The sequence below is a fragment of the Gluconobacter roseus NBRC 3990 genome, from assembly GCF_006538885.1.
Classification (GTDB): Bacteria; Pseudomonadota; Alphaproteobacteria; order Acetobacterales; family Acetobacteraceae; genus Gluconobacter; species Gluconobacter roseus.
This window is the reverse complement of record NZ_BJLY01000001.1, coordinates 749234-806904: the sequence shown is the minus strand read 5'-3', so window position 1 is coordinate 806904 and position 57671 is coordinate 749234. Positions and strand designations below refer to the sequence as shown.

The following is a 57671-nucleotide window of genomic DNA, read 5'->3' as shown; positions in this document are numbered from 1 at the left end:
GGCAAAATCGCTCTCCGGGGCATTCAGCAGCAGAACCCAGTGCCGGTGCACGAAAGGCAGTTCAGACGCAATGGTGACGTAATTCCTGCCCCGCGCCTGCACCACGCCCGTGCCCGGCCCCTTGATGCGGAAGCGGTTGAGCGCATGGGTAAAGACGGGCTGTGTCTTGGGATCGAGGAACACATTCCCCGGATCGAAAGTCTTCGGGTCCTGCCCCACCGCAACATTGTGCCCGGCGATGATCTGACCGTGCATGTCCACGATCACGGCCTGCCCACTGCGCCCAACCTGAAGCTTGTTAAGGAAGGACGTCAGCTGGTTCAGCGAGATATTGATCGCAAAAACCGATTTGTGTCCGTCATGTCCGTCAAAGGCGAGCGAGGCCGTGATGATGAACTGATGCGTCGAAATATAGGCGTAGGGATCGGTCCAGTGGAGCTGCCGCTCCGGATCATTCTGATGCTTGACGGCTTTTGCGAACCACGGGCGGGTGACGACATTATAGCCGTCCGCCGGGTCTGCGCCTTCGCCCGTAACGTTGCCGTCCTTGTCCGTATAGACGTGGTGATAGACCTGCTTGCCATTATCGGTCTGGAAATGGGTCTGCTCGAACCCGTCCTGACCGTGGCGCGTGATCATCCAGAACTGGCCCTGATCATTCGCGATATAGAAGCTGTCTACCTGTGGCGTATGCGTCAGGATCGAGCGGCCATAGAGCATGAACGTGTCGGGCGTGGCATTCGTCAGCGGATCGCGGAACATGTCCTGTGCGATCAGGGCGCCAATGGAGGCCGGGGCGAGATAATCGCTGACCTCCTGCGTCACATAGCGCTGCTGGCTGCGCAGAAGGTCATTGGAGAGCGAAATCGCGCCCCTGCGGGTCGTCTGGTAGTTATGAAGACTGATGCCCGTAATCGCGGCGATGACCAGCAGCACACCCACAAGCGGCCCAAGGATCTGGAAGATCCGGCGGCGGTCGCTGGCAGGGCTCTGGGTGGGGTCCACGATTTCGGCGGCTGACAACGTCTTCTCTCTCCGGACAGGCACGGGGTCGCGGAACAGGGCCGTACTACCGCGATACGGCAATATCCCCCGAGTACTGCCAGACTGCAACCCGCAGCCATGATCTGAAACAGAGGCTTACATCAGAAATTCATCATTTCTACATGATCTGTCCAACCGACTTTTGAGCATGCTGGTCCAAGGCAGATATGGCGGCCCGCAGATTTCACCGTTATGGTCAGGCAGTTTTCCAACATGGTGGTTTTGCTGGAAACCGTCGAAACTGCGGTGTCATACATGCACGGATCTCTCTCCCACCGCGCCGTCCTGTCTTTTACGGGATCGGACCGGACCAGCTTTCTTCAGGGCCTCATCACGAATGACGTCCAGGATCTGACGCCCGCGACGGCTGTCTGGAGCGCGCTGCTCACGCCGCAGGGACGCTGGCTGAGCGAGTTCTTCCTGTATGAGGCGCCGGACCGGATCCTGATGGACTGCGCGGCAGACCATGCCAACATGCTCGTCAAACGCCTGTCACGCTTTCGCCTGCGTGCAGATGTGCAGATCGAGAAGACGGATCTGCGCGTCATAACCGGTGCGGACAGCCACTCCGTGCCACCGGATGCCCTCAGCAGCGCGCCCGATCCGCGCTGTGAGGGTGCAGGCTGGCGGGCCATCGTGTCCGGAACGGATCAGAGCGGCGAGACACCATCCGCGTTTCTCGAACGCCGCCTCCTGCTTGGCCTGCCCGACGTCATGGATTTCGAGAGCGAGCAGACGCTGGCGCTCGAAGCCGACATGGATCTTCTGCACGGCGTGTCCTGGAAAAAGGGCTGCTATATGGGGCAGGAACTCACCGCCCGCACCTATTACCGCGGTCTCGTCAAGCGCCGCCTGCTCCCGGTTGTCCTGTCGGAGGGCACTTTCTCCGACGAAGGCGGCGTCATCGTTTCCGGCGAGCGCGAAGTAGGCGACATCCGCTCCCGCAATGGCAATCGGGCACTCGCCATGCTGCGACGTGACGCCTGGTCCGCATCGGACCTGACATGCAATGGACAGCCGCTTTCTGTAGCGTGGCCCGTCTGGTTTCCCGAGGAGATGCGTTCGTGACCTATGTTCCCCCCGCCCCGTCCATTGTCGATGACATCATCGCGCAGGTGAAGTTCGACGCGCACGGCCTGATTTCCGCGCTGGCGCAGGCGCCGGATGGTGTGGTGCTGATGCTGGCCTGGATGAACGCAGATGCCCTGCGTGAGACGCTTCTGACGGGCCGTGTCTGCTACTGGTCCCGCAGCCGCCAGAAGCTCTGGCGCAAGGGCGAGACCTCGGGCCAGCAGCAGAAGCTCATCGAAGCCCGGCTGGACTGCGACATGGACGCCGTTCTCATGATCGTCGACCAGACCGGCGTGGCCTGCCACACCGGTCGTCGGAGCTGTTTCTATCACGGGGTGACGCCGGACGGGCTGCGCGATACCTCGCAGCCCGAAATCAGCGCCGAAGAGCTTTACGGCCGCTGATCGGCCGCAGACGGCGCCGTCCAGCCCGGCACGAGGAACGTGGCCGGGCAGCCATTCTGATCGTCCGGTGAGGACAGGTAAGCCCCTTCATACGGGAAGCGCGAGAGCTTCTTCGGGTCCAGCGTGAACCAGAGCTGTGTCAGCACCATCTGGCCGTTATGGGCCGGTTCGCAGCGGACCTGAAGGGCCCGACTGTCCCGGACGTTCATCAGACGTGCGAAGGTGGCCAGCATGTCATCGCGGTTGACCTGAAATCCGGACTGTTGCGCCAGCCACAGCCCGAAGGCCGAAGCCGCGAACCGGTCCCGCATTTCCATGGACGTGATGAAGAAGCGATCCGCATCATAGCCAAAGCAGCGCGCATGCTTGGTGTATTCATGTACGTAAAGCGGCTTCTTCAGATGCGGCACAACACCGCGAAGCGCCTCGACTGTTGTCGGCAGGAGCTGCGGCGGGGTGTCGTTGTGATCATAAAGATCACAGCCTTTGGACCACCATTCCTGCACCGGCACGCCCTGTGCTTCCAGAGCATGCGGTTCGGACGCCCAAAGCCCGTGCAGACCGATCGAGATGCGATGTGTCTGGTCCCATTCACATCCACCGCCCGTGGCACAGAAACCCGGCTGCCAGGTCAGGGCCAGCGTGTCATGCCGGAAATCGGTATGGGCCGTGGGCGTGATCGAAGGCCCGGTTGGAGCCTGCGAGACACAGCCTCCCAGCAGGAAAAGAGCGACAAGAACGGAACGCTTCACGCGGAAAGCCCTTTGGCATGGTGGGTCAGATGGTCGGCGATGAAACTCTGCACGAACCAGTAGGAATGGTCATACGCGGCATGACGACGGAGTTCGAGAGACTGTTTGCCTTCTCTCGCCGCGTCCTCCAGCGCATCCGGGCACAGATCGGCCAGATACTGGTCCATCAGCCCCTGATCCACGAGAATGGTGGACGGATGCTTATGCCCCGAGCGCAACAGGAGCGTCGGGTCGCAGCTCTGCCATTTCGCCGGATCGCCGCCGAAATACGCATCAAACGCTTTCTGTCCCCAGGGCACGATGCTCGGATGGCAGATCGGCGCGAAAGCCGAGACGGTCTTCCAGCGATCGGGATATTTCAGCGCCTGTAATAGTGCCCCCATGCCGCCCATGGAATGTCCCATGATACCGCGCCGGGCACCATCCAGCGGATAGAGCCGCTCCGTCAGCGCGGGCAGCTCTTCCCCGACATAGGTCTCCATCCGGTAGTGATGGCTCCAGGGCTCGGACGTGGCGTTGATATAGAAGCCCGCACCCGATCCCAGATCGTAACTGTCGTCCTCACCTTTTGTCCCCGTATGGCGCGGGGACGTATCGGGAGCCACCAGCGCGATGCCATTCTCGGCAGCAAAGCGGATGGCGTTGGCCTTGATGAGGAACGTCTCCTGCGTCGCGGTCAGCCCGGCCAGCAGATGAATGACGGGGACTTTCTGCCCCGCCAGAGCTTCTTTCGGAAGAAAGATCCCGAACGTCGCCGGAACGCCAAGCGCCTGCGAATTGTGCCGGACAAAGCGCAGTGAGCCGTCAAAACAGGCGTGATGCGCCAGAACTTCGATGTCGGACATGCTCAATACTCCACGACGGTGCGGATGCTTTCACCGCGGCTCATCATGTCGAAGCCCAGATTGATGTCAGCGAGCTTGAGCTTGTGGGTGATGAGATCGTCGATGTCGATCCGGCCTTCCATGTACCAGTCCACAATCTTCGGCACGTCGGTGCGCCCACGCGCGCCACCGAACGCAGAGCCGATCCAGCGGCGTCCCGTCACGAGCTGGAACGGACGCGTGCTGATTTCCTGCCCTGCCCCGGCCACGCCGATGACACAGGACACGCCCCAGCCACGATGCGCGCTCTCCAGCGCCTGACGCATCAGCGTCGTATTGCCGACACACTCAAATGTGTAGTCTGCACCGCCGCCCGTCATCTCGATCAGATGGCCGACGAGGTCTCCATCCGGTCCGAGATCCTTCGGGTTCACGAAGTCGGTCATGCCGAACTTGCGGGCCATGGCCTCGCGTCCCGGATTGATGTCGATGCCGATAATCCGGTTTGCCCCGACCATTTTGGCACCCTGAATGACGTTGAGCCCGATGCCACCCAGCCCGAACACCGCAACCGTTGATCCCGGCTCGACCTTGGCCGTGAACAGTACGGCGCCGATCCCAGTCGTCACACCGCAGCCGATGTAGCAGACCTTGTCGAACGGCGCGTCGGGCCGGATTTTCGCCAGCGAGATCTCCGGCAGGACCGTGAAATTCGCGAACGTAGAGCAGCCCATATAATGGTGGATCGGCTGACCTTTATAAGAGAAGCGGGACGTGCCATCCGGCATCACGCCCTTACCCTGCGTGCTGCGGATGGCCGTGCACAGATTGGTCTTGCGTGACAGGCAGGACGGACATTCCCGGCACTCCGGCGTATAGAGCGGAATGACGTGATCGCCGGGTTTGAGGTGCTTTACTCCAGCCCCGACCTCACGGACGATCCCCGCGCCCTCATGCCCGAGAATGGCCGGAAACAGGCCTTCAGGATCCTGACCGGAGAGCGTGTACTTGTCGGTATGGCACAGCCCGGTCGCCATGATCTCGACCAGCACTTCCCCGTCACGCGGGCCTTCGAGCTGAACCGTGTCGATTTCCAGCGGCCTGCCGGCCTCGAACGCAATGGCTGCGGTCACGTCCATAACATCAGTCTCCTCTCAAAAGTGCAGACACTGTGTCGTATGGGACAGGCGTGCGGCAAGAGGCGGTTCTGATCGCTGCAAAAGAAAGTAAAGTGACAGACACCCTTTGCTGTTGGCCCCCGGCAGACTTCACAGCTAGGCTTTGAATGGACTTTTCCATCCATCCGAGGAGACAGCCGTTTGATCGTCAACCGTCCGCATGGACTGGCCATTCTGTTCCGGGAATCCCTGCCACCTTTGGTCATCCTGACGCTGTGGGACTTCGTCGTGGTCGTCCTGTTCCAGATCTATCATCAGGACTGGATGGAACAGCCGTCGCTCCCGATTTCCCTGATGGGCTCGGCGCTCGCAATCTTCCTCAGCATGCGCAACAACGCGGCCTATAACCGCTGGTGGGAAGGCCGGACTCTTTGGGGCGCGATCACCAATAACTGCCGCTCATTCGGTCGTGAAACCGCAACCCTTCTGGGCGGACGTCCGGATCTGGCCCGCGCCATGGCCGCCTATCCGCATGTCCTGCGCGCAGCGCTGAGGGGCGATCCGCCCAACGAGGACACGAAAAGGCTGCTGACGCCTGAGATGTACGAGAAGGTGTTTTCCTGCTCGAACACGGCGAACATGCTGCTCTATCAGATCGGTCTGGGCGTGCGGGACGAGGTCGAACTCAAGGGAATCGATGGTGCGGTGCATGGTACGGTGGACCGCATCCTGTCCGACATCGCCAACGCGCAGGGCGGACTGGAGCGGATCAGGAACACGCCTCTCCCCGCGCAGTATTCCATGCTGCCGGAGATTGCGACGCATCTGTTCTGCATCATCCTGCCCCTTTCGGCGGTGCAGACGCTCGGCTGGATCACGCCGCTGGGCTCCAGCATCATTGGCATGCTGTTCCAGATGCTCGATCGCAGCGGCCGCGACCTTCAGGAACCCTTCAAGAAGAGCGTCCACGCCCTGCCCATGCTGACGATGGCCCGCACGATCGAACGCGACCTCCTGCAACCGATTGGCGATACGCCGCCCGACCCCATCCAGCCGATCCACGGCGTGCAGCCCTGACGGCATAGCGCGCCACAGGGCACCCCTCCTGCGAACGGGCAAGACAGGAGGGGGTTTTTCTGCTATAACCTGCGGCTATGAACACGTTCAAAAGCCCCCAGAAGGGCGGCATGACCGATGAAATGGCTCGTGTCGCCGCCAACAACACGGCCCGTCAGACCGATCCGGACCACGAGACCGACCCCTTCCGCGAAGGTGACTCCATTGTCTACGCCGCCCATGGCGTCGGGCGCGTGGACAAGATCGGCATGGTCGAAGTCGCCGACACCTCGATCGAAATGATCCAGATCTCGTTCCCCGGCAACCAGATGACCCTGCGCATCCCGCTGGCCAAGGCCCGCAAGGCCGGCCTGCGCAAGATCGTCACGCGTGACATCGTCGACAAGGCAATGACCGTCATCAAGGGCAAGCCGCATGTCAGCAAGGGCATGTGGGCCCGTCGCGCCGTGGCCTATCAGGAAAAGATCAACTCCGGTGACCTGATCCAGATTGCCGAAGTTCTGCGTGACCTGCGCCGCAACGTCGACAGCCTTGATGGCAGTTTCTCCGAGCGCAAGCTGTTCGAAGCTGCACAGGAACGTTTCGTTGCTGAAGTCGCGGTTCTGGAAAATGTCGACCCGGCACAGGTTCTCGAAAACCTGACCAAGACCATGAAGGCCGCCTGAAGCGCCATTTGAAAACTGCTCACTTCTCCAATATGGACCTGTAATGTGGTTTTCTTCGCATCCCGGACGGGGTCTTCTGCGTTGGCGAGGAAGATCCCGTTCACCGATGTGTTTCAAACCACATTTTCAAACCTGCAGTTCACAAGGAGAGGTGAGGCCACATGCCTGCCCCTTACAAAGACCGTTTCGCCGGCAAAAAAGTCCTCGTCACCGGGGCGTCCCAGGGAATTGGAGAGGCCACAGCGCTTCGTTTTGCCGAAGAAGGTGCGCAGGTCGCCCTTAACGGCCGCAAGGAAGACAAGCTGATCGCAGTCCGCGAGAAGCTTCCCAAGGTCTCTGGCGGAGAACACCCGATCGCCACGGGTGACATTTCCAAGGAAGAAGACGTCAAGCGCCTGGTTGCCGAGAGCATCAAGGTCATGGGTGGCCTGGACGTGCTGGTCTGCAATGCAGGCTATCAGATCCCCTCGCCGTCCGAGGACATCAAGCTCGAAGATTTCGAGGGCATGATGGCCGTCAACGTGACCGGCGTGATGCTGCCCTGTCGCGAAGTCATCCGCTACTGGCTGGAGAATGGCATCAAGGGCACGATCATCGTGAACTCCTCCGTTCACCAGATCATCCCCAAGCCGCATTATCTGGGCTATTCCGCGTCCAAGGGTGCCGTCGGCAACATCGTCCGTACGCTGGCGCTCGAATATGCCGGCCGTGGCATCCGCGTGAACGCCGTGGCTCCGGGAGCCATTGTGACGCCGATCAACATGTCCTGGGTCAACGATCCCGAACAGTACAAGGCTGTTGCAAGCCATATCCCGATGAAGCGCCCGGGTGAAAGCCGCGAAATCGCGGACGCCATCACCTTCCTTGCCGCCGAGGACAGCACCTACATCACGGGCCAGACCCTGTATGTCGATGGCGGTCTGACGCTTTATGGCGATTTTGAAAAGAACTGGTCCTCATAAACCCTATGGTCCCTTCCCTTACCGTTCTGCTGATCGAAGATGATTTCCTCATCCGAACCTGTCTGGCAGAGTTCCTGCTGGATAGCGGCCTTACGGTGAGGGAAGCAGACAACTGCACCGAGGCCCGTGCTATTATCGGCGCGGAGCCCCGGCTTGATGCCCTCGTGGCTGACATGACTCTCCCGGACGGGGACGGCATGAGCCTCGTCAATCCGGCCCGCGAACGATGGCCGAACCTTCCAGTTATCTATATCAGCGGCCACGGCGATCTGCGACGCGATGAGACATCCGGCGATCCCGCACGGGACCGTTTCATCTCCAAGCCTTATACGCTAGCAAGTATTCTGGAGGCCCTTCAGGACATGACATCGACGGCCTCGGACTAGGAGATCCGTATGTCTGCCAGTCTGGACAGACCAGCCCTTGATGATCCGGCTTCAACAACTGGAGCGGAACAGAACAGCCCAGCCGACCGTCTGGCTCAGGCCCAGGATGCCCTGAATCGCAAAGACCCTGCGCAGGCTCTCGCTCTCGCCGGCCCCGCTTCCGAAGAAGTCCTGGATATCCCGGCACTCCATTATGTCCGCGCCCGCGCCCTGTTCCACCTTCACCGTTATGAGGACTGTGCAGAGGAGCTTGAGAAGGCCAGCACAAATTCCGGCCCGCACGCGATCACTCTGCTGCTGGATGAAGCCGTCCGCCTGCGCCGACGGGACGACCTGCTTCCCTTACTTGAAATCTGTCGCAGAAGAATGCCACAGGATGCGCGCCTGATGGATGCGGAGGCGACCGTGCTGATCCAGCTTGGCCGCTTCGACGAGGCAGAACTCCTGCTGCGCCAGAGCCTCCAGCAGCATCCCAATAACCGCGGCACGCTCAACCTTCTTGCTCTTCTCCTGACGGAAACAGGCCGCTTCGAAAGCGCGCTCTCTGTCATGGCCGGACTGTGCGAAAGCGACCCGGATGACTGGGAGCCACTTTGCAATATGGCCTGCATTCTCAGCAATGTGGGCCGGATGGAAGAAGCCGCCAATCTTTACCGCAAGGCGGTCCCGATGGCGCCGGGTGACCCAAGGCTCCGGCTGAACCATTCCATCACCATGCTCAAAAGCGGCCGCATGGCGCAGGGCTGGGCCGAGCATGAATGGCGTTTCGGATTACCAGGCCACACCAGTATGCCGCTGGACCGCCTGCTGCCCAATATTTCTCCATCGCTGGATCTCAAGGGCAAGCGCGTCCTCGTCACGCAGGAAGAGGGTCTGGGCGATACACTGATGTATCTGCGCTACATTCCGCCCCTCGCCCGGACAGGCGCCATCGTCCATATCTGGGGCACGGAAACACTGGCTGCAATCTGCGAGCGTGTGACAGGTGCTGCGGAAGTCCAGTTTGGCGGCACAACACCCGAATACGACTATCACTGCCCGTTCATCAGCCTGCCCCGCGCCTTTTCCGGTACGCCAGACGCAATGGGAGCCCCCGTTCCCTATCTCAGCGCGGACCGCCAAAAAGCCGAGATGTGGCGCCAGCGTCTTCAGGATGACCGCAAGTTCAGGGTTGGTCTGGTCTGGGCTGGCGCGGCGCGTCCCGAGGATACGGCGGCCCTGATGGTGGATCGCCAGCGTTCCCTGCCACTTTCCGCACTTGCCCCGCTGGCGGATATCGAAGGTGCAAGTTTTTATTCCCTGCAGAAAGATCGTCCGGCCGAGCAGATCCCCGATTTTCCGGGTGAGCTGATCAATTTCATGCCCGAATGTCACACAATGGACGACACGGCAGCCCTGATGGTGAACCTCGACACCATCGTCTCGGTAGATACATCAGCCGTTCATCTGGCGGGAGGACTTGGCAAGCCCGTCATCATGATGGACCGCGTCAACAACTGCTGGCGCTGGCTGCACGGGCGCGACGATACGCCCTGGTATCCGCAGATGACAATCGTCCGCCAGACCCGCTTTTCGGACTGGTCGGACGTCGTGGAACGCGTGAAACAGCTTCTCGAAGACGCCGTCGCAGCGCAGTAGTTCTTAGTAACTGTAGCCGTAGGACAGACCGATGCTCGACCCGGGATCGTTTTCCGGTGTCGTAAAGCCCGTGACCTGACCACCCGTGCCGACCGTCGTGTTGAACTTCAGCCGCTTCGTCAGGTCGATCTGCACCTGAGCCTGCGTGCCGGAACCGGACGTCGCCTGCTTGGCGCCGACATAGACGCCCTTCATGACGTATTTCCCGGCCTCGACACTGGTGCCGCCATTATCCACACCGCTACCGCCCCCCACGGCCAGACGGTCAAGCCCCAGCAGGTTACGGACCTTGCTCAGCGGATCGAAGGCCGAGCCGCCCGCAAGCTGCACCACGGCCGCGCCAAGTTCCGCCAGCTGTGTCGTAGACAGCGAGTGGCTGTCAGTTCCAAACAACAGGATGGACAGGACCTGATCGCGCGGCAGGCTGGGTGTGGAGGCAAAGTCGATCTTCGGCGCACTGGCATAGCCCGTCACCAGAAGGCTCGCGAGCGTGCCGCTGGCATTGCGGTCGGCCCGGAAATCCAGTGTCGGATCGAGCTTGTGGTTCACGCCCGAGCCGTTGAATGCCACGCGCCCGTTGGTGAAGTTGAGGTTGATCCCGCCCAGGTTGAAATTGCCGCGCTTGAGATCGAAGCCGCCATTGACCGAAGGCTCTGCACTTGTGCCACGGACGCGCAGACGTCCCTGCATTTCTGCAAAAACGCCATGGCCGCGCACGAAGAACTCGCCCGGCGAAATCACGTCCACGCCCAGTCCGATGATCAGGCTCGAGCTGGAAGTAGAAGCCGGTTTCTGCCCGGGACGGATCACCTCAAGCTGCGGCACGGAGGCTGGCATGGAATCCGGAATATTGATCGTGGCGTTGGGAATGGTGACCTTCCCGTCCACGTCAAGCCGCGTCGTGGCCTGCCCATGAATATGCAGGTCGGTATTGACCGTCGCGGTCAGCAGATCACTGGAAACCGGACGGGCATTGTCAGACGTGACATGAATATCCATCGGAATATCCGGCCGGAATGCACCCACCGAACCATCCATGGCAATGGTGCCCGGCCCTGCATGCGCGACGATGTGGTTGATCGCGATGCTGTCGCCGGACGCAACGAGCGCACCATTGATGTGATTGAGATGCACGCCCTGCGCATAGTGGTCGAAGGACGCGTTCTCCAGCGTGACCTGTCCTGTGGCCTGCGGCTGTGCGGCCGTGCCCGCGACATTAAGGTTGATACCGACCTTGCCGGCCATCCCCATGCCGCTGGCCCCCAGAACGGCGTTTCCGACCGACAGATCAACATGCCCCGTAGTCGCAAGGGCCATCGCCCCTGTCTTGGACAGCGGCGCCGTTCCCCGCACTGCGAGCGCGACGGATGGCCCTGCTCCGAGCGTTGCATCCACTTTTGCAGAGCTTCCGGCCAGACCCACATTGGCCAGGATCTGCGCTGCCGGGAGAGACGCGGCAGGGCCGGTCCGCATCCGCAGATCACGCCCGTTCAGCGACACCGTACCGGTCGGCGCGGCCAGCGTTCCCCCGAGTTTCGCGTTAAGCGAAATTGCGCCCGTTGCCGAAAGATCCGGCGCGAAAGGCTTTGCGACCGCAGGCGTGATGTGGTCCAGACGGGCCGTGAGCGCGAGTGCCGGCTTGATCGTGCCGGCAACATCAATCGTCGCCGGCGCGACGCCCTGCGGGGCCACCGTCGCCAGAAGATGATCCACGCCCATCGTCTTGCCGAAGGATACCACGGCCGGGCGGCTCAGACGCAGGCTCTCGCCCTTGGCCAGCGCCGTCAGCTGCCCGAGGCGCACCGTCTTTTCGGGCACGTTCAGGACTAGGGCCGTGTCGATATTCGCCGGGGCATCCATCACGTTCTGGAAGGCCGCGTTCAGCGCAATGGCCATGGCGGTCTGCGGGCCCTTGATCGTGGCATGCGCCCTGCCCGTCATGGCCTGATAGCGCATTCCGGCCAGATCCAGCACGAGGGACGGTTCGGGTGCGTCGATCGGATTGGTAATGGTACCGCTGACCTTCAGGGACTGGACGGCAGCCTGCGCCATCGACATCATCCCGTCCAGACCAAGTTTCACGACAGGCGGTGCACCTTCGGCTTCCGTCGTGTGCAGACCCAGCGTCAGGTGACCTGAAATCGCCTGCCCGATCAGACGCCGGAAATCACCCAGATTGCGGATCGAGATGTCCAGATCCCCGAGCGGGACTTTCGCACCTTTGGGCAGACGGAGCTTGCCCTTCCCGCTCAGGCTGTTCCAGTCCAGCGTGTTGAGGTCCAGATGGTAGGCACCCGCATCATCCTGCTGCAGCGCGGTATCGAGGACGAGTGGCGCATGGTCCAGCGTGCCCTTGGCCGTCAGCGTGCCATCAGGATGGGATGGCAGATGCTGGAAATCCGCATGAAGCGTCACCGGCCCTTTCGCGACTTCCTTTGTGCCGAAATCCCCGTTCAGGTCGGCCTTGACCGCCAGATCATCGGTCGGACCATCTGCCGTGGCCGTCAGCGTCGTATTGCCAAGAATGGCGGGACTGGCCTTGGCAAGATCGGGCAACTGGACAGAGGCTTTCGTCTGCATCCGGTTGCCATGGGCCATGTCGATCACGGACGACACCAGCATGTGCAGGGCCGCCCCATCCAGTCCGAAGCTTTTCAGCGTCAGGACATTGGCGGGGGATTTCGTCAGATCGACCGAGAACGTGCCTGTCTTGCCGATCAGGTTCACGGCCTGTGCCTGACCACCCGTAATCGCGAGCGTTCCCGTGCTTTTCAGCATCAGATCGTCCTGCTTCGTGACCGGCATGGCAAAATCGGCATGCAGCCCCGCACTGCCTTTGAGGTCCGTCTTGCCCATGGCAGCCAGTGGGCGCAGATCCGGCAGGTCGAGATCCAGATGTCCTTTCGCAGCAGGCTTCAGATCCGCTGTGGCCGTGGCATGGAGCAGCGGATGATCCAGCTTCGCCACGATCGGCGCGGATGGTGCCAGCGGGTGCGCCAGAACATCCAGAGTCAGAGGCGCGGACGCCAGAAGCGTGGGCTGGGAGCCCGGGATTCTCAGCCCGTCCAGGGAGGCTGTCAGATGGCCCGTCGCATCATCAGGCTGATCGCTCTCGACGCCTTCGAACTGCGCATGCAGATGCCCGATTCCAGCGCCCGACACGCTCAGGGAGTCGATATCCAGAACGCCCTGCCCGTTCGGCGCCGTCAGCGGACCGTGCAGGTCCGTATCCAGTGCGATCGTGTTCCACGCAATGCCCGGACGCAGCGTCATGGACGGCGCGTTAGCCTTTACATGCAGATCCCCGACACGGGTCAGAAGGTTCATCGTCCCGCTGGCGGACGCCTTGATCGGACCTGCACCCAGACCGAAATCCAGCACTGCCCCCGTACGCGGCCCGTTGAGGTTCAGGTGCAGGTCCAGCGGATCAAGCTGCGGCATCTGCCCGAGTGTGGTGGCAAAACCGTTATCGCCTTCCTGGAACCGCGCCCCGACTGCAATGCGCTTCTTCGGTGTCTGGACGTTCAGTGTCAGGCTGCCCGGCTGGTCGAGCCGCTTCAGGGCCAGCGCCACGTCCATGACCGGCAGCGTCTTCACCGTCACGCCATCCATGAATGGCGCGATGCTGTGAATATGGGCGTGACCATCCAGCGAAAAAGCCGTTGGCGTGACGGTATAGTCCGGCCCGATGTCCAGCCGCCCGACATGCAGGGACGCCAGATCGACGCGCAGATGCAGCTTCGACGGTGTCGTGCTGGTTGTTGTGGGCTTTGCGGGCGTCGTATCCGGCGCAGAGACCATCTTGCGCAGGATGGCCACACGCGCGGCAGTCAGGCTTGCGATCTTTGCGTCCATGTGGATCAGCGACAGCGGCGACCATTTCAGGTCGGCATTATCCAGCTCGATCCAGGGGCCCTTCGTATCCTTGATGAGCAGCTTCGTCACCGCCAGATGATGCGGCAGAAAGCCCGAAAGCCCGGAAATCTCGACCATGCCCCCCGTCAGCGGGCCGATCTTGCGCTCGATCAGGCGCTGGCCGGGCGAGATGTTAATCCCGACCAGAACCCCCGTAACTGCTACGGCCACAAGTCCCACAGGGACAATGACCAGACCGGCCGCAACACGGAGAAGAATCCTGCGAACACGCATCAGAACGTCTCCCCGAGGCCGAAATACAGTTCCCACTTATCGCCGTAAGCCGGACGGTTCATCGGCAGCGCCACATCCACGCGGATCGGGCCGATCGGCGTAAAATAGCGCACGCCACCACCATAGCCGACCCGCAGCGTGCCCTGCCCCGGCCGCGATCCCGTCCCAACCTGACCGGCATCCACGAACCCGGCGAAACCGAGATTCATCGGCAGACGCTGGCGGAACTCGACGCTGCCCGCATCCATCGACGTGCCACCGATGCCGTATTTGGACTTGCCATATTGCGGCCCGACGCCCTGATAGCGGAACCCGCGCACCGTGGCTGGACCACCGGCATAGAGCCGCTGATCGGGCGGGATCTGGTAGGTGGATGCGCCCTGCACCGAGCCTACAATCCCGCGCACGGCAATCACGCTGCGTCCGGGGCGGGAAATGCCGAGATGTTTCAGATCGAAATAGGTCGAGACCTGCGCGGAGAGCAGCGTGAAGAACGACGATCCGCTCTCAAGTGATTCTGAGGGCGTGACCGAAAGCGAGGCGCGGACACCATGCGTTGCCGGGTCGATCGGGTTGGAGAGCCGGGTATTATCGAATGTGGCGTTCAGAGGGGCTGCGATAATGAAGTAGCTCCGCGTGTCCCCGAACTGCTGGATCTGCTCCTGCTCACCCATCACGCCGCCCGAGACGTTCCAGTATTTTCCGACATGCCGGTTCAACCCGGCACGGCCAATGATCGCAGTCTGATGGTAGGAGTACAGAAGCTGGCGGATGCCTTCGAGACGCACGCTCAAATTCTGCCCCTTGGACAGGAAGTCCGGCTTCATAAAATCCGCGTAGACATCATAACCCAAGCCCTGCTGGGCGGAGCCGCCAAGCCCCGTGATCAGGGCCGTCAGGCGCAGCTGTTCGGCATTGCCCAGCAGGTTGTGATGCGTCCAGCTCACACCAACACGCCCGCCCAGATCGGTCGAATATCCAATTTCAGCCGACAGGGTCCGCCGCTTGGCTTCCTTGAAACTGAACTCGATCGGCATGGCCTGAAGGATGCCCGGCATCAGGGTCTTGCCCGGGGGAAGCGTGATGATCGGCGGTGCGTTGCGGACCTGCACGGAGGCGAACACGCCTGTACTCGCCAGATCCTGCCGTGCGGCTTCGATCCGTGACGGACGATACAGCTCGCCCTCCTTGAGCTCCAGCCGGTTCATCAGGTAGCGCTGATTAGTCTGTTTCAGCCCTGTCATGCCGACCGGACCGATCACGACCTTCGGGCCCCGATTGACCCTGAACACGACATCCAGCGTATGCGACTGCGGCTTCAGATAGGCCAGCGGCGTGGACACGCTTGCCGTGGCATAGCCCTCTTCCTGAAGCTGGTTGAGCAGGCTGTTCTGTGCCGCCAGCACATCAGCCGCCACAGCGGGTTGCCCTGACTTCAAACCAAAGGCCTTGCGCTCCTCGGGGAGAAGATTGACCGGCTCCGCTTGGGCAATGGCCTGTTCGGACGTTGCGGCGACTGTTGTGGCCGTAGGCGCCGGAGTTGCGGCTTTCTGATCGGGGGTTCCCTTGGCAGGGGCTTTGTTCACAGGCGCTTTCGCGGCCGGCTGCGACATGGCCGCTACTGTCGGCGCGGTCGGAGCAGGTGCCGCAACGGACGCTGCGGGCGCTTCCTGCGGCGGCGTTGTCAGCGCCACGTCTCCAAGACTGAAGCGTGGGCCGGTCGTGGCCGAGATCGTAATGGCAACCTTCTGGCTCTTGCCCAGCGCCTTGAGAATATCCGGCAGGGAGGGATCCTTACCGTCCACGGTCTGCGACCCCGCCTTGACGCTGATCTTCACTGATCCCGCGTAATATCCCTGCGATTCAAGCGCACTGTTGACCCGCTCATAATCGCTGCGGATACGCCCGGCGAGGGCATAGGCTCCGACGGTATGGGACGTCTGCAGTGACTTGAGCTGCGAGGATGCGCTGATCGCCGCATCCAGATCGGCCTGTTTCGTCGGCGTCAGGGTGACGGCATAGGGAATGGCTGGGTCAGATGTCCCGTCCGTGACCGGCTTTGCATTTACGGCCGGTTTCGAGGCCTTCGCCTCGGCTGAGAGCGGCACACAGAAAACCGTCACGATGCCCAGCGCGCAGGACATCGAGGCAAATGACACAGAAAAAGAAACTGGGCGGCGGCCTGATTTCACCGTGCGTCCTGAAATCGTCTTGAGGGCACTTCCAGCTCATGAAAGCCGGATACGAGAGCGCAGACCGAACGACAGGACTGCTACCGTCCGAGGAACCTTGCACGGCGTTTCCTGTCAAGTCCTCCCGGACAGGAGCGGTCCGGAAAATGCCTTATCAGCTGCCATTACCATATCACGGCCCTGTTCTTGCTCACCGGCAAAAGCGGCTCCCTGCCGGCAAGCGGGAACAAACAAGATTGTGTCGACCCCGCGAAAACCGTATCACTCAGCACCCATGTCCCATCGTGATGCCAAGACACCGAATGGCCGGCGCGGTCACAACCGTCCCGTCCTGGATGGAAATGCCGATTTTCCGGCTTTCCAGCCGACAACGTCGTCCTCCCTGTACAGCCGTCTGCGCTGTGCCCTGCGTCTGTCGCTCGTCCTGATTTGGGCATTCTGGACCTGCAGCATCCAGGCCATTCTGATCCGCCTGCCCGGACGTCTGAAAATCATGATGCCGCGCATTTTCTGGAAAGGCGTGTGCCGGATTCTGGGAATCAAAACCCGCGTCATCGGACAGAGCGCTGGTGGCATCCGCTCGGCCAGGGACGTCCGAGAGGGCAAGCGCCCTGTCGTGTTCGTCGCCAATCACTGCTCCTGGCTGGATATCGCCATTATCGGCAGCGAGCTTCCCGTCGTATTTGTCGCCAAGGGTGAGGTCGGCAAATGGCCGCTCATCGGAACCGCTTCCCGGCTGGGCCGTACCATTTTCGTCAGCCGTAACCGTCAGGAAACCGGCCGCGAGCTGCAGGACATGGCCGAACGCCTGTGGGACGGGGATGACATCGTCCTGTTCCCCGAAGGTACATCTTCGGACGGTTCACGCGTGCTGCCGTTCCTGTCTTCGTTTTTTGCCGTCGCCAAACCCGGGCGACTGGAACAGGTCGGCCTTCCCAAGGCCCCCCCCGTGCTGATTCAGCCTGTTTCCGTGGTCTATGACAGTCTGGAAGGCCTGCCGGTCGGGCGCAGCCGCCGAAATGTCTTCTCATGGTATGGCGACATGGACCTCGCCCCTCACCTCTGGTCCTTCGGCCAGTGGCGGTCCATGGGCGCATCGCTGATGCTTCACGAGCCCATCACGCCGGATGATTTCCGTTCCCGCAAAGAGCTGTCACAGGCGACCTTCGCGGCCGTCAACGGCGGCGCAGCGGAACTCCGACGCGGGTTACCGAACGCGACCGAGTCCTGAAATCTGCGCGAAACCGCGCCCTGTCATCATGTTTGTCTTGACTTGAAGCCTGCCCGCACGCCACTTTCGGCTCATGACACGGTGGCAATCCAGCCTGCGTGTCCGGAGGTGGTGATACCCATTCAGGCCCGTCTGATAATCCGTCGGCCCGTCGCATTCGGTATGCCGTTCCCAGGAACAGGCTTGACCCCGTGGATGCCTGCCCCGATGTGTGTGCCTGATTCTGCCATTCCCGGACCGAGACCTTGACCGCCCCGACTTCCCCGACCATGCCCGCCTCCCCAGATCATGCCGAGACGGGCTCTGCCCGCCGCGGCCTGCATGTCATCACATGGGGCTGCCAGATGAACGTCTATGACAGCGCGCGCATGGCCGATGTGCTGCGCCCGCTGGGTTATGGACCGGTCGAGCGACCCGAAGATGCGGACATGGTCATTCTCAATACCTGCCATATCCGCGAACGGGCGACCGAAAAGGTCTTTTCCGAACTCGGGCGCCTGCGCAAGATCCGTGACGAACGGATGAGCCATGGGGCTGACCGCACCATCATCGCGGTTGCGGGATGCGTGGCTCAGGCGGAGGGTGAAGTTATTCTTTCCCGCGCGCCTTATGTAGATCTGGTGCTCGGCCCGCAGACCTATCACAAACTGCCCGAAATGGTGGCTCGCGCCGCCCGTGCCGGTGGTGCCGTGATCGAGACCGACTTCCCGGTCGAGCAGAAATTCGATTTCCTGCCCACAGATGCCGCCCCCCAGACGCAGGGTAACCTGACGGCGTTCCTCACCATTCAGGAAGGCTGCGACAAGTTCTGTTCGTTTTGCGTGGTGCCCTATACCCGCGGCGCGGAAACGAGCCGCCCGGTCGCTTCGGTGCTCGCCGAGGCCCGCCGGATGGCGGAAAGTGGCGTGCGCGAGATCACGCTGCTCGGACAGAACGTCAACGCCTATCACGGCGATGACGGCAAGGGCGGAAGTGCCACGCTGGCGGGGCTGGTCGAACAGCTCGCACAGATCCCCGGTCTGGGCCGCATCCGCTACATGACGTCCCATCCCCGCGACGTGGATCAGAGCCTGATCGACGCACACCGGGACAATCCGGCCCTCATGCCGTTTCTGCACCTTCCCGTGCAGAGTGGCTCGGACCGGATCCTCAAGGCCATGAACCGCGGTCATACGGCGGACGAATACCGCGAGAGCGTCCGCAAGCTGCGTGACGCCCGCCCGGATCTGGCCCTGTCTTCTGATTTCATCGTCGGCCATCCCGGCGAGACGGAAGAGGATTTCGAAGCGACCATGCAGCTCGTGCGCGATATCGGTTTCGCCATGGCCTACAGCTTCAAATATTCCCCGCGTCCCGGCACGCCGGCTGCCGGTCAGCCGATGCAGGTGCCCGAGGACGTGAAGGATCGCCGTCTGGCCGAACTGCAGGCGCTTCTGCGCGAGCAGCAAGATGCCTTCAATGCCGACATGGTCGGAACGGTGCAGGAAATCCTGGTGACGAACCGGGGCCGCAAGCCCGGGCAGATCGCCGGGCGTTCCCCCTATCTGCAACCCGTTCATTTCGACGGGCCGGATCATCTGATCGGGTCCACCGTCAAGGTCGCCATCACCACGCGCCGCACCAATTCCCTGGGCGGCACCCTGATCCGGGAGACAGCCTCCGCTTGCTGACAACGCACCCGACCCGTCCCGCCGCCACCAGCACTGGCTCCGAAGGCAACCGCACCGTTGCCCTTCGCTTCAATGACAACATCCTGCTCCAGCGCCTGCTGGGGGACCATGACCGGCATCTCGTCCGGCTTGAGGAAGGTTTTGGTGTCAGACTGTCCTGTCGTGGCAACAAGATCGCCATCTCGGGCGAGACGGAATCCGTGGGGCGCGCGCAGGCGGCGATCATCGCGCTGTACAACCAGCTCGAACAGGGCGGCACGATCGATGCCTCGCAGGTCGATGGTGTCATCCGCCTGACGGCCCTGCCGAGCCGTCCGGAACCCCCGATCGAGCAGCGCCCTGCCCGTCCGGCACCTGAAGAGCGACCGCGCCATAACGGTCATCGTCGTCCGGAAAAAGGTCAGGGCAAGCCGCAGAACGCACCTGCGACGGCATTCGGAGACCTGCCCGCCATCAAGACCAAGCGCGGCGTGATCGCACCCCGCTCGCATGGTCAGGCCGCCTATATGGAAATGCTGGCCAATACCGACATGGTGTTCGGCATTGGCCCGGCCGGTACGGGCAAGACCTATCTGGCTGTGGCGCAGGCTGTGGGCATGCCGCTCGCCGGACAGGTGGACCGGATCATTCTCTCGCGCCCGGCCGTCGAGGCCGGTGAGCGCCTCGGCTTCCTGCCGGGCGACATGCGCGAAAAAATCGACCCCTATCTGCGTCCGCTCTATGGCGCCCTGCATGACATGATGCCGGGCGATCAGGTGGTGCGCCGCATGGGGACAGGTGAGATCGAGGTGGCACCGCTCGCTTTCATGCGCGGACGCACTTTGGCTCATTCCTACGTCATTCTGGACGAAGCCCAGAATACGACCGCAGCCCAGATGAAGATGTTCCTCACCCGCATGGGCGAAGGCACACGCATGGCCATCACGGGCGATCTGAGTCAGATCGATCTGCCGAATGGTGTATCATCCGGTCTGCGTGAAGCAGTCGAGACCCTCGAAGGCATCAAGGGAATCGGCATCACGCGCTTTTCTTCCGAAGATGTGGTGCGCCATCCGCTGGTTGCCCGTATCGTCGATGCCTATGAACAGAAAGCGCCAGCCCCCCGGAACGTGTTCCGGAACAGGCTGCGCCGGGAAAACAATGGAACCTCCAAGTCGACACGCCGGTACTGACATCATCATCGAGGACGCCCGCTGGCGCGCCTCGGTTCCGGGGACGGAGCGTGCAATCCGGCGCGCCCTCGTCGCGGTCGCCCGTCAGGGTGGACCCGACTTCACGCAGTCTCCGGCTCCTTCGATCCTTCTGGCGACAGACCGGATCGTCAAGCGCCTCAATGCGCGCTTTCGGGACAAGAACAAGCCCACGAACGTCCTGACGTTCGAGCCCGTTTCGCCCGTGCATGGCGGTGACATCGTGCTCGGTTACGAGACCGTGCGCCGTGAAGCCACGGCAGCCAGACGCTCGCTGCGGGCGCATCTGTCGCATCTTGTGGTGCATGGCGCGTTGCATCTTGCCGGCTACGACCATCATCATCCCGGCGAGGCCCGGGAAATGGAAGGAATTGAGACCCGCACCCTGCGGTCCCTTGGTTTCGGGGACCCGTGGCGCCAGGGAAACTGGCAGCAGGCTGGGAGTGTCCGGATATGAGTGACGATTCAAACGATCGCCTGCCCGAAGAGTCAGGCAAGAGCCGCCCTTCCCGCGGACTTTTCGGACTTTTCAACCGCCGCGGCCGCGATCAGGGCCTGCGTGAGTCCATCGCCACTCTCGTTCAGGAAGCCGGACACCCAGCCGAAGAAGCGGGCGACGAGCCGGAGCTGGATCGTCAGGAACGCGCCCTCATCATGAACGTGCTGCGTCTGCGGGACATCACGGCGGATGACGTCATGATCCCGCGCGCTGACATCGTCGCCATGCCCGAGGCTCTGCCGTTCAACGAAGCCCTCGACCTGATGCGCCGGGAAAACCATTCCCGCCTTCCCGTCTATCGTGACCAGCTCGACGACATCGCCGGCATGATCCATGTGAAGGACCTGATCGCCTATGTCGGCGATCCGGAAGCCTTCGACATCCGACCGCTCCTGCGTCAGCCGCTGATGATCGCGCCCACGATCCCGGTGCTGGACCTGCTGCTACAGATGCGTCAGCGCCAGATGCACATGGCCCTCGTCATCGACGAATATGGCAGCATCGACGGGCTCGTGACGATCGAGGATCTGATCGAAACCATCGTGGGCGACATTTCCGACGAGCATGACGATCCGGTCACGACCATGTGGGTGGAGCGCCCGGATGGTTCGTTCGATATCGACGCCCGCCTTCCCGTCCGGCAGCTTGAGGAGCGCCTTGGCGCCGTGCTGACGGATGCCGAACGCGAAGCCGAGATCGAGACGGTTGGTGGTCTGGTCTTCCGTCTGGCCGAGCATGTCCCGGCCAAGGATGAAGTGCTGACCCATGAGAGCGGTCTGGAGTTCCGCGTGCTGGATGCGGATGCGCGGCATATCCGTTCCCTGCGCATGCGGGTGCCGGATGGCTGGGAAAACAAGCCGCTTCCCACTCTCAAGACGCAGGAAGATGACCGGGGCTCTTGACGGAGCCCCCGTTCATCGTTCGAGTATCCCATCGTTTCCAGCGGAGCCCCGCCCATGTCTGCCCCCTGCTTTCCGGACGCCGCGCCTTTCTCGTGACTGGCGCCGCTCTCGTGGCTACGGCCTCGGTCCCGTTTGTCCGTGCTGAGGATCTTCCGGCCAGCGATCCACGCATGGGGCCACGGGTCATCGGCTCGCCGGATGCAAAAATCATGGTGGATGAGTGGTTCTCGCTGACCTGCTCGCACTGCGCCCATTTCGCACAGGAGGTCTTTCCCCAGATCCGCAGGAACCTGATCGAGACGGGAAAGATCCGCTACCGCTTCCATGACTTTCCGCTCGATCAGGTCGCCCTGCTGGCGGCCATGGTATCGCGCTCCCTGTCCGCCGACCGCTACGAGCCTTTCGTGACCGATCTGCTCGACCATCAGGACCAGTGGGCGTTCGCACAGAACATCGACCCCGTCGCGGAGCTGAAAAAGCGTGCGGCCCTGTTTGGCGTCAATGCTGCGGAGTTCGACCGGATCAATGCCGACGACGCCCTGCGCGAGGCCATCATCAACAAACAGGATCATGATGGCGCTTTCCTCCAGATCCAGGGCACGCCATATTTCCGTATCAATGATGTTGCCGCACCAGACGTGGTGGGCAGTTATGATGATTTTGCCAAAGCAGTCGCAAAGGCTTCCTGAATGACCCGTCTTTCCCTCTCCCGCCGCCTTTTCGTCTCTGCCGCACCGGCCCTCGCCGTTGCTGGCAGCGTGAGCGCGTCCCGTGCCGCTGATGCCGTCGATCCCCGCCTGAGCCCGCGTATCATCGGTAATCCGAACGCCAAGGTTCTGGTTCAGGAATGGTTCTCCCTGACCTGCACGCACTGCGCCCATTTCGCGACAGAAGAGTTCCCGAAGATCAAGGAACAGCTCATCGACACGGGCAAGATCCGCTATCAGTTTCACGATTTCTGCGGTGACCGGGTCGGTCTGACCGCTGCCATGGTTGCACGCTCCCTGCCGGAAGACCGCTACTTACCGTTCCTCGAGGCCCTGTTCTCCAGCCAGATGCAGTGGGCTTTCGCGGCCGGCGGTGACCCGATGCAGCGCCTGCAGCAGATGTCTGCTCTGGCCGGAGTCTCCGCGACGCAGTTCCAGTCTATCAGCCAGGACAATGTCTTTGCGGAAGCCCTGTTCGATCAGGTCAAGAAAGATTCGGACACCTACAACATCCAGGGCACGCCGTATTTCCGCTTCAACAACACGCATTACGACCAGGATCCGGAAACCTACGAAAAATTCGCCGATCTGGTCGCCAAGGCGTCCTGATCCAGAACCGTAGGACCAGTATTTCCATACCCTGATGTCGAGCCGCGCCACGACGATCGACCGCCTGAGCATTGGCGGTTTCAAGAGTTTCGCCGATGAGGTGCGTCTCGATATCCTTCCGGGCCTAACGGGGATCATCGGGCCGAACGGCTGCGGCAAATCCAATGTCGTCGAAGGCCTGCGCTGGGCCATGGGCGAAACCTCGGCCCGCGCCCTGCGGGGCGGAGAACTTGACGACCTGATCTTTGCGGGTACAGGCGCGCGCTCTGCCCGCAACATCGCACAGGTCACGCTCCATCTGAGCAACGCGGCCGGTCTGGCCCCGTCCCCGTTTCAGGACGCAGACGAGCTGGAAATCAGCCGCCGGGCCGAGCGCGGCTCTGGCAGCGAATACCGCATCAATGGCCGCGTCATGCGTGCCCGTGACGTCCAGACGCTCTTTGCCGATCTGGCATCCGGTGCACGCAGTTCCGCCATCATCAGCCAGAACCGTGTCGGCCAGCTTATCGCGGCCAAGCCGGAAGAGCGGCGCCTGCTGCTCGAAGAGGCCGCCGGCATCACAGGCCTGCACGCCCGGCGCCACGACGCCGAACTCAAGCTGCGCCAGACCGAGACCAATCTTTCCCGTGCCGAGGATCTGCGTCTTCAACTCGAGGAACGGCTGGAAAGCCTTGAGGGCCAGACCGTTCAGGCCCGGAAATATCGCGAGATTTCCGAAAAGATCCGCACGACGGAAACCGAGCTTCACGCCCTGCTCCATGCCCGCGCCAATCTGGCCGTCCAGCGCAGCCGGGACGATCTCGCCAAGGCGCGCGAAGATCTCAAAAAGGCGGAACAGGCTGCCGAAGCCGCGGCCATTGCCGAGTTCGAAGCCCGCAAGGCAGCACCCGATGCCCGCGAGGAAACGGACCGTCTGCGCAGTACCTTGGAGCGACTGAAGGTTCAGTCCGAAACCCTGCGTCAGGATCTTGAACGCGCCCGACAGACCGAGTCCGAAACCCGCGCGCGTCTGGAACAGGCTCAGGGTGATCTTGCCCGGAGCGAAGCCAGCCTTGCGGCCGATCGCGCGGCCCATACAGCTGCAACGGAAGAATGTTCCGCCCTTGAAGCCGAGGCCGCCGCTCTCCCTGCGCAACGCAGTGCCTGTGCAGCCGAATGTGACGGCCTTGCCGCGCTTGAAAAAGATCAGGCGAGCGCTTTCGAAGAGGCAACCCGCCTGCGTGACGCCGAAGCCATTCGACGGGATGCCGTCATGGAAGGGCTGGATGCCCTGACCATCCGGCTTGATGCGGAAGTCGGGGCACTGGAAGCACTCACAACAGAAATCACAGCGCTGGATCAGGCCACTCCCGATAACGCGACGCTCAACACGCTGCGTCAGAACGCAGCATCGATGCAGGAACAGTCAGAGACTGCCAGCCGACGCGAACAGGATTGCGCCAGTGCGTTGCAGGATGCGCGGCTGAAGGCCGAACTGGACGGTCGCGCCCTGACGGAAGGAAAGAACCGCCTCGAAACCCTGCAGGCCGCCGAGGCCGATCTGGACCGGCGCCTTCAGACGACCGAAAGCCAGATCCAACAGGACCGGACCACGCGCGAGACAGCCCAGACTGCGCTCCTGAGCGAACAGGCCCGGACCGAACTCGAGACGGCCCGCAATGCCGCAGTGCTGGCCCTGAACGAAGCGAGCGAGCGCGAAGAGCAGGCGCGGCAGGAACAGGAGCAGCTCGGCACGCTGTGACTCGAATCTCGCGCGGCGGCCGAAGAGGGCGCGCAACGTCAGAAAGCCCTTTTGCGCGCTGTTGAGCAGAACCGATACACTCTCGATCAGGCTCGGCAGAAAGCGGAATCGGCTACGGCCATTGAAGCAGAGGCCAGGACGGCGCTCGTGCCTGAACAGACTGTTCAGGAGGCGGTCAGTGCCGTTGCCCGGATCGAAGACCGCCTGAATGGTCTTCAGGATGCACTGACGAAAGCCGAAGCCAGTCTCACGGAGAGGCGCGAACGGGAAAATCAGACCCGGCATGCCCTTTCGGAACTGGAAACACTGATCCTGCGGACGCAGGGAGAATGTGAAGGGCTTGAACAGAGCCTGAATGCGGTAGTCGCCCAGCCTGACCCGCTGGAGGATGCACTGGACCTTCCGGCGGACATGGCCCGGGCCGTCGCAGCCGTGCTGGCGGATGGTCTGGACGCCTCGCTCGCACCCGATACCACGCCCGCCGACCGGCGCTGGCGCGCACTGGACCGGATGGGTGTGACGGAGCTGCCGTCATGCCGGGCGCTTTCTACACTCATTGAAGCACCCGAAGCCCTGATGCGCTGTCTGGACGCAGCGTTTCTGCTTGAAGACGAAGCCGCAGGGCCCCGTTTGCAGAAAGCGCTCCATCCGGGTCAGGTCCTCGTCGGCCGTAGTGGCGCGCTGTGGCGCTGGGACGGGTTTACGCGCTCAGCCGATGCGCCGGATGCTGGTGCGGTGCGGCTCGAACAGCGTCAACGCCTGACGGAAGCTCGCGCCCTCCTTCAGTCTCACGAAGCTTCCCAGCCCGCACTGAGCGAAAGCCGTGCCTCTGCCATCCGCGCCCGCGAACAGGCCGAAGCAGACCTCGCAACATTGCGCAGGGATCGGGCAACGCTGGAACCACAACTGGCCGAAGCGAGGACCGTCGCCTCCAGACTCGAACAGAAAGCCGCATTGGCGCGAACCCACTGGGAACAGGCCACACAACGCCGACAGGAAGCGGACGATGCACTGACGCTGGCACAAACTGCCACGACGCAGGCCGAAGCAGAATGTGCGGCTCATCCCGCGCCCGACGCTCTTCAGGCCAGAGCCACAGCCTGCGCGGAAGATGCCGAAAACGCTCGCAATGCACTCCGAGCAGCCAGCACCCGGTTGCAGGAAGCCCGGAGCACTGCAGACACCGCTGCTCGTGCCCTCGATCAGGCCATCCTGCGTCATGATGCGGCACGCTCCCGCCTGCAGGATCTGGACGATGGACTGGCACGTCTGAAAGAGGAGCACGCACGGCTCACGACCCAGAGGATCTCGCTTCAGCAGCAGAACAACCGCCCTGACATAATCGCCCTGACAACCGCCGCACAGGCCTCACAGAATGTTCTTGATGCCGCCGGCTCTGCGGCCGATGCGGCGTCACATACTGCGCGGGAGAGCCGCGAACAGGCAACCCGCCTGATGCGGGAACTTCAGGCGCTCGATCAGTCCGCCGCAACAGCCCAAGCTCGCCGCTCCGCCCTTGAACCCCGGCGGGCGGACCTTCAGGCGCTGGTCGGACGTCTTCGGGAAGACCATGCCAGACGGACGGCTGAACTGGCTGAACGTCCCGAACCCGCCGTGCTGGAACAGGCTGTTCTGGACGCTGCGGCTCCTCTCCAGCAGACGCGTCACCTGTTGGAGGAGGCGCGGACCGAGAGCAGCCGCCTGTCCCTCGAAGAGGTTCGCCTGACCGGAGCGCTGACTGCCGTCCGCGCCCGTCTTGAAACACTCGCCAGCCGGATTGCCACGGAAGAGGCCAGCCTCGCCCAGCTTCGCGGCCGCCATGATGTATTGCAGGAGAGCTTTCAGACTGCGAGCGCTCTGCCCGCCGAGCTGGAACATAAACTCGCCGGTCACGATCAGACCCTGACGGAGGCCCAGAATGCGTATGATGCAGCGCGCGCCCGTGACGAGGCCGCAGGGGTTGCTGGACTGGAAGCGCAGGAACAGCGACGCAATGCCGACCTTGCACTCGCGGCTGGACGCGAAGCGATCGCACGCCTGACCGAGCGGGCCGAACAGGCGGTTGCTGCCCGCGAGCGCCTGCTGGCGGACAGCGAACCGCCACAGGGCAGCGCTCAGGGGGGAGCCTATCCGTCCGATCTGTCCGAGCAGGCCGAGACATCCACCCGCCGCCGTCTTTCCCGCCTGAACCGCGAGCGTGAAGACCTCGGCGCCGTCAATCTCCGGGCAGAAGCCGAGTTCGAGGAAGCGCGTGAGACGGCCGAAACCATCGCCCGTGAACATGCCGAACTGACCGCCGCCATCAACAGGCTGCGCGGCGGGATCGGCACGATCAATCGTGAGGGGCGCGAGCGGCTTCTGGCGGTTTTCACGGAAGTGGACCGGCATTTCCAGTCCCTGTTCGCCCGCATGTTCGGTGGCGGACGCGCGCATCTGGGCATGGTCGGCAGCGATGATCCGCTGGAAGCCGGGCTGGAAATCTTTGCCCAGCCGCCGGGCAAAAAGCTCTCGACGCTGTCCCTGCTTTCGGGTGGCGAACAGGCCCTGACCGCGCTTTCGCTGATCTTCGCAACCTTTCGCTGTAACCCGGCCCCGATCTGCGTGCTTGATGAAGTTGACGCGCCACTCGATGATGCGAATGTCGAGCGTTTCTGCTCTCTGCTGTCCGACATGACCAAGGAAGCCGGCACGCGGTTTCTGGTCGTGACGCATCATCAGCTGACAATGGCGCATATGGATCGACTTTATGGTGTCACGATGCAGGAGCGTGGTGTAAGCCGGGTTCTGTCAGTCGATCTGGGGCGCGCCGCAGCGCTTGTGGACGGCTGAGGTCAATTTTCTCAAACAGATAAATTGACGTTGGACCGTTCTGGCCCTTTGATAGAAGGAAAACCAGAAAGCACGCGCCATCTTCGTTGATCCACCCCTTCCCGACCCCATCATGACGCGAATCCGTGAACACGGTCTCCGCGTGGTGGGAGACGTGCATGGTGATTTCAACGCTTTCCGGCACGCAACGGCGACGGACCGCTTCGTCATCCAGCTTGGGGACCTTGTTGATCATGGCCCCGACAGCGCTGGCGTCATGGAGCTGATGCTCGAACTGCTGGAGCAGCAGCGTGGCCTCTTTATCCTCGGCAATCATGACCGCAAGCTCGGCCGCGCCCTCGAAGGCCGTCGTCTGAGGCGTGATCCGCCGCTTGAAGAAACGCTCCGGCAGATTTCCCTTCCCGAATATGAAGGCCTGCCTGAGCGCGTCTATGAGGCGATCGACAAGGCCCCGACATGGCTGCGGATCGGACGCTCCCTGTTCGTGCATGGCGGATTTCACACAGCGATGCTGTCCCTCTCCCCCGTGCCGGGTCTGGGGGAGATGTCCGCGCCACTCTCCCGCGCCCTTTTTGGTGAAACCACCGGCCGCATGCAGCCGGATGGCTATCCCGAACGCCGCCTGACCTGGATCAACCGCATCCCCGAGGGGATGACGGTCTATGTCGGCCATGACCGCCGCTCGACCGACGGACGCCCCTGGCGCCGGACGGGTCGTCTGGGCGGTACGGCCGTCTTTACCGATCTCGGTGCCGGAAAAGGCGGCCATCTTGCATGGATTGATCTGAATGAACCCTAAGCCTGTGTCTTCCACGCCCCGCAACCCTGATCCTGCCGGTTCCGATCCTGCACTGGCCGAACTCGAGCGCCTGCGCGCCAGCATCGACAATATCGACGCCGCGCTGATCCACATGCTGGCCGAGCGCTTTCGCTGCACGCAGGAAGTCGGAAAACTCAAGGCCCGCGCCCATCTTCCTCCCGCTGACCCTTCCCGGGAAACGCGACAGATTGAACGTCTGCGCCAGCTTGCGAATGACGCACATCTGGACCCCGATTTCGCCGAGAAGTTTCTTGCGTTCGTTATCCGTGAGGTAATCCGCCATCACGAAGCCATCGCCGCAAACGCCCGTCAGGCATCGAAAGGCTGATATCCATGCGCCGCCTCCTTCTTCTGCGCCATGCCGAAGCCGTTCCTCACGTCCGGACGGAGAGCGGCGACCGCGCCCGTGTGCTCACACCAGCGGGGCAGGAACAGGCCGCCAGTATTGGCCGGCAGATTGCCACGCTTGACCTGCCCACCCCCATACAGATCCTGTGCAGCCCCGCTGCACGGACCCGGCAGACCGCACAGGGCGTGCTGGATGCATTGAGCAATGCGCCTGCCGTCACGATCGAAGACAGCTTTTATTCCGCCGTGGCAGATGATTTTTACGGCCTCATCCACGCCACGTCCGAAGCCGTTCAAACGCTGCTGATCGTTGGCCACAACCCCACCATTAGCGAATTTGCCTGTGACCTCCTTGGTCCGGCCCTTCAGAGCCCGCAGTTCTCAGCGCTCAACCGGGGCTATCCACTGGCGGGGCTGACGGTTTTTGACGTTCCGGGAAACTGGCTGGACGTCCGACCGTCCACGGTCCAGCCCGTCAAACTGCTTCAACCTTGAAAATATCATCCGAAGGGCGTCTCTGGACATAAAAAACCTTTCGGACGTAAAACAGAATAATATCCTTACTCTCAGGCCGGTTTGTCATTCCCATGTCCGAAAAACGCTCCGCAACCTTTGGTCTCGATGGCCTCAGCCGTCAGTTTCCAGTTCTGGAAGGGACAATCGGTCCGGACGTCGTGGACATGCGTGCCCTGTCTCAGAAAACAGGCATGTTCTCCTATGATCCGGGACTGGGAAGCACGGCCACCTGCACCAGCGCCATCAGCTATATTGACGGCGACAAGGGCGTGCTGCTGCACCGTGGCTATCCGATCGAGGATCTGGCCCTCAACGCCAGCTTCACCGAAACGGCCTATCTGCTGCTCTATGGCGAACTGCCGACCGCCGCGCAGTATCAGGCCTTCCGCACGGACATGAACACCCATCGCCTGCTGAACGAGCAGATCCGGAACTTTTTCAACGGCTTCCGCCGTGATGCGCATCCCATGGCCATCCTGTGCGGCACGGTCGGCGCGCTTTCGGCCTTTTATCATGATGATGTGGACATTTCGCAGCCTGCGACCCGCGATCTTTCGGCACGCCGTCTGATCGCCAAGGTCCCGACGATTGCGGCCTGGGCCTACAAATATTCCATCGGCGAGCCCTTCATCTATCCCGATGAAGAAATGTCGTTCTCCGAGAATTTCCTGCACATGCTGTTTGCCCGGCCGGGCAATCACTACCGGGTCAATCCGGTGCTGGCGCGCGCGATGGATCGCATCCTTCTGCTGCATGCCGATCATGAGCAGAATGCCTCCACGACGACCGTGCGCCTCGTCGGCTCAACCGGTGCGAACCCCTATGCCTGTATTGCGGCAGGTATTGCAGCACTCTGGGGGCCGGCGCATGGCGGGGCCAATGAAGCCGCTCTCAGCATGCTGGAATCCATCGGCACCCGTGACGGCATCCCGGCCTTTCTTGAGCAGGTCAAGAACCGCAATTCCGGCGTGCGCCTGATGGGCTTCGGCCACCGCGTTTACAAGAATTTCGACCCGCGCGCGAAGATCCTTCAGGCGACCTGTCACGAGGTCATCGAGGAACTCGGCCTCAAGCGCGATCCGCTGCTCGACCTGGCCATGGAGCTGGAGCGCGTAGCCACGGAGGACGACTATTTCGTCAGCCGCCGCCTCTATCCGAATGTGGATTTCTATTCCGGACTGATCCTCAAGGCGCTTGGGATTCCCAAGAGCATGTTCACCGTTCTGTTCGCGGTCGCGCGGACGGTCGGCTGGGTCAGTCAGTGGAAGGAAATGATCGAGGAGCCATCCGTGCGCATCAGCCGCCCGAGGCAGCTCTATATCGGCGCAGCGGAACGGAGTTTCGTCCCGATGAGCGAGAGGAGCTAAGGCTCCTCTACGGGGTTCAGCAGTCGCAACCCGGCGTCTGGCCGCGGGCCTGACGGACGACGTGATGATCGATCCATTCGGCCACGAGCCGTCTGGCCTCTTTCACGGAGGATTCGGGATGATGGATACGGTACAGCGTCGTGCAGGCCGCAAAGGCCTGCATGTCCGGCTGTCCGACTTCCCGCAGTTCCTGATAGGCCGTCACAACAGCGCGTTCGCATTTCCGGCCGATCCGGCTGGTCTCTATGCTCACTTCTGATCCTGCCGTAAATGAGAATGAATATCGATATCTCTCCCTAGAACTCCACGGCTTCCCATGCAAGCACGAAGATCGAGGGGACCGAAGACACTGACAGGTCCGATTAAAATTCATCCGTTCCGAAACCGGGCCATATTGCCCCTACCCTTCCTGGCAGCGGCCCGGTAAACCACGAGAAAACGACGTCAGCGGAGACAAGCATGACCCAGTTCGCCGATAGCCCGATGGCGGGCCGCACCCAGTGGGACCGTGACGCGGCCCTCACCACGGCCCGCATCCTGCTTGAAATCAAGGCCATCAATTTCCGTCCGGAAGAGCCCTACACCCTGACGTCCGGCTGGAAATCCCCGGTCTATATCGACTGCCGCAAGATCATCTTCTTCCCCCGCGCCCGCACCAAGATCATGGAACTGGCTGTCGAGAAAATCGGCCGCCATATCGGCTATGAAAGCATCGACGCTGTCGTAGGCGGTGAGACCGCCGGTATCCCGTTCGCCGCCTGGATTGCGGACCGGATGATGACGCCGATGGCCTATGTCCGTAAAAAGCCCAAGGGCTTCGGCCGTAACGCGCAGATCGAAGGTGATGTGCCCGAAGGTATGCGCACCCTGCTGGTCGAGGACCTGACGACGGACGGCGCCTCCAAGATCCGATTCGCCAATGCCCTGCGTGACGCAGGCGCCATCGTGAACCATACCTTCGTCGTGTTCTTCTATGGCGTGTTTCCCGGCGCTCACAAGACGCTGGCAGACATGGACATTTCGCTCCATTCGCTCTGCACCTGGTGGGACGTTCTGGAAGCCTGTGCCGGGGGTGACTATTTCTCCGAAAAGGACAGCGCCGAAGTCCGCCGCTTCCTGGAAGACCCGTGCGGCTGGTCCAAGAAGCATGGCGGCGTGAGCAGCGCGGAAGAGGCGCTGGCTCTCAAGGCCAAAGCCGAAGCCTGATGGACACTGGCGCATCCGTGCCAGCCGGCCGGAGTCTGGTTTTTGACTCCGGCATTGGTGGGATGGGTGTCGTGCAGGCCTTGCGCGATCTCCTCCCCGCCCTCCATATCGATTACCTCGCCGATACGGCCCTGTTTCCCTATGGCGAACAGCCGGACGACCTGCTGACCTCCCGGATCGTCAGCCTTCTGGTCTGCGCCTGCGAGGAACTTCAGCCTGACGTACTGGTCATCGCCTGCAACACCGCCAGCACGATTGCCCTTCCTGCCCTTCGAAAACAGCTGAAGATTCCGGTAGTCGGATGCGTACCCCCGATCCGCTGGGCCGGACGTGTTTCGACAAGCCGGGTCATCGGCCTGCTTTCGACATCCGCGACCGCACGACGCCCTTACATCCTTCAGCTTCACCGGGACTTTGCATCAGATTGTCGCCTGATCACGCATGGCGCCCGCAGGCTGGCCGATCTGGCCGAGCGCGCCTTTCTGGGTGAAACCATTGCGGATGCGGACGTGCAGCACGAACTGCACTGTCTTTTCAGCCAGCCTCATGGCGACGAGATCGATACTGTCGGACTGGGCTGCACCCATTATACATTTCTGATGGATGCCTTCGAGCGCCTGTCACCGGATGGCGTGACCTGGCTGGACCCAGCCCCCGCCGTTGCCCGTCAGGTCAGAACAGTTTTGCAGACTGCCGAACGCCTGTCTGAAGCCTCGCAGGCAGGCAGGCTTCTCATGACCCGCGCGCCCCATGAAGCGGCCAGGCTGGAAGCCGCGGCAAAGCGGCTCGGGTTCAATGAATGGGAGCTGTTTACGGCTCCCGCCTTACAGACAGCGGAAGCCTGAAAAAACGCCCTGCCGGTTAGCAGCAGGGCGTCTCAAAGCATATCAGCGTGCGCGATCGACGGTGTACTGAACCGTCTCGATCATCAGGCGACGCAGTTCGCTTTCCGGGAAAATGGACAGCGCGTCCACAGCCTCGGCCGCATAGGCCTGGGCGCGGGCAATGGTCGTGGCAATCGCACCGGTCTTCTCGATCAGATCCAGAGCATGCGGCAGGTCCGCTTCCGTCTGCTCGCCCTTCTCGATCACACGCTCCCAGAACGCCCGGTCTTCCGCAGATCCAGCTTCATAGGCGGCCAGAACCGGAAGAGTGATCTTGCCTTCGCGCATGTCGTCACCGACCGTCTTGCCGAGGATCTGCTGATCGGCTGCATAATCCAGAGCATCATCGACAAGCTGGAACGCCATGCCCAGATTGGTCCCGAAACGGTCCAGCGCCAGCTCTTCCGTTTCCGGACGATCTGCGACCACCGCACCGACACGACAGGCTGCCGCAAACAGGGCGGCCGTCTTGCCATGGATGACTTCAAGATAGCGATCGACCGGCGTGGACAGGTCGTTCTGCGTCACCATCTGCAGGACTTCACCTTCAGCAATGGTCGCCGAGGCATCGGACAGGATCGCCATGACCTTGAGCGAGCCATCTGCCGTCATCAGCTGGAAGGAGCGCGCGAACAGGAAGTCGCCCACCAGGACGGAGGCCTTGTTGCCGAACACGGCATTGGCCGAGGCCAGACCCCGACGCAGATTGCTCTCATCGACCACATCATCGTGAAGCAGCGTTGCCGTATGGATGAACTCCACGCAGGCGGCGAGACCAACATGACGCTGGTTTTCAGGAGTCGACTGGTAGCCGCACAGACGGGAGGAGGCGAGTGTCAGCAGGGGTCGCAGACGCTTGCCGCCAGCCGCGACAAGATGGGCGCCAAGCTGCGGAATGAGCGGGACCGGGCTCTCCATCCGCGCGATGATCGCACGGTTGCAGGCCTGCATGTCCTGTTCCAGGTAGGCGGACAGAGCGGAAAGGGCGCTCTCGCCCCCTGCATCCCTGACCACAGCTTTGTCAACGGTCGCAGAAACGTCCGGTGCGGCAGAATCCAAGGGTCATTACTCCAGTTCCCGCAGCGGACCCGGAGACTGGCCCAGGACCGCACGGGCACGATATGATGTGGCGTGGCCCGCCTCTTTCTTTCCTGTCGCGGGAAGAACGAACGGGCCATGTAACGCCGGACGACAGGTTGGAAAGACCATATGAGCGGCAGCAGGAAGACGGTCAACCCATTGCAGCCCCCGAAGCCCCTCCCCGATGGCTCATTTGTCACGCTTTGCCCCGCACGGGAGGAAGGCTCACTGCTGGGAGGACGGGTCCGCTATGACCAGTTCAGCAGGGGCTACCGGACCGGGCTTGAGCCAGTCCTGATGGCCGCCTCCATTCCGGCGAGACCGGGCGAAACAGTTCTGGAAGCCGGCTGTGGCGCCGGTGCCGCACTCCTGTGTCTTTCGGCCCGCATTCCGGGCGTGCATGGAGTCGGACTGGAAGCCGATCCCGAGACGATAAAACTGGCTGAATGGAACATCCAGAGCAATTCCGGTCCAACCGACCTTCCGAAGCTCCAGATCCTTCAGGCCCACCTACCCGACATCCCCAAAACCCTGCGTGCCTTTACGCCAACCGCAAACGGCCGCTTTCATCATGTCATGGCCAATCCGCCCTGGCACAGCCCGCACGGAACGCCGTCGCCCGATACCAGACGACGACTTGCCCTGAGCGCAGAGACAACTGCTCCGGAAGAGTGGATCCGAGCCCTGACGAAATGGGTGCTACCGGGAGGGACACTGACATTCGTGCTGTCCGCTGCGGTTGCAGACCGGGCATGCCAGACATTGTTGGAAAACGGCTGTGGTTCGATCCAGTTCTACCCCTTCTGGCCCCGTCAGGGACGTGAAGCGAAGCTGGTTCTGGTCCGCGCGGTGCATGGAGGCCGCGGGATTTTCCGGCTGCGTTCCGGATTGATGCTGCATGAAGCAGATGGCCGCTTCACTATTGCGGCCGAACGTGTCCTGCGTGACGGAGAAGCCCTGCCCGAAGGCTAAGACTTCTCCACACGACGAATCTTAGCTGAAGACATTGCCTTCGAACGCTTCTTCCCAGGTCCCGGAGGTAGACGCACGGGAGTATTCGGTCGAGCGGTTCTCGAAGAAGTTGGCGTGCTCGACGGCATTCAGCATGTCGTCGATCCAGGGCAGCGGATTGCTTTCCTGCCCATAGACCGGGTCCAGACCCAGCTGCGTCAGGCGACGATCGGCGATGAAGCGGATGTAACGCTTCACGTCCTCGGAAGACATGCCCTCGACCGGGCCCATCTCAAAGCACAGATCGATGAACGCATCTTCATGCTCGACCGTGGTGCGGCAGATCTGCGTCAGTTCCTCGCGGAAATCCGGCGTCCAGATTTCGCTGTTTTCGCGGACGAAGGTGCGGAACAGACGGATCATGGACAGACAGTGCAGCGTCTCGTCACGCACCGACCAGGACACGATCTGCCCCATGCCCTTGAGCTTGTTGAAGCGCGGGAAGTTCAGCAGGATCGCGAAGGACGCGAAAAGCTGAAGCCCTTCCATGAACGCCCCGAAGGCCGCCATGGTCTTGGCGATTTCACGCTTGTTGTCGATGTTGAACGACTGCATGAAATCGTATTTGTCCTTCATCTCCTTGTATTTCAGGAAGGCCGAATACTCGGTCTCGGGCATCCCAATAGTGTCAAGAAGATGGGAATACGCAGCGATGTGGATCGTCTCGATATTCGAGAACGCAGACAGCATCATCAGCACTTCGGTCGGTTTGAAGACCTGGCTGTAATACTTCATATACGCGGAGTTCACTTCCACGTCCGACTGCGTGAAGAAGCGGAAGATCTGCGTCACGAGATGACGCTCGGCTTCCGTCAGCGTCCGGTGCCAGTCCTTCACGTCATCGGCCAGCGGCACTTCCTCCGGCAGCCAGTGGACGCGCTGCTGGGTCAGCCAGGCGTCATAGGCCCAAGGGTAGCGGAAGGGCTTGTAGACCGGGTTAGCGGTCATCAGGTCGAGATGCTGCTCCTGAGACGGGGCAGCAGAATTTGGATTCACGTCGGTCATAGTGCAGCCCTGGCGTAATTTTTGAAAGAACGCAAGAGGCTACACGCTTGTTGATTCTGCGACTAGGCCAATCTGATCGAACCCAAAAAATCGTGTCTAGTTCTTATTTTAATAACGGATTTTACTGGCAGGACAGGCACTCTTCGTAATCGCCGCTGCTCATCTCGCCACGAGGGGCGGCCTGAGCTGTGGCTTCGTATTTTTCGTCTTCCAGAATGTCGCTCTTCACCGCGAGGTTGGACACGGCATCCGCGCGCTGCACGGACAGGGAGCGGCAGTAGTACAGGGATTTCAGGCCCTTCTTCCACGCCTGGAAATGGATCTGGTGCAGGTCGCGCTTGTGAACATCGGCCGGCAGAAAGAGGTTCACCGACTGCGCCTGACAGATGAACGGCGCACGGTCGGCAGCATGTTCGACGACCCAGCGCTGGTCGAGTTCGAACGCCGTTTTGAACACGTCCTTCTCGTCCTGCGTCAGGAAGTCGAGATTCTGCACAGAGCCCTTGTTCAGCGTGATCGCCGACCAGACTTCGTCCGTATCGTAGCCGCGCTCTTCCAGAATTTTCTTCAAGTGGCGATTGCGCACCGAAAACGAGCCCGAAAGCGTCTTCTGCAGGAACACATTCGCACTGATCGGCTCAATGCCGGGGCTGGCATTGCCGGTGATGATGGAAATCGAGGCCGTCGGCGCAATGGCGAGCTTGTGCGAGAAGCGCTCCATGAAGCCGTATTCGGCAGCATCAGGGCACGGACCGCGCACTTCCGCCAGATGCTTCGATGCCGCATCGGCCTGCTTGCGGATGTGTTCGAAAATCTTCCGGTTCCAGACCTTCGCCATCACGGACTCGAACGGGATCATGCGGGCCTGAAGGAAGGAATGGAACCCCATCACACCCAGCCCAACCGAACGCTCACGCGCGGCGGCGTACTTCGCCCGCGCCATATCGTCAGGTGCCCGGTCGATGAAGTCCTGCAGCACGTTGTCGAGGAACAGCATGACGTCCTCGATGAACTGCGGATCATCTTTCCACTCGTCCCAGGTTTCAAGATTGAGCGAAGACAGGCAGCAGACAGCCGTACGGTTCTTGCCGTGATGATCAATGCCGGTCGGCAGCGTGATCTCGGCGCAGAGATTGGAGGTCTTCACTTCCAGCCCGGCCAGCTTGTGATGCTCCGGACGGGCGCGATTCACATGATCGGAATAGATGATGTAAGGCTCGCCCTGCTCCATCCGCGCCGTCAGGATCCGGATCCACAGACCACGCGCCGAGACCTTGCGGATCGTGCTGTGATCCTTCGGAGACAGCAGCGCCCATTCCTCATCCGCTTCGACCGCACGCATGAAGGCGTCTGTCACGAGCACGCCGTGATGCAGGTTCAGGGCCTTGCGGTTCGGATCACCACCCGTCGGGCGGCGCATCTCGACGAACTCTTCCACTTCCGGATGCCAGACCGGCAAATACACTGCCGCCGAGCCACGACGGAGCGAGCCCTGCGAAATCGCCAGCGTCAGGCTGTCCATAACGCGGATGAACGGGATGACGCCGGACGTCTTGCCGTTGCGGCCGATATTCTCGCCGATGGAGCGCAGATTGCCCCAGTAGGATCCGATGCCGCCGCCCTTGGAGGCCAGCCACACATTCTCGTTCCACAGTCCCACGATTCCCGAGAGGCTGTCTTCGGCCTCGTTCAGGAAGCAGGAAATCGGCAGGCCGCGCTCGGTGCCACCATTGGACAGCACAGGCGTGGCCGGCATGAACCAGTGGCGGGAAATATAGTCATAGATCCGCTGCGCATGGCCAGCATCCGCGCCGTAATAGGAGGCCACACGCGCAAAAAGCGCCTGATAGTCCTCGCCCGGCAGCAGGTAACGGTTGTTCAGAGTCGCCTTGCCGAAATCCGTCAGCAGGGAGTCGCGCGAGCGATCCACCCGCACAGCGTGATGGCCCGGAAGCTGCACCACATCATCGAACATGTCCTCGGAATCGGAATCGCCCGGTAGCGGCGCCTCACCGATGGGATGGTCGAGCGGCGGACGCACGTCATGGGCGAGATCAGTCTTTTCGGACACGTCCATCGTCACGTCATGAAGGGTCATCGCTCTCTCCGCCGGGCATCTATTTTTGAATTCTTGAGCACTCATTTCCATCACTCCGAACCCGATCGCAAGCACGAAGTTCGCTTGCAAAATCGGAAGAGGTGTGAATTTGGCTCCGCCTATATCTAGGGAAGGATTTCGTGAATGCCCCTAGATATAGTGCTGATCGCAGAAAACAGCCCCTATCAGCCTGTTATCCCAAGAGTTTTCCCAAGGCACTTTTCCACTGTGTGATGGCGGTCACAGGATCGGGAAATTTCGTGAACACCAACGCGGGCAACGATCCATGACATGTCACGTTTGAACGGGCGAGCCCACAACATGGAAGAGCCCATCATGACGATCAAGAAGACAGCTTCGGCACACTGGAGTGGCGGTCTCAAGGACGGCAAAGGCACGATTTCCACGCAGAGCGGCGCCCTGCAAAACCAGCCCTACGGCTTCAACACGCGCTTTGAAGACAAGCCCGGCACAAACCCCGAGGAACTGCTCGGCGCGGCCCATGCCGGCTGTTTTACCATGGCGCTGTCCATGATGCTCGAACAGGCCGGCTTCAAGGCCGACTCTCTTGAGACGAAAGCCACGGTGTCTCTGGACAAGTCCGGTGAAGGCTTTGCCATCACGGAGTCTCACCTGACCCTGCGAGGCAAGGTTCCGGGTGCATCGGAAGCGCAGTTCCTGGACATTGCCAACAAGGCCAAGGAAGGCTGCCCGCTGTCACAGGTCATCAACGCCAAGATTACGCTGGACGCCACCTTCGAAGGCTGAGGCGCCCGATACCGAAAGGCTGGGGCTTTAACGCCCCCAGCCACACTGCGCATGATCACGCAGAAGATGATCGGCCAACACACAGGCCATCATCGCTTCAGCAACCGGCACGGCCCGGATGCCAATGCAGGGATCGTGCCGCCCCTTCGTCATCACTTCGACAGACTCGCCATCACGCGTGATGCTCGGAACAGGCGTGAGGATCGAGCTGGTCGGCTTGATCGCAAAACGCGCCACGATGGGCTGTCCCGTCGAAATACCGCCCAGAATGCCGCCGGCATGGTTGGATGCGAACTGCGGTCCCGGCGCAATCGGATCAGCATTCTGCTCACCGCGTAAAGCGGCTACGGCAAAACCGTCCCCGATCTCGACGCCCTTCACACCGTTGATACCCATCATGGCACCGGCCAGATCAGCATCGAGCTTTCCATAGACCGGCGCACCGAGTCCGGCAGGCAGACCTTCCGCCACGACTTCGACAGTCGCTCCGATCGATGACCCATCCTTGCGAATGGAGTCGAGCAACGCTTCCCATGGGCCCACGGACTCCGCGTCCGGGCACCACAGCGGATTGCGCTCGACCTCGTCCCAGTCCCAGCGGGACGGGTCGATGGTCTGGCCACCGATTCCCGTCAGGGCCGCGCGGATCTTCACGCCCTCACCCACGAGCGTTCTGAGCAACACACGCGCCACGGCCCCTGCCGCAACCCGCATGGCCGTCTCACGCGCAGAGGAACGCCCGCCCCCGCGATAGTCGCGGATGCCGTATTTCATGTCGTAGGCAATGTCGGCATGACCGGGGCGATAGCGGGTTGCGATATCGCCGTAATCTTTCGACCGCTGATCGGTATTCTCAATCATCAGCGAAATGGGCGTGCCGGTCGTCTGCCCTTCAAACACGCCCGACAGGATCCGGACCTGATCCGGCTCCCGGCGCTGCGTGGTAAAACGGGACTGCCCCGGCCGGCGACGGTCGAGCCAGGGCTGGATGTCCTCTTCGGACAGCTTCAGGCGGGGCGGGCAGCCATCAATGACGCAGCCAATGGCCGGTCCGTGACTCTCACCCCAGGTGGTGACGCGAAAGAGCTTCCCGAAGCTGTTGTCCGACATGTCAGTTCCCGGAACCGACCGCTGCGATGTCCGGAGCGTCCGGGTTCTTCATACCGACCGTGTGGTAGCCGCAATCCACATGATGGATTTCGCCCGTCACACCGCTGGACAGATCGGAAAGCAGATACATGCCCGAGCCGCCGACATCCTTAAGGGTCACGTTGCGCTCCATCGGCGCATTGAGCTGGTTCCAGCGCAGGATGTAGCGGAAATCGCTGATCCCGTTAGCAGCCAGCGTCATGATCGGACCGGCGGAGATGCCGTTCACGCGGATATCGTCGCGGCCCAGATCGGCAGCCATGTAACGCACGGAAGCTTCCAGAGCCGCCTTGGCCACGCCCATCACATTATAATGCGGCATGACGCGCTCGGCACCGAGATAGGTCATGCTGAGGAACGATCCGCCCGGATTCATCATCGCGGATGCACGGCGTGCGACGGCCACGAAGGAATAGCAGGAGATGTCCATGGCCTGCAGGAACGCATCACGCGGCGTGTCGATATAACGGCCACGGAGATACTGCTTGTCGGCGAAGGCGATGGCATGGAGCACGAAGTCGATTTTGCCCCAGCTCTTTTCGATCTCGTCGAACGTCGCATTGATGGCGTCGTCATTGCTGACATCGCACGGCAGGACCAGCGAGGAGCCCACACTCTCGGCCAGCGGACGGACGCGCTTGCCCAGCGCTTCGCCCTGATAGGTGAAAGCAAGTTCCGCACCCTGTGCCGCACAGGCGCTGGCAATGGCCCAGGCAATGGAGTGCTTGTTGGCAACACCCATGATCACACCGCGCTTGCCCTTCATGAGCGTGCCGGTCACTGGAGCCGGGATATTGTCTTCCGTTTCAGACATGGTGATTTCCTGAATCGCGTTGGCGTATTGAGGGCCGTGGTTGCACAAGCGCCCGTTACAGACAAGACTTTGCGACCATTGCGCCGTTTTTTGCCCGCAAACTGGGCATTAAGGCATCACTGGGACCTGCGGAAAGCACCTGTCTTAACAGCCCGTACTTATTTTTCGTGCACTGTCCCAGATCAAGGCATGACCGGCAGGGTGGTCTTAAACTCTCCACATGGTTGGACCCGACGGGACGCGCTATGACTGCGAAAGTGGCGGCCCGGTCCTGCCGCGCCGATCTTGTTACCAAGGAGACTCCCATGTCCGACATTCCCCTGATTGACCTCAAGGCCGATCCCTTTGCCCTGTTCGCGGCCTGGATGTCGGATGCGGAAAAGTCCGAGCCGAACGATCCCAATGCCATGGCCGTCGCGACCGCCACGCCGGACGGACGTCCTTCCGTGCGGATGCTGCTACTCAAGGGCGCGGATGAGCGGGGGTTTGTCTTCTATACCAATCTCGAAAGCCGCAAGGGGCTCGAGCTTCTGGCCAACCCACATGCCGCCCTGCTGTTCCACTGGAAGTCCCTGCGCCGCCAGATCCGGATCGAAGGCCCGGTCGAGGCTGTCACCACGGAAGAAGCCGACGCCTATTTCGCAAGCCGCTCGCGCATGTCCCGTCTTGGCGCCATCGCCTCGGACCAGTCCCGCCCGCTGGATGATCGCAGCACGTTCGAAGAACGCCTGAAGGCCGCGGACGAAAAATATGGCGATGGTCCGATCCCCCGCCCCGTCAACTGGTCCGGATTCCGCGTAGTCCCCGAGGCCATCGAATTCTGGCAGGACCGGCCCTATCGCCTGCATGACCGGGCTGTGTGGACACGTGATGGAAACGGATGGAACGTCACGCGACTTTATCCGTAAATACATCAGAACGACGTACAAAGATTTTGGCCGGGGAGCCTTTACCCATGCTTATTGATATCAAGAATATCCTTCTCCCCCTGAACGGCTCCGGTGACCTTGAAGCCGTCATGCAGGTCGCGCTGGATTTCGCGCGCCGTTTCGATGCCCATCTGTCGGCCGTCGTGGTGGGCTCTGACCCGTCCGAGGTCGCGACGCTGGCGGGTGAAGGCATTTCGGCCGGTATGGTCAATGAAATGATCGACACGGCCACGACCGAAGCCCAGCGCCGCGCGATCTCGATCCGCAAGGCTTTCGACAGCTTCATCCATGAGCACGGCATCCGTCGCATCGAGCCCTCCAAGATCGGTTCGTCCGCGGGCGATGGCGTCAGCGCCAGCCTCGACGTTCTCAACGGGACCGAGCACGATTCCCTGACATGGCGCTCGCGTCTGGCCGACATGACGCTGGTCCCGAACCTTGCCAAGGATGGCGACCCACGTGCTTCCGAAACACTGCACGCCATTCTCTTTGACAGCGGACGCCCTTTGGTGATCGCACCACCGACACCGCCGAAGACGGTCGGCCAGCGGATCGCGATCGCCTGGAACGGAACACCGGAAGCCTCGCTGGCCCTGCGCTGCATCCTGCCTTGGGCGCACAAGGCTGAAGCCGTGCAGGTCCTGACCTGTCAGGACTACCAGCGCCGTGGCCCAGGTGCGGACGAGGTCGTGACTTATCTGCGGATGCACGGCATTTCCGCCACCGCCCGCGAGTTCGAGGCCATCAACCGCGATATTGGTGCGGGCCTGCTGAAGGCGGCCACGGAATTCAATGCCGACATGCTGGGCATGGGTGCCTACTCCCATTCCCGCCTGCGCCAGATGATCCTTGGCGGCGTGACCCGTCACATTCTGGAAAAAGCGCAACTAACCGTTCTTATGAGCCGCTGAAGATATTTTTCCCGCCTGCCCGTTTTCCTGAAGGATCCATCATGTCCCTGTCCCGCCTCGTCTGTGCGACCTGCCTGACCCTCGCCTTGGTAGGTCCAGCCCTGACACCCGCATGGGGCATGGACACGCCAATGCCTCCGCAAGCAGGCAGTTTCACCCTTCAGGAACCGGCCGCGCGCCTGAAGCTGCGGCTCGTTCCGGGGAACACACTTGCAGCCGGATATCACAGCCCGTTTTACCAACGGAATACGGCGACAGGTGCGATCACCCTGCAAACGGACGGGCTACAGCCCTCCATCCGGGGACAGACAGCCCCTGCAACGGTCCTGCGCGAAGGCACGGCCTGGTATTTCCAGCAGACCCCGGCCGATATGACTGCCAGCCTGTATATTGATGTCTGGCCCAGCGACCAGCGCGTCATCATCGGGCGTATCCAGAGCACGCATGGCCCGGTCGCCGAACTAGTTGCAGACGGCCATCATTCACAGGTGATCGCCATCATCCATGACGGCACCAGCACGCGACGCATTACCGCCGGGACGATCTATCCGGACCGCCATATCAGCTACACGATTTCGTCCCGCCCCAGCGGCACGCTGCAGATTGTCGTCAACGGAACCCGAAGCGTCCTTCCCATGCCTGTCGCCGCAACAGCGCCGGTTATGTGGTTTGAGGCCGTGGCAGGACAGACCGGATGGCACATGCCCTGTCATGGTGACATGGCTCGCGTGACCTTCACATCCCTTGATGTCCATCACCCGGCACCGTGATGGCCGCAGCGCCGGGTGAAAACATGCACAGCCTTTGCCGCCTGTAACGCCGCGTGCTACCCGACACGCCATGACACTGCTTCCGCGCCTCCTGCGCCTGTGGCTGGGGGCCTGCCTGCGCTCCACGCGCTGGCAGGTCAGCGGCTCTCCCCGCGCCCTTGAGACCCTGACAACCGCGGATCAGGGCACGGTTGTCGCGTTCTGGCACCGCTCCCTGACACTGAGCCCGGCCCTGTGGTTCTGGGCCCGCACACTGGAGCCCCGCCTGTCGCTTCGGGTGCTTATCTCCCGCAATCCGGACGGCATGCTGATTGCTGACGTTGTCCGGCCATGGGGCATCATCGGCATCCACGGCTCGTCAGGCAAAAAGGGCAAGAACAAAGGCGGCGCGGCAGTCCTCCGCACGGCTTTGAAAGAACTGGAAACGGGTTCGCTGGTTGCGATCACGCCCGACGGACCCCGCGGCCCTGCGGAAGAAGTGCAGCCCGGAGCCGTCGCGCTGTCGCGGCTTGCACGCTGCGCGGTCGTTCCTGTCGGGCTGGCCAGCACGGGGCTGCCTCTGCCGTCATGGGACGGACTGATTTTCCCGCTCCCTTTCGGACGTGGGGCCCTGATCATGGGCGAACCCCTGTTCCAGCCTGACGCGACAGCCCTCCAGAGCGCATTGAATGATGTCTCCCGGCGCGCAGAAAGCGTTGTCCGGCACCGGCAGTCCAATCTCGCCGATCGCGCATGGCGTATCGCTGGCACCGTGCTGACACCGGCCCTTACAGTCATGCTGCGGATCCGGCTGCATCGTGGGCGCGAACTCCCTGGACGTCTGCGCGAACGCATGGGGCTGGGCAGTGGCCGCCGCCCGACGGGGCAGCTTCTCTGGATTCATGCTGCAAGCGTCGGCGAGACCCTCTGCGCCCTGCCGCTGGCCGATGCCCTCCTCGCCGCCAGACCGGACATGCGTCTTCTGTTCACGACCGCCACCGTCACCGGCAGCGAGATCGTCGCCCGGCATCCCCTTTACGGGCAGCGGATCATTCACCGCTTCATTCCCCATGACGTTCCCCGCTGGCTCCGGCGCTTCCTGAACCTGTGGCAGCCGGAAGGCGCCATTTTCGTCGAAAGCGAACTCTGGCCCGGCATTATCGCCGCGTGCTCGCGCCGGGATATTCCGGTCATGCTCGTCAACGGCCGACTGTCAGACCGCTCGGCCCGACGCTGGGGCCGCCTGCATGGCCCGGCGCAGCGCATGATGAAGCGCCTGACCTGGGTTGCGGCACGCGGACCGGAAGATGCGGCCCGTTTCCGCGCGCTTGGCGCCTCTCCGGTCTATGAGGACGGCGACCTGAAACAGGACGCACCACCCCTTCCCTATGATGAAGCCGAATATGCGCGCCTGAAGGCTCTAATCGGTGCCCGCCCGGTCTTCGTAGCCGCCTCCACCCATCCGGGTGAAGAAGAACTGGTGCTTCAGGCCGCCGAGAATGCCCGCAGGCTCCAGCCCGACCTGCTGACCATCATCGTCCCGCGCCACCCGGCCCGGGGTGCGGAACTGGGAGCCCATTTCAATCTGCCCCGACGCTCCATAGGTCAGGACCCGACCCCACACACGCCTGTCTGGCTGGCGGATACACTCGGCGAGCTTGGCCTGTTCTACCGGCTGGCCGATCGCTGTTTCCTTGGCAATTCCCTTGCCGGAAAAGGCGGCGGTCACAATCCGTTCGAGCCGCTGCGTCTGGGACTTCCTACAGCCACGGGGCCAAAAATGGAGAACTGGCGGGAGGCAATGGCCGCTGTTTCTGATACACTCCAGATCGTGAACGATGTGGAGTGTCTGACACGATGGCTCGAATCCCCTCTTCCGCCCGTCAGGACAGAAGGATTGCAGCGCTTCGTGGTGAGCGCCCTGCGGGACCGCATCCTGAACACGGTTGAACGATGAAACGTCGCCCGCCCCGTTTCTGGCTTCGCCCCACCCGCAGCGTCGCGGCCCGCCTTCTGCGCCCCTTTTCGCTCATCGCCACGACACTCACCCGCCGCCGTCTCAGGCAGCCAACCTTTCATGCCTCCGTCCCGGTCCTGTGCTGCGGCAACATCACCACTGGCGGAACGGGCAAAACTCCCCTCACCCTCGATCTTGTCCAGCGCCTCAGAGATCGCGGCTATCATCCCCATATCCTGAGCCGCGGCCATGGCGGCCGTGAGCGTGGCCCCATCGCCGTCAATCCCGGCCACAGCACACCGCGCGATGTCGGGGACGAACCGCTTCTCCTCGCTCAGGCTGCACCCACATGGATCGGTGCGGACCGCGCCGAAACCGCACGTCTGGCCATCGCCCAGGGCGCCGACTGCCTGATCATGGATGATGGTTTCCAGAACCCGACGCTTCACAAGGATGTCTCAGTCCTTGTGGTGGATGGACCATCCGGCTTCGGAAACGGTTGCGTCCTGCCCGCCGGCCCCCTGCGCGAGCCTCTCGCGGATGCAATTCCCCGTGCACAGGCCGCCGTCATCATCGGGGAGGACAGGCATAATCTGCTGCCAAGCTTCCCGCCCAGCCTTCTGACCGCACAGGCAAGGCTGGTTCCCGGGCCGGAAATCCGGAAACTTCAGGGCCGGCGCATTGTTGCTTTTGCCGGGATCGGACGGCCGGAAAAGTTTTTCGATATGCTGCGGGATGCCGGTGTCGCCCCCATCCGGGCACTGCCTTTCCCGGATCACCATTTCTATACGCCCCGTGACATCCAGCGCCTCGAAACCCTCAGCCGGGAATCGGGCACCACATTGGTCACAACCGCAAAGGACGCCGTGAAACTGCCATTCCCCTTCCGGACACAGGTCAAAGTCATTGGAGTAGAACTGCTCTGGGCCGATCCGCAGTCTCCCGAACGCCTGCTCGACATGCTGTTCGCCGCCTCGTGACATCTTTTCTGTACCGCGCCGAAACCTTGCTCGTCCGGAGCCTGCTGGCCGCAATCCGCGCCCTGCCTCCCGCAGCATCCTCCAATATCGGAGGCTTCGTCGCCCGCACGATCGGCCCGCTGCTGCCTGTCTCCAGAGTAGCTGACCGGAACCTGCAACTGGCCCTCCCCGAATATAATGCGCCAGCCCGCAGACAGATCGTCCGCGACTGCTGGGAAAATCTGGGTCGCACCGTCGGAGAATTTCCCCATATTGGCCGCCTGAAACAGGACACACTCTCCGGCGCAGGCTGGAGCGTTGAGGGTGCCGAGCATCTCGAGGCTGCAAAAGCCTCGGGCCGACCGGTCATCTTCTTTTCGGGCCATATCGGCAACTGGGAACTCATGCCGCCGGTCGTCGCCCGCTACGGCATGCCATTTGCCTCCTTCTATCGTGCGGCGAGCAACCCCGGCGTTGACAGACTGATCCATCAACTGCGTCAGGATGCCATGAGACAGGACGTCCCGATGTTTCCCAAAGGCGCAAAAGGCGCGCGCTCGGCCCTGAAATACCTGTCCAAAGGCGGGCATCTGGGCGTGCTGGGCGATCAGAAAATGAATGACGGGATCGAGGTCCGGCTGTTCGGTCGCCCTGCCATGACGGCATCCGCTGCAGCCGTGTTCGCCCTGAGACATGACGCCCTGATCGTGACCGGACACGTCCGTCGCGATGGCCCGGCCAGACTCGTGCTGGTCGTGGACCCGCCTTTCCTGCCCGACAAGACCGACGACCGCGCGAAAGACATCCACGCCCTGACGCAGCTGTTCAATGACCGCCTCGAATCATGGATCCGCGAAATTCCGGGCTCATGGCTCTGGCTGCACCGGCGCTGGGACAAATCACTGTACCGGAATATGACAACATAATGTTGAGCTATGCGTTTAGAGCATGGCAGATTTGTCACAGTGGGGACCGTTTATGTCGCGAAACCCCCTTCAGACGTTATTAAAGATTGTGAATCGCCCCTTCAGGACCCTAGCCTGAACTCATCACCACGACCCGGGTGCCCTGCCCGGCTTTTTGATGAGGATTTCCTGATGGCGCAGGTGACTCACCTTCACGACCTCTCCCACGGCCGCAGCGCGAGCAATATCGTACCTCTGCGTCAGGGCCTTCTGCCCCGTCACCGCGAGTACCTTCTGCGCTGGCTGGAAGCCGGACAGCGGATGGGCGTGTTCGACGCGGAAATCGCTCCGGCGGCCCATGATGTTGTCAATGTGGATGGAACCGCGCCTGTCGATCACGTTCTGGTCTGGGTGCGCGAAAACCCTGATCCGGCTTACATGCTGCGCCCTCAAGGAATGCGCTGGGTGCTGATCGACCAGATCCGCGAGCACGAGCTTGGAAGCTATGCCAGCTTCGAACTCGCCCTGCACGTCATCCGCCCGGTCCTGCCGCTCGCCGAGACCTGCGCCGCCTGAATCTGCGTCCGGATTTCCTTGATCAGACACAAAAAAGCGCGCCGTTCAAAGAACTGACGCGCTTTTTTTCTTGAGAAGTAACGATCAGCTTGGCCGAAGGGCGACGTCCCGCGATGCCGGCACCACGACGCGTGCTCCGCCACCGCGCTGGATCTGGTAGATCGCCAAAGCCCGCGTCACATGTCCGTCCGGACGCAGGCGGAACAGACCGTCCACACCCATATAACCATCCGGCCGTGTCAGCGCTTCGGTCGTCACACCGCCCTGACGGATCAGGCTTCCGGCCAGAGCCGCAGCGTCATAGGCGAAATCACTGACCGGCGACGGTGCCTGTTTGTACAGCGCGCGGTACTGCGCCACGTATCCCATGCGGTCATGCGCATCAGACGCCGCATACCAGGCCCCATGCAGCGCGCCGAGCTTGCCATCAAATGCCTTCCACAGCGCCGGTCCCATGATCTGGACCTGCGACGAATCAATGTGATCGGCCTGAAGTGCGGTGATGATCCGTCCGAGTTCCAGCCCCGTATCGGCCAGCACCAGAGCATCGAATGGCGGCGGTGGGACCGGCGCGGGCGGTGCTGCGGGTGTCGGTGCCGCAGAAGGTGTTCCCGGCGTGGTCGTGGACGGGGTGGCCCCCGGCGTTCCCGCCGTGGCTGTATCAGGCGCAGCTTCTCCCGTCGGATCAATCGCGGACGGCCCGGCGGGCACATCTGCAGCCGGTGCGGCAGGAGGCTGACGTGTCTCGATGGCGGAAAGCGACTTCATTCCATCGTCAATGTTCTGCGCATCCATCGTATGGAACACGATCTGCGGCTCTGTCAGACCCGCATCCCGGCAGGCCCGCACCAGCCCGTCTCCCATCGCATGTCCAAAAGCGTTGTCCGGGAGGAAAGCCGCGAAGGTCTTGCGTCCTGTCGCCCGTGCTGCATCCACCATCCGGCGCACCTGCTGCTCCGGCGTCAGGCCCATGACCCAGACACCCGGACGGGCCTGCGTGGAGTCGCTGGTGAAAGCCAGTTCCGGTTTACCCGCGTTGATGGCAAGCGGTGCTGCCATCCCGGTCTCGGTGGCCGTCAGCGGACCCAGCAGAATCGCATCCCCACGCGCCAGAGCATCGCGCGCCGCCTGCGCCGCACCGCCCGGACCATTCGTGTCATGCACGTCGAGCGCAGGGGAGCCCTTGGTAGAGAGTGCCAGTTTCGCCGCATCTCGCATCCGTGCGCCGTAAGCCGCATTGCGTCCCGTCAGGGGCAGAATCAGTCCGACATCATGTGCGCCCGGCCCTTCGGAAACGCCCGGAATGCCGCCCACGCCCGGCACGGAAGACGACCCGCCACCCGAGCAGGCAGCAAGGGTGAGGAAGGTTCCCGCGGCAAGGCCGGTGCTTACACCCTTGCGCAGACGGCTCAACGGGCGACAATGCCCCCCTGAGTTTGTCACCGAGGATGCAGATGTCCGAAAAGTCATGTTCCGCTGAAACTCCCTTGAGCGATGCGGCTGAAACGTTACCGGCCGCCCCCCTGCCAGCGCAGGGCCAGGCCGAAGGTGGATGTCTGATATTGGTTGCAACGCCGATCGGCAACCTGGCCGATATCAGCGAACGCGCGATCGAGGCGCTGAACACCGTGGACGCGATCCTCTGCGAGGACACGCGCGTCACGGCAAAGCTCCTGCTTTCGCGCAATATTGCCACACCGACCCGAACGCTGCACGACCATAACGAGCAGGACCGTACTCCGTTCCTGATCGAAAAGCTGCAGGACGGCGCGCGCTATGCGGTCGTCTCCGACGCGGGCACACCTCTGGTCTCCGATCCCGGATACCGGCTGGTCCGCGCCGCCATCGCTGCCGGCATCCACGTCACAGCCATTCCCGGCCCGAACGCCGTCGTCACGGCCCTGACGCTGTCGGGCCTGCCGCCCCTGCCCTTCATGTTCCTGGGCTTTCCCGCCCCCCGAAGCGAAGCCCGCAAGACCGGTTTCGCCACCCTGCGCGCCGCCGAACAGGCCGGACTGCATTCCACACTGATCTGGTACGAAGCCCCGCACCGGCTGATCGAAACACTGGAAGACCTGATCGATGTCTTCGGTCCGGACCGCGAAGCCGCAGTCGGCCGCGAACTCACCAAACGCTTCGAAGAAATGGTGCGCGGCACACTGACAGAGGTTCTGGAGCATTTCCGCACAACCGCACCACGCGGCGAAATCACGCTCCTGATCGGCCCCTCTGCCGAAGATGACAGTGGCGCCGCCGATCTGGACACGCATCTGCGCGAGGCCCTGACGACCCATTCGGTCAAGGATGCCGCCGCTCTCGTGGCGGGAATCGTGAAGCTGCCCAAACGCACGGTCTATGCCCGGGCGCTGGAACTTTCACGCGCACTGAAGGACTGAAGATTCAGTCTGCCTTGGGGAGTACGAACAGGAACTGAGGCACGGTCCCGCCCAGACGCACATCGGACAGGGCAATCGTGGTCGTGCGCCCCTGCGCATCCACGACCGTCCAGCCCAGAAGCCCGAGCGGCGCATCGGACAGAACCAGCGTCAGGGTGCCTTCCCCGGCACTCTGCGTCCGCACCACCTGCACCCGGATCTGTCCGTTGCTGTGCTCGAAGCCTGTCACCGTCACATCGCCCGACAGCTTGAGTTTTGGACGCAGCAGAAGCCCGAGCGGCGTGCGGTCCAGCGGAATGGTCGTGACCTGATCGACGCTGCGATCCTGAAACACCACGCGCCCGTCATTGGCGACCAGCAGCAGCGGACTCGGCTTATCGTAATCGAAACGCATCCGACCCGGCCGGTCGAGCGTCGCCGTCCCGACTGTCGTGCTGCCATCCGCCGCCGTCTGACGAAACCGCGCCTGAAGCGTCGTGACCTGCCCCAGAGTGTCCTCGATCCGTGAAATCCAGCCCTGATCCGCAGGACGGAGCTGGGCGGGAGTCGCCTGCGCAAACGCCATGGATGGCAGTGTAACGGGCAGCAGCGCCACCAGAGCGGCAGCGCGGAAAAAAGAACGGTTCATCATGTCTCAGGAACTGCCAATCAGCACACCGGTTGCAAAAACGAGCGCCCCGCCGAGGAAGACCTGCACCATGGCCGAGCCAAACGGCGTGTCCTGATACCGCCAGCGTACCCAGGAAATCAGCAGAAGCTCGATGGCCACGGCAATGATTGCAACACCAAAGGCAAGACGGAAATCCGGCACGAGGAATGGCAGCGTGTGCCCGATCCCGCCCCCGAAGGTCATGGCCCCACAGATCAGGCCACGCAGCAGCGGAGCACCACGCCCGGACAGCTTGCCATCATCCGCCAGCGCTTCCGCCAGTCCCATGGAAATCCCGGCCCCCAGCGAGGCCGCAAGCCCGACCAGAAAAGCCGCATGCGGGCTATGCGTTGCAAACGCCGCCGCAAAGACAGGTGCCAGCGTCGAAACCGAGCCGTCCATGAGTCCGACCAGCCCAGGCTGCACGACCCGCAGGACGAAATCCCGGCGACTGTGCTCATCCTCGCGGTCACGGGTGTTATCATTCAGATGCGCGTCTTCGAGGCGCCGTGCCTCACGCTGGTGCCGGTCTTCTTCGGTCGCCAGATCGCCTAGCAGCTTGCGGATTTCCGCATCATTGGTCTGCCCTGCGGCCTGACGATAAAACCGTGCCGCCTGCCGCTCCATATCGGCCGCCTGCGCCCGGATCGCCTCGATCCCGCGATTCTGCATTTGCCAGGCCGATTTGCGGGACGGAAATCCCTGCACATCCTGTCGCCGAACCAGCGGGATATGATTACCAAACCGCCGGACGAACAGATCGATCAACGCCCGGCGATGATGGTTTTCCTCTTCCGCCATGTCCTGAAAAATGGCGGCACTGTCGGGATAATCTTCCGCCAGCATCTGGCCGAAATCCGCGTAAATATGACCATCCTCCTCCTCGCTGGCGATGGCCAGCGCAAGGATTTCGCGTTCGGTCAGATCGGAAAGTTTCGTCACGTAGGCAGCAGATCCCGTCTCGTAAAATCAGATGGCGGCTTCGGTAAAGAGCGGTTTCACGCTCTGGCCCCAGGCGCCGTTATACAGATCCAGCCAGTATTGTGCCTGATTCGGTCCGCCATCAGCAATCAGATGCAGCGGATCAAGATAGCCGGCCTCGTTGCGCACACGGGCCCGCAGGCCCTGCTCGGCCAGTTGGACAACACGCTTGGCAAATGGTTTCAGACCGCCCGGGAACGCGGCATCCAGCCCCAGACGCGGCACCTCGGCCCGAAGCTGCTGATATACGCTCCAAGGCTGTTCACGTACCAGTTTTTCTGCCGCTTCCAGCGTGGCCGGATCGTAAAGCAGGCCGACCCACAGAGCCGACTGCGCCACCATCATTTCCAGCTTTCCGGCATCGGCGCCACGCATTTCAAGAAACTGCTTGAGACGCACATCCGGAAACACCGTCGTCAGATGATCTTCGAAATCCCCGACCGTCGGCGTCAGGCCCTTTAGCGGTTCCTGAACATCGCCCGCCAGCCAGCGCCGGAAGGAACAGCCTGCAACGTCGATGTTCTTCCCGTCCCGTGAGACGAAATACATCGGCACGTCCAGCGCCCAGTCCACATACTGCTCGAAACCGAACCCGTCCTCGAAGAAGACCGAAGGCTGTCCCGAACGCTGGTTGTCCGTATCGGTCCAGATCCGTGCTCGGTTGGACAGAAGCCCATTGGCCTTGCCCTCGACAAAAGACGAGTTCGCGAACAGCGCGGTCGCGATAGGCTGGAGTGCAAGCGACACCCGCATCTTGCGCGCCATGTCGGCTTCATCGCTGAAATCGAGATTGACCTGAACCGTGCAGGTCCGCGTCATCATGTCGAGACCGAGCGAACCAACCTTCGGCATGTAGTTGCGCATGATCGCATAGCGGCTCTTGGGCATCCACGGCATGGCATCACGCGGCCAGAGCGGCTGAAAGCCGAATGGCAGAAAACCAAGTCCGAGTTCCGCAGCCGGACCACGGACCTGATCGAAATGTGCCTGCATTTCCGCTTCGGTTTCCTGAAGCGAGACAACCGGCGCGCCCGAAAGTTCGAACTGTCCGGCCGGCTCAAGCGAGATCGCCCGCCCGGTCTGTGCGTTCTGGCCCTTCAGCCCGATCAGGTTTTCACCATCCACGATCGGCGCCCAGTCCGGACCCTGAAGCTTCTCCAGCAATGCGCCGATTCCGCGCGGCTCGTAAGGCGGGGGCGACAGGGGTTCACGACCGTCAGCAGCGTGGGGAAGGACGAAACCGAATTTTTCATGTTCGGTGCCGATCTTCCATTCCGATTTCGGTTTGCAACCACGCGCGATAGCCTCGACGAGCTGCGCCCGGCTTTCGATCGACGCAGTATTGGACGTGCCGGGATTGGACATGGCGTTTGGCCTCGGTCTGAATTCGTTGTTCGACAATGATTGAACTGTAGCAGGTCCGTCGGTCCTGTCACCCTCACCGGCCGCCGGCAAGCGCCAGACGGGACAGTCCGGCGCAGACCGCCGTCTCTGCCCGAAGCACCAGCGGCCCGAGGCTGAGTGGATGAACGGCCTTATGGGAACGCAGGGTCTGGACCTCTGTTTCCGAAAATCCCCCTTCCGGCCCGATCAGCAGCGCCGCCGCCTCCGGCCGGGCCACTTCTCCCGGTCGCCGTTCCAGGGCCGCATAAAGCGCTTGGTCCTCGGGCCAGGCTGCCAGCACCACCTTCAGAGACTCCGGAGGCAGGATCTCCGGAATATCCAGCCGCTCGCACTGCTCGGCTGCTTCGGTCGCAATGACCGACAGTCGCTCCAGATTGAGGCGGTGGGTATTGGTCCGCTCCGTCACGACCGGACGGAAGCGCGTCACGCCAAGTTCGGTCCCCATGCGGATGACGAGTTCCGTCGCATCCCGCTTGAGCGGCGCAAACAGCAGTTCCACACCCTGCGTCGGCGCCGGAGGCCGTTCGCAACGCTGCAACACCACGCTTCCCCGGTCCTTTTTCAGGGCCGCGATCTCCGCCGCCCACTCCCCGTCGCGTTCATTGAACACACGGACGGCGCTGCCCACGCTTTGCCGCATGACGTTACCCAGATAATGCGCCTGCCCTGGTGGAAGCGGGATGGTCTGGCCTTCCGCGAAGGCTGTTTCAGACGCAGGGACGTAAAGACGGGGGTCGGATCGGCTCATCCTTTTCCGATAGCGCGCCTCGCCCATTGACGGAAGCATGTCCGCGCAGCATCACATCTCCCATGAGCCAGACCCGCGCCCATACCGATATCCAGCTGACCGGCCGCATCGCGCGCCTGCCCGAGCCATGGCGCTCCTACGCCCTGCTCGCCCGTCTCGACCGCCCGGTCGGAACGTGGCTCCTGTTCCTGCCCGGCGTGTGGGGCCTGTTCCTCGCACCCAACGCATCGCTTCAGACGCGCCTGATCGACACGGCCCTGTTCGCCTTCGGCTCGCTCGTCATGCGCTCGGCCGGCTGCGTCGTGAACGATATCTGGGACCGCGATATCGACGCCAAAGTCGCGCGCACCGCAGGCCGCCCGCTCGCCAGCGGCGCACTCTCCCTGAAACAGGGCCTGCTCCTGCTGGCCGTGCTGCTGCTGATCGGGCTGGGCGTGCTCGTCTGCCTGCCGCCCGTCTGCTGGGCGCTTGCGCCGCTCGCGCTCCTGCTCGTCGCCCTGTATCCGGCGGCCAAACGCGTCACATGGTGGCCGCAGCTGGTGATGGGCTTCACTTTCGGATTCGGCGCACCCATGGGATATGCCGCGGCCGCCGGAACACTGGATGGCAACGGCCTGCTGCTCTACGGCGCCGTCATTCTCTGGCAGCTCGGATTCGACACGATCTACGGCTTTCAGGACATGGACGATGACGCCCGCATCGGCGTCCGCTCCACCTCCCGCCTGATGGAAAAGAGCGCCCGCCCGTTCATAGCCACCTGCTACAGCCTCATGCTTCTGGCGCTGGCACTCGTCGCCATCCACGCACATCTGCACTGGACTTTCTGGCCGTTCCTTGCTGTCGCCACCGCTATGCTGCTCCAGCAGGTCCGCGTGCTGAACCCGTATGATGCCCCGGCCTGCCTCAGGGAGTTCCGCCGCAACGTGCCCATCGGATTTGTGCTCGCCACAGGATTCGTCGCTGCAAGATTTTTCGGATGAGCACGGCTCTGCACGATCCATCCGGCTTCATCTGCGCCAATACCATCGTCGCCCAGACCACGCTTGTGCCTGAAATTTCCCTGCATCTGGCGACCGAAATCACACCCATCTGGCAGGCCAGCGAAGCCTATCTCGAACAGATCGGTATCGAACCGCCCTTCTGGGCCTTCGCATGGCCCGGCAGCCAGCTCATCGCACGCTTTATTCTCGACAATCCTGAATACGTCCGCGGACGCCGCGTGCTGGATGTGGCCTGTGGATGCGGTCTCGCCGCCATTGCCGCTGCCCAATCCGGGGCCTCCGATGTGCAGGCCAACGACATCGATCCCATGGCGCTCGAAGCCACGGTTCTGAACGCGCATCTCAACAGCGTGACCATCGCCCCCATCCCCGGAGATCTGATCGGAACGCTCCCGGACTGCGACCTGCTGGTCATCGGAGACGTCTGTTACAACGAAGCCATGGCCGCGCGGATCGTGCCCTGGTTGCTGGAATGTTCGAAAACCTGCGAAGTCTGGCTCTGCGATCCGGGCCGACACTATGCTCCGTCAATGCCGCTCGAAGTCCTAACGCGCCAGACTGTTCCCGTCACGCAGGAACTGGAAAGCGCGGATCAGCGCGCCACCACCCTTTTCAGGCTGCGAGATATTTCCGCCCCAGACTGAGTGCCGATCCCGTCAGCGCCGCAACCATCGCAGCGCCCAGGCAGATGAAGGCCGGATGGGGAAAGACCGTGAACAGTCCGGCCACAAGCAGGGCTCCGGTCGTCTGACCTGCCAGACGCGCAACGGAGAGCATACCGCTTGCTCCGCCCTCACGCCCCGGAGGTGCAGTGACCATGATGGCGCGGTTATTGGGCGGCTGGAACAACCCGAACCCGCATCCGGCAAACAGCGTCCGCCAGGCAATGGCCCAGTTGCTGGCATCCGTCGGCAGGAACCACAGCAGGCAGAACCCGCTTGCCGTGATGGCCAGACCAATCGAGGACAGAACTGAGGCCGGGAAACGGTCTGCCAGACGGCTGACCACGAACGACATTGTCGCCACACCCACAGCCCAGGGCGCGATCAGAAGACCGATTGTCCCCGCACCACGATGGAATGCGGATGCCAGCGTGAACGGCATTGCCACGATATAAAGGTTAGAGGCCACGAAGCCCAGAAATCCGACCAGACAGGCCAGAAGAAACGGTCGTCGCGCCAGCAGATCAACCGGCACGATCGGCTCAAGCCTCTCGCGCTGGTAATGCAGGAGCATGGCCCAGCACAGCACGCCCGCAACTGTCACGACGCCGCCCGACAGGAAATCGGCGTGCATCAGCCCGTCCAGACCAACGCCGGTCAACGCAAATGAAGCGACTGTCAGCAGGGAGCCAACCATATCGGTCGGAATATCGCTCCGAGGCGTCTGCGGAAGTGCGGCATGGGCCAGAGCCAGCGCCGCAAGGGCCAGCGGCAGATTAATCCAGAAAATCCAGGGCCAGCTCGCCACGGACAGAATAAGCGATCCGAGAGATGGCCCAAGCGCCACGCCAAGACCCACGAACAGTCCGTTCAGGGCAATCCCCCGCCCCAGTTCCTTATGCGGGTAAATGAAACGGACGAGCGCGATATTCACACTCATGATACACGCCCCGCCAACCCCCTGCAGAGCGCGGGCCAGCGTCAGCTCCAGCAGGTTCTGTGACAGCGCACAGGCCACGGACGCGATCAGGAACAGAAAGATTCCAAGCTGGCTCAGTCGCGCAAACCCAACACGTGATCCAAGTGAAGCCAGCGGCAGCAGGCAGGACAGATTGGCCAGCTGATAGGCATTCACAACCCAGATGGCCCGCGAAGACGACGCGTGCAGATCCTGCGCAATCAGCGGCAGGGCCACATTGGCAATCGCATAATCCAGCACCGACAGAAGCAGGGCCAACAATACGGCCGACATCGCCTTGAAACGCTGGGCTCCGTACAGCCCGGCATGGCGTTTAGGATCGTATTCTTCTTGCGGACCGTCTTCCGTCGTAGCCGTCATCGTCTCAGCGCCCCAGATCACGCAGGCGGGTGCCTGCAAAAAGATTGGCCTCAAGCCTTTCGAGCGAGACGCCTTTCGTTTCCGGAACGAACCATAGGGTCACAAGAATGAAAAGGCCATTGAAGACGGCAAACATAAGGAACGTTGACGAGGCTCCCATCATTGCCATGCCGAGCGGAAACGTATTGGAAATGGCCCAGTTAGCCGCCCAGTTCGTCACCGTGGAACAGCCGATACCGAAATCCCGCCCGCGCGTTGGCTGCACTTCCGAACACAGCGTCCAGACCAGCGGCCCCTCACCAATGGCAAACCCCGCCACAAATAGGAGAACAAACCCGCAGAGTAACAGCTGGGAGGCAAAACTCGACGCCCCGATGGCCAGCAGCGTCCCGACCCCCGCCAGCGAAAACGCCGCAATCGCGCAGCTGAGGATCAGAAGTGGACGCCGCCCCCACCGATCCACACAGGCGATCGCCACACCTGTCAGCGCCATATTGGTCAGTCCTACAAGCGTCGTGGCCCAGATCGAGGCGTTCGTCCCGAAATGCGCTGCCTGAAAGACGCGCGGGGCATAATACAGAAGCGCATTGATCCCCGAGAGCTGCTGCATGATCTGAAGCAGCATTCCCAGAAAAACCGTCCGGCGGAAATTGGAATTGCTTTTGAAAAGTCCCACACCCGCATCGCTGCTCTTCTGCAGGCGCGACTGGATGTCGATCAGTTCGGCTTCCGCCACTTCTTCATCGGATCGCAGGCTCTGCAGCACCCGCCGCGCACGG

General features: G+C 62.1%; 53 protein-coding genes (2 of these 53 running past the window's edge). 34 read left to right on the top strand and 19 right to left on the bottom strand.

What is annotated here, in order from left to right; all coding sequences use genetic code 11:
* Positions 1 to 1023, bottom strand: partial view of a cache domain-containing protein gene (locus GRO01_RS03540; RefSeq protein ID WP_062509232.1) — the 5' end (the start) only. Its footprint begins 1299 nt before the window's first position; the window shows 1023 of its 2322 coding nt (coding positions 1-1023); its start codon is at positions 1021 to 1023; its stop codon lies off the left edge, out of view.
* A gap of 276 nt (positions 1024 to 1299) precedes the next feature.
* On the opposite strand from GRO01_RS03540, the gene ygfZ reads away from it, so the two are divergent.
* The gene (ygfZ, locus tag GRO01_RS03535) at positions 1300 to 2112 is read left to right on the top strand and encodes a CAF17-like 4Fe-4S cluster assembly/insertion protein YgfZ (protein WP_062509401.1); all 813 of its coding nucleotides are present in this window, start codon (positions 1300 to 1302) and stop codon (positions 2110 to 2112) included.
* Entirely contained in the window at positions 2109 to 2519 is a 411-nt protein-coding gene (gene hisI / locus GRO01_RS03530) for a phosphoribosyl-AMP cyclohydrolase (protein WP_062509234.1), read from the top strand. The genes ygfZ and hisI overlap by 4 nt, the downstream gene beginning before the upstream one ends.
* Here the strand turns inward: hisI and GRO01_RS03525 are convergent.
* The 3 genes from GRO01_RS03525 to GRO01_RS03515 are packed head-to-tail and all read right to left on the bottom strand — an operon-like array spanning position 2507 to position 5234.
* A complete protein-coding gene (locus GRO01_RS03525) occupies positions 2507 to 3271 on the bottom strand; it encodes a ribonuclease T2 family protein (RefSeq protein ID WP_062509235.1) in 765 nt (254 codons plus the stop codon). The two genes, hisI and GRO01_RS03525, sit on opposite strands and share 13 nt — an antisense overlap.
* Positions 3268 to 4116 (bottom strand): S-formylglutathione hydrolase, encoded by an 849-nt coding sequence (fghA, locus tag GRO01_RS03520; protein WP_062509238.1) that lies wholly within the window; start codon positions 4114 to 4116, stop codon positions 3268 to 3270. The genes GRO01_RS03525 and fghA overlap by 4 nt, the downstream gene beginning before the upstream one ends.
* 2 nt (positions 4117 to 4118) lie before the next feature.
* Positions 4119 to 5234: an S-(hydroxymethyl)glutathione dehydrogenase/class III alcohol dehydrogenase gene (locus GRO01_RS03515; RefSeq protein ID WP_062509241.1), complete on the bottom strand. Its 1116-nt coding sequence runs from the start codon at positions 5232 to 5234 to the stop codon at positions 4119 to 4121.
* Between the two features lie 180 nt (positions 5235 to 5414).
* Here GRO01_RS03515 and GRO01_RS03510 point away from each other — a divergent pair, with 180 nt between their 5' ends.
* The 5 genes from GRO01_RS03510 to GRO01_RS03490 all read left to right on the top strand — a co-directional run bounded on the left by GRO01_RS03510 (position 5415) and on the right by GRO01_RS03490 (position 9941).
* Entirely contained in the window at positions 5415 to 6290 is an 876-nt protein-coding gene (locus GRO01_RS03510) for a bestrophin family protein (RefSeq protein ID WP_062509243.1), read from the top strand.
* A 77-nt stretch (positions 6291 to 6367) separates the two neighbouring features.
* Complete coding sequence (locus tag GRO01_RS03505) at positions 6368 to 6955, top strand: CarD family transcriptional regulator (protein WP_062509245.1); 588 nt, start codon at positions 6368 to 6370, stop codon at positions 6953 to 6955.
* 161 nt (positions 6956 to 7116) lie between these two features.
* Positions 7117 to 7917, top strand: a complete 801-nt coding sequence (locus tag GRO01_RS03500) for an SDR family NAD(P)-dependent oxidoreductase (protein ID WP_062509247.1) — start codon at positions 7117 to 7119, stop codon at positions 7915 to 7917.
* 5 nt (positions 7918 to 7922) lie between these two features.
* A complete protein-coding gene (locus tag GRO01_RS03495; RefSeq protein ID WP_062509249.1) occupies positions 7923 to 8303 on the top strand; it encodes a response regulator in 381 nt (126 codons plus the stop codon).
* Positions 8304 to 8312: 9 nt separating this feature from the next.
* Positions 8313 to 9941 carry a tetratricopeptide repeat protein gene (locus tag GRO01_RS03490; RefSeq protein WP_083541362.1) on the top strand — a complete coding sequence of 543 codons (1629 nt, stop codon included), beginning with the start codon at positions 8313 to 8315 and terminating at the stop codon, positions 9939 to 9941.
* 3 nt (positions 9942 to 9944) lie between these two features.
* Here GRO01_RS03490 and GRO01_RS03485 read toward each other — a convergent pair whose 3' ends face one another.
* A complete protein-coding gene (locus tag GRO01_RS03485) occupies positions 9945 to 14090 on the bottom strand; it encodes a translocation/assembly module TamB domain-containing protein (protein WP_062509251.1) in 4146 nt (1381 codons plus the stop codon).
* Positions 14090 to 16249, bottom strand: a complete 2160-nt coding sequence (locus GRO01_RS03480) for an autotransporter assembly complex protein TamA (protein ID WP_244926364.1) — start codon at positions 16247 to 16249, stop codon at positions 14090 to 14092. The genes GRO01_RS03485 and GRO01_RS03480 overlap by 1 nt, the downstream gene beginning before the upstream one ends.
* Before the next feature lie 307 nt (positions 16250 to 16556).
* On the opposite strand from GRO01_RS03480, the gene GRO01_RS03475 reads away from it, so the two are divergent.
* From GRO01_RS03475 to GRO01_RS03420, 13 genes are all read left to right on the top strand, one after another.
* Positions 16557 to 17513: a lysophospholipid acyltransferase family protein gene (locus GRO01_RS03475; RefSeq protein ID WP_062509253.1), complete on the top strand. Its 957-nt coding sequence runs from the start codon at positions 16557 to 16559 to the stop codon at positions 17511 to 17513.
* A gap of 269 nt (positions 17514 to 17782) precedes the next feature.
* Entirely contained in the window at positions 17783 to 19183 is a 1401-nt protein-coding gene (gene miaB, locus GRO01_RS03470) for a tRNA (N6-isopentenyl adenosine(37)-C2)-methylthiotransferase MiaB (protein ID WP_083541363.1), read from the top strand.
* Positions 19177 to 20355 carry a PhoH family protein gene (locus GRO01_RS03465; protein WP_062509255.1) on the top strand — a complete coding sequence of 393 codons (1179 nt, stop codon included), beginning with the start codon at positions 19177 to 19179 and terminating at the stop codon, positions 20353 to 20355. Before miaB ends, GRO01_RS03465 begins: the two co-directional genes overlap by 7 nt.
* Positions 20324 to 20830 carry an rRNA maturation RNase YbeY gene (gene ybeY / locus GRO01_RS03460; protein ID WP_062509257.1) on the top strand — a complete coding sequence of 169 codons (507 nt, stop codon included), beginning with the start codon at positions 20324 to 20326 and terminating at the stop codon, positions 20828 to 20830. Before GRO01_RS03465 ends, ybeY begins: the two co-directional genes overlap by 32 nt.
* Positions 20827 to 21774, top strand: coding sequence for a hemolysin family protein (locus tag GRO01_RS03455; RefSeq protein ID WP_141306763.1), 948 nt, complete (start codon positions 20827 to 20829; stop codon positions 21772 to 21774). The genes ybeY and GRO01_RS03455 overlap by 4 nt, the downstream gene beginning before the upstream one ends.
* A 65-nt stretch (positions 21775 to 21839) precedes the next feature.
* Positions 21840 to 22463, top strand: a complete 624-nt coding sequence (locus GRO01_RS03450) for a thioredoxin domain-containing protein (protein WP_062509410.1) — start codon at positions 21840 to 21842, stop codon at positions 22461 to 22463.
* Entirely contained in the window at positions 22464 to 23090 is a 627-nt protein-coding gene (locus tag GRO01_RS03445; RefSeq protein WP_062509261.1) for a thioredoxin domain-containing protein, read from the top strand. It abuts the gene before it with no gap.
* A 34-nt stretch (positions 23091 to 23124) separates the two neighbouring features.
* The gene (locus GRO01_RS13525; RefSeq protein WP_231490279.1) at positions 23125 to 24831 is read left to right on the top strand and encodes an AAA family ATPase; all 1707 of its coding nucleotides are present in this window, start codon (positions 23125 to 23127) and stop codon (positions 24829 to 24831) included.
* A gap of 411 nt (positions 24832 to 25242) precedes the next feature.
* Positions 25243 to 27660: a coiled-coil domain-containing protein gene (locus tag GRO01_RS13520; protein WP_408874199.1), complete on the top strand. Its 2418-nt coding sequence runs from the start codon at positions 25243 to 25245 to the stop codon at positions 27658 to 27660.
* A gap of 112 nt (positions 27661 to 27772) precedes the next feature.
* Positions 27773 to 28459 carry a metallophosphoesterase gene (locus tag GRO01_RS03435; RefSeq protein ID WP_062509263.1) on the top strand — a complete coding sequence of 229 codons (687 nt, stop codon included), beginning with the start codon at positions 27773 to 27775 and terminating at the stop codon, positions 28457 to 28459.
* On the top strand, positions 28449 to 28808 hold the full coding sequence (locus GRO01_RS03430; protein WP_062509265.1) for a chorismate mutase: 360 nt from the start codon (positions 28449 to 28451) through the stop codon (positions 28806 to 28808). The genes GRO01_RS03435 and GRO01_RS03430 overlap by 11 nt, the downstream gene beginning before the upstream one ends.
* A gap of 5 nt (positions 28809 to 28813) precedes the next feature.
* Positions 28814 to 29323: a SixA phosphatase family protein gene (locus GRO01_RS03425; RefSeq protein WP_174787394.1), complete on the top strand. Its 510-nt coding sequence runs from the start codon at positions 28814 to 28816 to the stop codon at positions 29321 to 29323.
* A 92-nt stretch (positions 29324 to 29415) separates the two neighbouring features.
* On the top strand, positions 29416 to 30711 hold the full coding sequence (locus GRO01_RS03420; protein ID WP_062509269.1) for a citrate synthase: 1296 nt from the start codon (positions 29416 to 29418) through the stop codon (positions 30709 to 30711).
* A gap of 16 nt (positions 30712 to 30727) precedes the next feature.
* Here the strand turns inward: GRO01_RS03420 and GRO01_RS03415 are convergent, their stop codons facing one another.
* Entirely contained in the window at positions 30728 to 30964 is a 237-nt protein-coding gene (locus tag GRO01_RS03415; RefSeq protein ID WP_024716776.1) for a hypothetical protein, read from the bottom strand.
* Positions 30965 to 31170: 206 nt separating this feature from the next.
* On the opposite strand from GRO01_RS03415, the gene GRO01_RS03410 reads away from it, so the two are divergent.
* Together GRO01_RS03410 and murI are read left to right on the top strand one after the other, a co-directional pair.
* A complete protein-coding gene (locus GRO01_RS03410) occupies positions 31171 to 31917 on the top strand; it encodes an orotate phosphoribosyltransferase (RefSeq protein ID WP_062509270.1) in 747 nt (248 codons plus the stop codon).
* The gene (gene murI, locus GRO01_RS03405; protein WP_083541364.1) at positions 31917 to 32762 is read left to right on the top strand and encodes a glutamate racemase; all 846 of its coding nucleotides are present in this window, start codon (positions 31917 to 31919) and stop codon (positions 32760 to 32762) included. Before GRO01_RS03410 ends, murI begins: the two co-directional genes overlap by 1 nt.
* Before the next feature lie 42 nt (positions 32763 to 32804).
* Here the strand turns inward: murI and GRO01_RS03400 are convergent, their stop codons facing one another.
* Entirely contained in the window at positions 32805 to 33860 is a 1056-nt protein-coding gene (locus tag GRO01_RS03400) for a polyprenyl synthetase family protein (protein ID WP_062509272.1), read from the bottom strand.
* Between the two features lie 150 nt (positions 33861 to 34010).
* Here GRO01_RS03400 and GRO01_RS03395 point away from each other — a divergent pair, with 150 nt between their 5' ends.
* A complete protein-coding gene (locus tag GRO01_RS03395) occupies positions 34011 to 34853 on the top strand; it encodes a tRNA1(Val) (adenine(37)-N6)-methyltransferase (RefSeq protein ID WP_062509275.1) in 843 nt (280 codons plus the stop codon).
* Positions 34854 to 34874: 21 nt separating this feature from the next.
* On the opposite strand, the gene GRO01_RS03390 is transcribed toward GRO01_RS03395, so the two are convergent.
* Positions 34875 to 35897, bottom strand: coding sequence for a ribonucleotide-diphosphate reductase subunit beta (locus tag GRO01_RS03390; protein ID WP_062509276.1), 1023 nt, complete (start codon positions 35895 to 35897; stop codon positions 34875 to 34877).
* A 121-nt stretch (positions 35898 to 36018) separates the two neighbouring features.
* On the bottom strand, positions 36019 to 37872 hold the full coding sequence (locus GRO01_RS03385; protein ID WP_371857375.1) for a ribonucleoside-diphosphate reductase subunit alpha: 1854 nt from the start codon (positions 37870 to 37872) through the stop codon (positions 36019 to 36021).
* A gap of 459 nt (positions 37873 to 38331) precedes the next feature.
* Here GRO01_RS03385 and GRO01_RS03380 point away from each other — a divergent pair, with 459 nt between their 5' ends.
* Positions 38332 to 38763 (top strand): OsmC family protein, encoded by a 432-nt coding sequence (locus GRO01_RS03380; RefSeq protein ID WP_062509278.1) that lies wholly within the window; start codon positions 38332 to 38334, stop codon positions 38761 to 38763.
* A 27-nt stretch (positions 38764 to 38790) separates the two neighbouring features.
* On the opposite strand, the gene aroC is transcribed toward GRO01_RS03380, so the two are convergent.
* Together aroC and fabI are read right to left on the bottom strand one after the other, a co-directional pair.
* Complete coding sequence (gene aroC, locus GRO01_RS03375) at positions 38791 to 39873, bottom strand: chorismate synthase (protein ID WP_011253504.1); 1083 nt, start codon at positions 39871 to 39873, stop codon at positions 38791 to 38793.
* Between the two features lies 1 nt (position 39874).
* Positions 39875 to 40726, bottom strand: coding sequence for an enoyl-ACP reductase FabI (fabI, locus tag GRO01_RS03370; RefSeq protein WP_011253503.1), 852 nt, complete (start codon positions 40724 to 40726; stop codon positions 39875 to 39877).
* Between the two features lie 305 nt (positions 40727 to 41031).
* Between fabI and pdxH the strand changes: the two genes are divergently transcribed.
* From pdxH to GRO01_RS03335, 7 genes are all read left to right on the top strand, one after another.
* On the top strand, positions 41032 to 41634 hold the full coding sequence (pdxH, locus tag GRO01_RS03365; RefSeq protein ID WP_174787393.1) for a pyridoxamine 5'-phosphate oxidase: 603 nt from the start codon (positions 41032 to 41034) through the stop codon (positions 41632 to 41634).
* A gap of 47 nt (positions 41635 to 41681) precedes the next feature.
* Positions 41682 to 42566 (top strand): universal stress protein, encoded by an 885-nt coding sequence (locus tag GRO01_RS03360; RefSeq protein WP_062509281.1) that lies wholly within the window; start codon positions 41682 to 41684, stop codon positions 42564 to 42566.
* Between the two features lie 41 nt (positions 42567 to 42607).
* On the top strand, positions 42608 to 43336 hold the full coding sequence (locus tag GRO01_RS03355; protein WP_062509282.1) for a polysaccharide lyase family 7 protein: 729 nt from the start codon (positions 42608 to 42610) through the stop codon (positions 43334 to 43336).
* Positions 43337 to 43406: 70 nt separating this feature from the next.
* Positions 43407 to 45272, top strand: coding sequence for a glycosyltransferase N-terminal domain-containing protein (locus tag GRO01_RS03350; protein WP_062509284.1), 1866 nt, complete (start codon positions 43407 to 43409; stop codon positions 45270 to 45272).
* Positions 45269 to 46252, top strand: coding sequence for a tetraacyldisaccharide 4'-kinase (lpxK, locus tag GRO01_RS03345; protein ID WP_062509286.1), 984 nt, complete (start codon positions 45269 to 45271; stop codon positions 46250 to 46252). Before GRO01_RS03350 ends, lpxK begins: the two co-directional genes overlap by 4 nt.
* Complete coding sequence (locus tag GRO01_RS03340; RefSeq protein ID WP_062509288.1) at positions 46249 to 47157, top strand: lysophospholipid acyltransferase family protein; 909 nt, start codon at positions 46249 to 46251, stop codon at positions 47155 to 47157. Before lpxK ends, GRO01_RS03340 begins: the two co-directional genes overlap by 4 nt.
* Before the next feature lie 171 nt (positions 47158 to 47328).
* The gene (locus GRO01_RS03335; protein WP_062509290.1) at positions 47329 to 47712 is read left to right on the top strand and encodes a hypothetical protein; all 384 of its coding nucleotides are present in this window, start codon (positions 47329 to 47331) and stop codon (positions 47710 to 47712) included.
* 84 nt (positions 47713 to 47796) lie between these two features.
* Here the strand turns inward: GRO01_RS03335 and GRO01_RS03330 are convergent, their stop codons facing one another.
* Entirely contained in the window at positions 47797 to 49125 is a 1329-nt protein-coding gene (locus tag GRO01_RS03330; protein WP_062509292.1) for a penicillin-binding protein activator, read from the bottom strand.
* A 149-nt stretch (positions 49126 to 49274) separates the two neighbouring features.
* Here GRO01_RS03330 and rsmI point away from each other — a divergent pair, with 149 nt between their 5' ends.
* Positions 49275 to 50108 carry a 16S rRNA (cytidine(1402)-2'-O)-methyltransferase gene (gene rsmI / locus GRO01_RS03325; RefSeq protein ID WP_062509414.1) on the top strand — a complete coding sequence of 278 codons (834 nt, stop codon included), beginning with the start codon at positions 49275 to 49277 and terminating at the stop codon, positions 50106 to 50108.
* A 4-nt stretch (positions 50109 to 50112) separates the two neighbouring features.
* On the opposite strand, the gene GRO01_RS03320 is transcribed toward rsmI, so the two are convergent.
* The 4 genes from GRO01_RS03320 to GRO01_RS03305 all read right to left on the bottom strand — a co-directional run bounded on the left by GRO01_RS03320 (position 50113) and on the right by GRO01_RS03305 (position 53917).
* The gene (locus GRO01_RS03320) at positions 50113 to 50739 is read right to left on the bottom strand and encodes a LolA family protein (protein WP_062509294.1); all 627 of its coding nucleotides are present in this window, start codon (positions 50737 to 50739) and stop codon (positions 50113 to 50115) included.
* Positions 50740 to 50742: 3 nt separating this feature from the next.
* Entirely contained in the window at positions 50743 to 51699 is a 957-nt protein-coding gene (gene mbfA, locus GRO01_RS03315; RefSeq protein WP_062509296.1) for an iron exporter MbfA, read from the bottom strand.
* Positions 51700 to 51726: 27 nt separating this feature from the next.
* Positions 51727 to 53103 carry a glutamate--cysteine ligase gene (locus GRO01_RS03310; protein WP_062509297.1) on the bottom strand — a complete coding sequence of 459 codons (1377 nt, stop codon included), beginning with the start codon at positions 53101 to 53103 and terminating at the stop codon, positions 51727 to 51729.
* Between the two features lie 73 nt (positions 53104 to 53176).
* Positions 53177 to 53917, bottom strand: a complete 741-nt coding sequence (locus GRO01_RS03305) for a 16S rRNA (uracil(1498)-N(3))-methyltransferase (protein WP_062509298.1) — start codon at positions 53915 to 53917, stop codon at positions 53177 to 53179.
* Between the two features lie 35 nt (positions 53918 to 53952).
* On the opposite strand from GRO01_RS03305, the gene ubiA reads away from it, so the two are divergent.
* Positions 53953 to 54870, top strand: coding sequence for a 4-hydroxybenzoate octaprenyltransferase (ubiA, locus tag GRO01_RS03300; RefSeq protein ID WP_062509300.1), 918 nt, complete (start codon positions 53953 to 53955; stop codon positions 54868 to 54870).
* Complete coding sequence (locus GRO01_RS03295) at positions 54867 to 55535, top strand: class I SAM-dependent methyltransferase (protein WP_062509302.1); 669 nt, start codon at positions 54867 to 54869, stop codon at positions 55533 to 55535. The genes ubiA and GRO01_RS03295 overlap by 4 nt, the downstream gene beginning before the upstream one ends.
* Here the strand turns inward: GRO01_RS03295 and GRO01_RS03290 are convergent.
* Positions 55504 to 56892 carry an MFS transporter gene (locus GRO01_RS03290; RefSeq protein ID WP_062509416.1) on the bottom strand — a complete coding sequence of 463 codons (1389 nt, stop codon included), beginning with the start codon at positions 56890 to 56892 and terminating at the stop codon, positions 55504 to 55506. The two genes, GRO01_RS03295 and GRO01_RS03290, sit on opposite strands and share 32 nt — an antisense overlap.
* Positions 56893 to 56896: 4 nt before the next feature.
* Positions 56897 to 57671 carry the 3' portion of a sugar porter family MFS transporter gene (locus GRO01_RS03285; protein ID WP_062509304.1) on the bottom strand. It continues 638 nt past the right edge of the window, so 775 of the gene's 1413 nt are visible here — the last part of the coding sequence; its start codon lies beyond the right edge, outside the window — the gene reads right to left on this strand; its stop codon occupies positions 56897 to 56899.

What these genes read in the sequence shown, in the direction of transcription:
- ygfZ (WP_062509401.1), top strand. Translation starts at nt 1,300, where the DNA reads ATGCACGGATCTCTCTCCCACCGCGCCGTCCTGTCTTTTACGGGATCG.
- fghA (WP_062509238.1), bottom strand. Translation starts at nt 4,116, where the DNA reads ATGTCCGACATCGAAGTTCTGGCGCATCACGCCTGTTTTGACGGCTCA.
- GRO01_RS03515 (WP_062509241.1), bottom strand. Translation starts at nt 5,234, where the DNA reads ATGGACGTGACCGCAGCCATTGCGTTCGAGGCCGGCAGGCCGCTGGAA.
- GRO01_RS03505 (WP_062509245.1), top strand. Translation starts at nt 6,368, where the DNA reads ATGAACACGTTCAAAAGCCCCCAGAAGGGCGGCATGACCGATGAAATG.
- GRO01_RS03500 (WP_062509247.1), top strand. Translation starts at nt 7,117, where the DNA reads ATGCCTGCCCCTTACAAAGACCGTTTCGCCGGCAAAAAAGTCCTCGTC.
- GRO01_RS03495 (WP_062509249.1), top strand. Translation starts at nt 7,923, where the DNA reads ATGGTCCCTTCCCTTACCGTTCTGCTGATCGAAGATGATTTCCTCATC.
- GRO01_RS03490 (WP_083541362.1), top strand. Translation starts at nt 8,313, where the DNA reads ATGTCTGCCAGTCTGGACAGACCAGCCCTTGATGATCCGGCTTCAACA.
- GRO01_RS03485 (WP_062509251.1), bottom strand. Translation starts at nt 14,090, where the DNA reads ATGCGTGTTCGCAGGATTCTTCTCCGTGTTGCGGCCGGTCTGGTCATT.
- GRO01_RS03475 (WP_062509253.1), top strand. Translation starts at nt 16,557, where the DNA reads ATGTCCCATCGTGATGCCAAGACACCGAATGGCCGGCGCGGTCACAAC.
- miaB (WP_083541363.1), top strand. Translation starts at nt 17,783, where the DNA reads ATGCCCGCCTCCCCAGATCATGCCGAGACGGGCTCTGCCCGCCGCGGC.
- ybeY (WP_062509257.1), top strand. Translation starts at nt 20,324, where the DNA reads ATGGAACCTCCAAGTCGACACGCCGGTACTGACATCATCATCGAGGAC.
- GRO01_RS03455 (WP_141306763.1), top strand. Translation starts at nt 20,827, where the DNA reads ATGAGTGACGATTCAAACGATCGCCTGCCCGAAGAGTCAGGCAAGAGC.
- GRO01_RS03445 (WP_062509261.1), top strand. Translation starts at nt 22,464, where the DNA reads ATGACCCGTCTTTCCCTCTCCCGCCGCCTTTTCGTCTCTGCCGCACCG.
- GRO01_RS13525 (WP_231490279.1), top strand. Translation starts at nt 23,125, where the DNA reads ATGTCGAGCCGCGCCACGACGATCGACCGCCTGAGCATTGGCGGTTTC.
- GRO01_RS13520 (WP_408874199.1), top strand. Translation starts at nt 25,243, where the DNA reads ATGGCCCGGGCCGTCGCAGCCGTGCTGGCGGATGGTCTGGACGCCTCG.
- GRO01_RS03435 (WP_062509263.1), top strand. Translation starts at nt 27,773, where the DNA reads ATGACGCGAATCCGTGAACACGGTCTCCGCGTGGTGGGAGACGTGCAT.
- GRO01_RS03430 (WP_062509265.1), top strand. Translation starts at nt 28,449, where the DNA reads ATGAACCCTAAGCCTGTGTCTTCCACGCCCCGCAACCCTGATCCTGCC.
- GRO01_RS03425 (WP_174787394.1), top strand. Translation starts at nt 28,814, where the DNA reads ATGCGCCGCCTCCTTCTTCTGCGCCATGCCGAAGCCGTTCCTCACGTC.
- GRO01_RS03420 (WP_062509269.1), top strand. Translation starts at nt 29,416, where the DNA reads ATGTCCGAAAAACGCTCCGCAACCTTTGGTCTCGATGGCCTCAGCCGT.
- GRO01_RS03410 (WP_062509270.1), top strand. Translation starts at nt 31,171, where the DNA reads ATGACCCAGTTCGCCGATAGCCCGATGGCGGGCCGCACCCAGTGGGAC.
- murI (WP_083541364.1), top strand. Translation starts at nt 31,917, where the DNA reads ATGGACACTGGCGCATCCGTGCCAGCCGGCCGGAGTCTGGTTTTTGAC.
- GRO01_RS03395 (WP_062509275.1), top strand. Translation starts at nt 34,011, where the DNA reads ATGAGCGGCAGCAGGAAGACGGTCAACCCATTGCAGCCCCCGAAGCCC.
- GRO01_RS03390 (WP_062509276.1), bottom strand. Translation starts at nt 35,897, where the DNA reads ATGACCGACGTGAATCCAAATTCTGCTGCCCCGTCTCAGGAGCAGCAT.
- GRO01_RS03385 (WP_371857375.1), bottom strand. Translation starts at nt 37,872, where the DNA reads ATGTTCGATGATGTGGTGCAGCTTCCGGGCCATCACGCTGTGCGGGTG.
- GRO01_RS03380 (WP_062509278.1), top strand. Translation starts at nt 38,332, where the DNA reads ATGACGATCAAGAAGACAGCTTCGGCACACTGGAGTGGCGGTCTCAAG.
- aroC (WP_011253504.1), bottom strand. Translation starts at nt 39,873, where the DNA reads ATGTCGGACAACAGCTTCGGGAAGCTCTTTCGCGTCACCACCTGGGGT.
- fabI (WP_011253503.1), bottom strand. Translation starts at nt 40,726, where the DNA reads ATGTCTGAAACGGAAGACAATATCCCGGCTCCAGTGACCGGCACGCTC.
- pdxH (WP_174787393.1), top strand. Translation starts at nt 41,032, where the DNA reads ATGTCCGACATTCCCCTGATTGACCTCAAGGCCGATCCCTTTGCCCTG.
- GRO01_RS03360 (WP_062509281.1), top strand. Translation starts at nt 41,682, where the DNA reads ATGCTTATTGATATCAAGAATATCCTTCTCCCCCTGAACGGCTCCGGT.
- GRO01_RS03355 (WP_062509282.1), top strand. Translation starts at nt 42,608, where the DNA reads ATGTCCCTGTCCCGCCTCGTCTGTGCGACCTGCCTGACCCTCGCCTTG.
- GRO01_RS03350 (WP_062509284.1), top strand. Translation starts at nt 43,407, where the DNA reads ATGACACTGCTTCCGCGCCTCCTGCGCCTGTGGCTGGGGGCCTGCCTG.
- lpxK (WP_062509286.1), top strand. Translation starts at nt 45,269, where the DNA reads ATGAAACGTCGCCCGCCCCGTTTCTGGCTTCGCCCCACCCGCAGCGTC.
- GRO01_RS03335 (WP_062509290.1), top strand. Translation starts at nt 47,329, where the DNA reads ATGGCGCAGGTGACTCACCTTCACGACCTCTCCCACGGCCGCAGCGCG.
- GRO01_RS03320 (WP_062509294.1), bottom strand. Translation starts at nt 50,739, where the DNA reads ATGATGAACCGTTCTTTTTTCCGCGCTGCCGCTCTGGTGGCGCTGCTG.
- GRO01_RS03310 (WP_062509297.1), bottom strand. Translation starts at nt 53,103, where the DNA reads ATGTCCAATCCCGGCACGTCCAATACTGCGTCGATCGAAAGCCGGGCG.
- GRO01_RS03305 (WP_062509298.1), bottom strand. Translation starts at nt 53,917, where the DNA reads ATGGGCGAGGCGCGCTATCGGAAAAGGATGAGCCGATCCGACCCCCGT.
- ubiA (WP_062509300.1), top strand. Translation starts at nt 53,953, where the DNA reads ATGAGCCAGACCCGCGCCCATACCGATATCCAGCTGACCGGCCGCATC.
- GRO01_RS03295 (WP_062509302.1), top strand. Translation starts at nt 54,867, where the DNA reads ATGAGCACGGCTCTGCACGATCCATCCGGCTTCATCTGCGCCAATACC.
- GRO01_RS03290 (WP_062509416.1), bottom strand. Translation starts at nt 56,892, where the DNA reads ATGACGGCTACGACGGAAGACGGTCCGCAAGAAGAATACGATCCTAAA.